Genomic DNA, 57,671 nt, shown 5'->3' with positions numbered 1-57,671 from the left:
GCTTTTGCAAGCAACTGTTCGCCTGGCGCTGTGCTTTTACAAGCGATTTGCTATCTTGCCAAGCCCGCCGCCAGTCACGGGCGTGCCGTCCTTATTACATGATTACTATAAGAGAAGCCTTGCCATGTCCTCCGTGCCCGCAAGCAGCGCGCAATCTTCGCGCCCGCTGACCCGCAACGACTACAAAACCCTGTCGCTGTCTGCCTTGGGCGGGGCGCTGGAATTTTATGATTTCATCATTTTCGTGTTTTTCGCCACCGTGGTCGGAAAACTGTTCTTCCCTGCCGACATGCCCGAATGGCTGCGCATGATGCAGACCTTCGGCATCTTCGCCGCGGGCTACCTGGCGCGGCCCCTGGGCGGGATCATCATGGCGCACTTCGGTGACCTGCTGGGTCGCAAGAAGATGTTCACCCTGAGCATCTTCATGATGGCCGTGCCGACCCTGATCATGGGCCTGCTGCCAACTTATGCGCAGATCGGCCTGTGGGCGCCGATCCTGCTGCTGTTGATGCGCGTCATCCAGGGCGCGGCGATTGGCGGCGAAGTACCCGGCGCCTGGGTGTTTGTCTCCGAGCACGTACCACCGCGCCATATCGGCTATGCCTGCGGCACCCTGACCAGTGGCCTCACCGCCGGTATCCTGCTGGGTTCGTTGGTGGCCACCGCGATCAATACACTTTATAGCCCGGAGCAGGTCTCGGATTACGCCTGGCGGATCCCGTTCCTGCTCGGCGGTGTGTTTGGCCTGTTGTCGGTGTACCTGCGTCGCTGGCTGCATGAAACGCCGATCTTCGCCGAAATGCAGCAACGCAAGACCCTGGCCGCCGAGCTGCCCCTGCGCGCGGTATTGCGTGACCACCGTGGCGCCATCGTGCTGTCGATGCTGCTGACCTGGCTGCTGTCGGCCGGCGTGGTGGTGGTCATCCTGATGACCCCAACCGTGCTGCAAACCGTCTACCACTTCAGCCCCACCATTGCGCTGCAAGCCAACAGCCTGGCCATCGTCACCCTGAGTCTGGGCTGCATCGCCTCCGGTGCCCTGGCCGACCGCTTCGGTGCCGGTCGCGTGCTCATGGCCGGTTGCGCCCTGTTGCTGGCCACCTCCTGGACGCTCTATCACAGCCTGCTGGCGCACCCGGACTGGTTGTTCCCGCTGTACGCGTTGACCGGCCTGTTTGTCGGCACCATCGGCGTGGTCCCATACGTGATGGTCAAGGCCTTCCCGCCGGTGGTGCGTTTCAGCGGCTTGTCGTTCTCCTACAACGTGGCCTACGCCGTGTTCGGCGGGCTGACGCCGCTGGCGGTGTCGCTGCTGATGAAGGAAAGCGCGATGGGCCCGGCTTACTACGTGGCTGCCCTGTGTGTGATGGGGATGGTAGTGGGCGGGTACCTGTGGAAGCGCGGGCGCTAGAAACCGCCTGATCCGTTGTGGCGAGGGCCATGCGCCTTCGCCACAAACATGTTGCTGATTCAATGATTACCGTGTGTTTCTGAATTACCGCGCTACCTGCGTATTACCCCCGTATTCCTACCCTCTTTCCCCTCCGCCTGCGTTCTCTCTCAATGCTGGCCTTTCATCTAATTGTCATATTCCAGACATAGAGTGTTCACACGGCCTACTGATACTTGGCCCCGATCCAACTATCCCTATCTGCTAGGAGTAAGGCATGAAACTGAAGCGTTTGATGGCGGCAATGACTTTTGTCGCTGCTGGCGTTGCGACTGCCAACGCGGTGGCCGCTGGTGTTGACCCGGCAATCCCGGCTTACGTTAAGACCACTGGTGTGTCGGGCAACCTGTCCAGCGTCGGTTCCGATACCCTGGCGAACCTGATGACCCTGTGGGCTGAGGGTTACAAAAAGGAATACCCGAACGTCAACATCCAGATTCAAGCTGCCGGCTCCGCCACTGCGCCTCCTGCGCTGACTGAAGGCACCTCTAACCTGGGCCCGATGAGCCGCAAGATGAAGGACACCGAACTGGCTGCCTTCGAGCAGAAGTACGGCTACAAGCCAACCGCTATCCCGGTTGCCGTGGATGCCCTGGCCGTATTCGTGCACAAAGACAACCCGATCCAGCACCTGACCATGGAACAAGTCGACGCGATCTTCTCCTCGACTCGTCTGTGCGGTGGCAAAGCTGACGTGAAAACCTGGGGTGATCTGGGCGTGACCGGTGACCTGGCCAACAAGCCGGTGCAACTGTTCGGTCGTAACTCGGTATCCGGCACTTACGGCTACTTCAAGGAAGAGGCCCTGTGCAAAGGCGACTACAAGCCTAACGTCAACGAACAACCAGGCTCGGCTTCGGTCGTGCAGTCGATCAGCTCCTCGCTGAACGGCATCGGTTACTCGGGCATCGGCTACAAGACTGCAAGCGTGAAGACCGTGGCCCTGGCCAAAAAAGGCAGCACTGACTTCATCGAAGACAGCGAAGAAAACGCCCTGAACGGCAAATACCCGCTGTCGCGTTTCCTCTACGTTTATGTCAACAAAGCTCCGAACAAGCCTCTGGCTCCGCTGGAAGCTGAGTTCGTGAAACTGGTGCTGTCCAAACAGGGCCAGGAAGTTGTAGTGAAAGACGGCTACATCCCACTGCCAGCCAAAGTGGCCGCCAAGGCCCTGGCTGACCTGGGTTTGAAAGAAGGCGGCAAGTAAGCCACCTGTAAAAACGCCTTGAGCCCGCTATCTGCGTGAGCTCAAGGCCCGGGCGGGGTCTGCAGGACCTGGACCCCGCCTCCTAATTTTCAGTCCGCTGCCAGCTCTGCTACGCGGCGGATTTCTTGCGTCACTGCATTGTCATCTTTCTGTCATACAGGATCGCTAGGGTGTGCGCATGAATGATCTGGCCAATTCCCCCATGACGACGACTTCTCCTCCCAAGCGCATTGATTTCAATACGCCTGAGCTGCAACGCAAGCGCCGCATTCGCGCGCTCAAGGACCGCCTGACCCGTTGGTACGTGCTGGTGGGCGGCCTCGCTGTCCTCGGCGCTATCACCCTGATCTTTTTCTTTCTGGCCTACGTGGTCGCGCCGCTGTTCCAGGGTGCCTCGCTGACAAAAGAAGAGGCGCTGACCCCGGCCTGGATCCAGGATTCAGGCAAACCGCTGTTGATCTCCCTCGAAGAGCAGAACCAGGTCGCCATGCGGGTTTCCGACAAGGGCCAGGCGCTGTTCTTTGAGGTCGACACCGGTGCCGAACTCAAGCGCGTCGACCTGCCGCTTCCGGCCGGTGCCAGCGTGGCGTCCATCGGTGAAGACCAGCCGGGCAGCCCGTTGGTCATCCTCGGTTTATCCAATGGTCAGTCTCTGGTTTTCCGCCACACCTATAAGGTGTCCTACCCGGACGGCAAAAAGACCATCAGCCCGGCGATCGAATACCCTTATGGCGAAACGCCAATCGTGCTGGATGAGGCCGGTCGTCCGTTGGAGCACGTCGCCCTCAATGCCACCGACACTTCCCTGGTGATAGCCGGTTCGGCCGGTTCGTACTTGAACGTGCTGACCCTGAGCCGCGAAGAAAACATGATGACCGGTGAAGTCACCAGCGAGCAGAAGCGTGTCGAGCTGCCGCAAATGACCGAGCCCGTAAAGGCGATCTTCATCGATCCGCGCCAGCAATGGCTGTATGTGATCAACGGCCGAGCCCTGGCCGATGTGTTCAGCCTGCGCGACAAGAGCCTCAACGGGCGATACAAATTGTTGGAAGATGGCAACGCCGAGATCACCGCCAGCACCCAGTTGGTCGGTGGTATTTCGCTGATCGTTGGTAACTCCAAAGGCGGCCTTGCCCAATGGTTCATGGCCCGCGACCCGGATGGCGAGCAGCGCTTCAAACAGATCCGCACCTTCCAGATGGGCACATCGCCTATCGTCGAAATCACCGCTGAAGAGCGCCGCAAGGGCTTCACCGCCCTCGATGCATCCGGCCAGTTCGGCGTGTTCCACAGCACCGCCCACCGCACGCTGCTGGTGGACCCGGTCGTCGACGGTCAAGGTGTGTTTGGTCTGTCACCACGGGCTAACCGCGTGATCGTGGAAGCTGGCGGCAAGCTGCAACCGTTGCTGCTCGACAATCCGCACCCTGAAGTGTCGTGGAGCGCGTTGTGGAGCAAGGTCTGGTACGAAAACTACGACGAGCCTAAATACGTCTGGCAATCGACCGCAGCCAACACCGACTTCGAACCTAAAATGAGCCTGGCTCCGCTGACCTTCGGTACGTTGAAGGCGGCGTTCTACGCCATGCTGCTGGCCGCGCCGCTGGCGGTGGCCGCTGCGATCTATACCGCTTACTTCATGGCGCCGAGCCTGCGCCGCAAGGTCAAGCCGGTGATCGAACTTATGGAAGCGATGCCGACGGTGATCCTCGGCTTCTTCGCCGGTTTGTTCCTGGCGCCCTATGTAGAGGGGCATCTGCCGGGGATCTTCAGCCTGCTGATGCTGTTGCCGATCGGCATCCTGGTCGCCGGCTTTGCCTTCAGCCGCCTGCCTGAATCCCTGCGCCTGCGCGTTCCTGATGGTTGGGAAAGCGCGATGCTGATCCCGGTGATCCTGTTTGTGGGCTGGCTCTCGCTGTACATGAGCCCGTACCTGGAAACCTGGTTCTTCGGCGGTGATATGCGCATGTGGATCTCCCACGACTTGGGCATCACCTACGACCAGCGCAACGCCCTGGTGGTCGGGCTGGCCATGGGGTTCGCGGTGATCCCGAACATCTACTCCATCGCCGAAGACGCCGTGTTCAGCGTGCCGCGCGGCCTGACCCTGGGCTCCCTGGCTCTGGGCGCCACGCCTTGGCAGACCATGACTCGCGTGGTGATCCTGACCGCCAGCCCGGGCATCTTCTCCGCCCTGATGATCGGCATGGGCCGCGCAGTGGGCGAGACCATGATCGTGCTGATGGCCACCGGTAACACGCCGGTGATGGAGATGAACCTGTTCGAAGGCCTGCGCACCCTGGCGGCCAACGTCGCAGTGGAAATGCCCGAGTCGGAAGTGGGCGGCAGTCACTACCGCGTGCTGTTCCTCTCGGCACTGGTACTGCTGCTGTTCACCTTCATCATGAACACCCTCGCCGAGCTGATCCGTCAGCGTCTGCGCAAGAAATACTCGTCGCTTTAAGAAAGGTAGAAGTCTGTGAAACAGAACTCCCTGAATGGATGGTTCAAGAGCGGCGCCCCAGGCGTCTGGATCAGCGGTGGCGCGGTGTCCATCGCGGTCATCATGACCATTGGTTTGCTGGCCGTGATTGCCGTGCGTGGTTTGGGCCACTTCTGGCCGGCTGACCTGATCCAGGCCAACTACAACGTACCGGGCCAGGAAAACCATATCGTCATTGGCGAATTGGTGCAGAAAGAAGAAGTGCCGCGCGAGCGTCTCAAAAGCGCTGGCCTGCCCGTGCCGGATCAAGGCCCGGAATTCATGACCCGCGAGCTGATCAAAGTCGGCAACCGCGACCTGAACGGTAACGACTTCACCTGGATCGTGGGCGAGTGGTTGAAGGACCAGACCAAGCCGACCCACCTGATGACCATCGAACGTCGTGAGTGGGGCAACTTCTACGGCACCCTGGTCAACGTCAAGCAGGATGGCAAGGTCATCGCCGAAGGCGAGGCCGCGTGGCCGGAGCTGCAAGCCCGCGTCGACCGCGTGAACAAGCTCGCCGCCCAGCTCAAGAGCCTGGAAAAAACCGATATCGGCGCGATTAACGCAGGCCTTGAACGCATCCGCCTGCACGGTCGCAAACTGGAACTGGAAGGCAAGCTCGACGCCGCCGCCCAGGCCGACATGGATGCTGACCGCGCTGAACTGAATGCCCGCTACCAGGACATCGAAGCGCGCCTGGCCGACCTGCACGCCCAGTTCAACCGCGATTCGCTGACGGCCCGTGACGGCAACGGCAAGGAAGTGGAAATCGGCATAGGCAAGGTGGTGCACGCCTACCAGCCGAACGCCATGGGCACCATGACCAAGATCGGCTTTTACTTCAGCAAGGTCTGGGAATTTTTGAGCGATGACCCACGGGAAGCCAACACCGAAGGCGGGATCTTCCCGGCCATCTTCGGCACCGTGATGATGACCCTGATCATGGCGATGATCGTGACCCCGTTCGGTGTACTGGCGGCAGTGTACCTGCGCGAATACGCCAAGCAGAACACCCTGACCCGCATCATCCGCATCGCCGTGAACAACCTGGCCGGTGTTCCTGCCATCGTGTACGGCGTGTTCGGCCTGGGCTTCTTCGTGTATGTGCTGGGTGGCTCGGTTGACCGCCTGTTCTTCGCCGAAGCGCTGCCGGCACCGACCTTCGGTACCCCGGGCCTGCTCTGGGCGTCGCTGACCCTGGCGCTGCTGGCGGTGCCGGTGGTGATCGTGGCCACCGAGGAAGGCCTGGCACGGATTCCTCGTACCGTGCGTGAAGGTTCCCTGGCACTCGGCGCGACCAAGGCGGAAACGCTGTGGAAGATCGTGCTGCCGATGGCCAGCCCGGCCATGATGACCGGCATGATCCTCGCCGTGGCGCGTGCCGCCGGTGAAGTGGCGCCGCTGATGCTGGTAGGCGTGGTGAAACTGGCCCCATCGCTGCCGTTGGACGGCAACTACCCGTACCTGCACCTGGACCAGAAGATCATGCACTTGGGCTTCCATATCTACGACGTCGGCTTCCAGAGCCCCAACGTAGAAGCCGCACGCCCGCTGGTGTACGCCACCGCCTTGTTGCTGGTGCTGGTGATCGCCACGCTTAACCTGTCGGCGGTGTGGATTCGTAACCACCTGCGCGAGAAGTACAAGGCGCTGGACAGCTAAAGCTATTCGCCACAAGCGGCAAGCGACACGCCGCTTTTGCTCAAATCTTGCAGCTTGCAGCTAAAAGCTGGCAGCTACGAACGGAGTGAGACCATGCAACACGAAACCCAATCCCACGGCATCAACATGTCTGCCCTGGGTCGCGACAAGCAGAGCCTGAGCCTGGCTGAAGAAACCGTGGCCATCGAAGTACCGGGCCTGAGCCTGTACTACGGTGACAAACAGGCGCTGTTCGATGTCAGCATGAACATCCCCAAGCAGCGTGTAACCGCGTTTATCGGTCCGTCGGGCTGTGGTAAGTCCACGCTGCTGCGCACCTTCAACCGCATGAACGACCTGGTGGACGGTTGCCGCGTGGAAGGCGCAATCAACCTGTACGGCACCAACATCTACCGCAAGGGCGAAGACGTGGCAGAGCTGCGTCGCCGGGTAGGCATGGTGTTTCAGAAGCCAAACCCGTTCCCCAAGACCATCTACGAAAACGTGGTCTACGGCCTGCGTATCCAGGGCATCAACAAGAAACGCATCCTCGACGAAGCCGTTGAGTGGGCGTTGAAGGGCGCGGCGCTGTGGGACGAGGTCAAGGACCGCCTGCATGAGTCGGCGCTGGGTCTGTCCGGCGGTCAGCAGCAGCGTCTGGTGATTGCCCGTACCATCGCGGTGGAGCCGGAAGTGCTGTTGCTCGACGAACCGTGCTCGGCGCTTGACCCGATCTCGACGCTGAAAGTCGAAGAGCTGATCTACGAGCTCAAATCCAAGTTCACCATCGTGATCGTGACCCACAACATGCAGCAGGCTGCGCGGGTTTCCGATTACACCGCGTTCATGTATATGGGCAAGCTGGTGGAGTTCGGCGATACCGATACCCTGTTCACCAATCCGGCGAAGAAGCAGACCGAAGACTATATTACGGGGCGTTATGGCTAGTGCTGGGCTGCTGGCCGCAAGCTTCAAGCGGCAAGTAAAAGCAGTTCAATGCAACGACACCTATCAACTTGCAGCTTGTAGCTAGTGGCTTACAGCGTTTGCGGAGCAAACCCATGATTAGCAAAGAAGGCCTTACCCACCACATCTCCGCGCAGTTCAACGCCGAGCTTGAGGAGGTGCGCAGCCACCTCCTGGCGATGGGCGGGCTGGTGGAGAAGCAAGTCAACGACGCCGTCACTGCGCTGATCGAGGCCGACTCGGGCCTGGCCCAGCAAGTGCGTGAGATCGATGACCAGATCAACCAGATGGAACGCAACATCGATGAAGAGTGCCTGCGCATTCTGGCCCGTCGCCAGCCGGCGGCCTCGGACCTGCGTTTGATCATCAGCATTTCCAAGTCGGTGATCGACCTTGAGCGCATCGGCGACGAAGCCACCAAGATCGCCCGCCGCGCCATCCAGTTGTGTGAAGAAGGCGAAGCGCCGCGCGGTTATGTGGAAGTGCGTCACATCGGCGACCAAGTGCGCAACATGGTGCGCGATGCCCTCGACGCCTTTGCGCGCTTCGACGCGGACCTGGCACTGTCGGTGGCCCAATACGACAAGGTCATCGACCGTGAGTACAAGACGGCCCTGCGTGAGCTGGCCACCTACATGATGGAAGACCCGCGCTCTATCTCGCGGGTCTTGAGCATCATCTGGGTGCTGCGTTCCCTGGAACGGATCGGCGACCACGCACGCAATATCTCGGAATTGGTGATTTACCTGGTTCGCGGGACCGACGTACGGCACATGGGCCTCAAGCGCATGAAGGCCGAAGTTGAAGGTTCAGCCGATCAAATCCCTAATGTTCCGGGCGAATCTGACGATAAGTAAGGTTGCCCGAGAAATTAACGCCCGGCCTTTGGTCGGGCGTTTTCATTTGTGGCGTCTGAATTTTCTGCGAGTCGGATAAAGAAAATCCGAACGTGACTACAGAGTTTTGGCAAAATGCCACCAGTCAGGCGTTTTGCGTGCCGAAGTTTTTATAGGATGAAGGGTCGATGAGTAAAGTCAGTGTGTTGGTGGTGGATGACGCCTCGTTTATCCGCGATCTGGTGAAGAAGTGCCTGCGCAACTACTTCCCTGGGATCAAGCTTGAAGATGCGGTGAACGGCAAGAAAGCCCAGACCATCCTGATGCGCGAGACCTTCGACCTGGTGCTGTGCGACTGGGAAATGCCGGAGATGTCCGGGCTGGAGCTGCTGACCTGGTGCCGCGAACAGCCGCACCTCAAAGCCATGCCGTTCGTGATGGTGACCAGCCGTGGCGACAAAGAGAACGTGGTCCAGGCCATCCAGGCCGGGGTATCCGGTTACGTCAGCAAGCCATTCACCAACGAACAACTGCTGAACAAGGTCAAGCAGGCTCTGCAGAAGGTCGGCCGCCTTGACGCGTTGGTCGCCAGCGCACCGACCAAGATGAACTCGGCCTTCGGCAACGACTCCCTGAGCGCCCTGACCGGCGGCAAGCCTGAGGCCGCGCGTGCGGCGCCCGTTGCAGCGGCTGCGTCGGCGCCCAGCAAAGGCCTGCTCAACAGCCCGCCGGTTCGCGCCGCCACCCCATCCGCCGCGCCGTCTGCCGGTCGTGGCCAGGGCCAGCTGCGTCTGTCCAGCGGCACCCAGCAATGCGTGATCAAGGCGCTGAGCATCAAGGAAGCGCTGCTGGTGGTGCGCCGCGGTGAAGTCCTGCCTCAGGTATTGGAAAGCGCCGTGCTCGACCTGGAACAAGGCGACAACGCCGAGGTGGCCCGCCTCAACGGCTACCTGCACGCCATCGTCGCGTTCGAGCCCAAGCCCGACAGCGACTGGCTGCAACTGACGTTCCGGTTTATCGATCAAGATGCGCAGAAGCTTGACTACATCTCGCGCTTGATCGCACGGGGCACAGCGCAGAAGCATTTCGTGCCGGGTGCCTGATCGTGTGGCGAGGGCGCTTGCTCCCGTTGGGCCAAGCGGCGCAAGGCCGCTCAAGATTGTCATGAGCCCTTGCTAACCTGCCGTTCAGTCATCCCGGCAGGTTCGCGCCATGCTCCTTCGCCTTTTGCTGTGTTGCGGGTTGGCCACGGTCATCCACGTGACCCAGGCCATGACCCTCTACAAATCCGTTGATGCCAACGGCGAGGTGGTCTTCAGTGACCGGCACACCCCTGGCGCCCAGGCCTTCGTGGTGCAGGAGCGCAAGGTCGAGCGTGTGAAACGCCCGGTGTTTGATCTACCGTCACCGCTCTACCCACGGCAAGCCTATCGCTATCCCTTACCCTGGCGCGGCGGTCCGTTCCGGCTGAGCCAGGGCCCCAATGGCCGTTACAGCCATACCGACGCCAAGAGCCGCTACGCCATGGACATCGCCATGCCTGAAGGCACGCCGATCATTGCCGCGCGCGGCGGCGTCGTGGTGAACATTGAGAACGAGCAGGCCGGACGTGGCAACGATGCGTCGGGCAATTTTGTGCGGGTGCAGCACGACGATGGCACCCAGGGCGTGTACCTGCATCTCAAGCAAGGGTCGGTCAGTGTGAGGGCAGGGCAGCGCGTGGCGGTGGGCAGCCCGCTGGGGCTGTCGGGCAATACCGGCAATAGCAGCGGGCCGCATCTGCACTTTGTAGTGCAGCGGGCCGGCGCGGCGGGGCTGGTGTCGATTCCGTATGAGTTCAACCAGCCCGTAGGGGCATTGCCCAACTTTGCGTTGGGCAATTAAGGGTCAGTCCAGCAGCAGGACCTTGGCCAGCACGATCTTCGGCCCTTTCATCTTCTTGACGATGATGCGCAGGCCTTCGACCTCCAACACTTCTTCCTCTTCCGGTACGCGCTTGAGCGTGTCGTAGATCAGCCCGGCCAGGGTTTCCGCTTCGATGTGGTCCAGGTCGACGCCCAGCAGGCGCTCGACCTTGAACAGCGGGGTGTCGCCGCGTACCAGCAGCTTGCCCGGCTGGTAAGCCAGGATGCCGCGCTCGGCCTTGCGGTGTTCATCCTGGATATCGCCCACCAGCACTTCCAGCACGTCTTCCATGGTCAGGTAGCCGATGATCTTGCCGTCGGCCTCTTCGACCAGGGCAAAGTGCGCGCCGCCTTTGCGGAACTGCTCCAGCAACTGCGACAACGGCATGTGCCGCGACACACGTTCCAGCGGGCGGGTCAGTTCAGCCAGGTTGAACGACTCGGGGATATGGTCCAGGGCGGCCAGTTCCAGCAGCAGGTCCTTGATGTGCAGCAGACCCACGAATTCATTGCGCACCGCGTCGTACACCGGATAGCGGCTGAATTTATGCCGGCGGAACAGGGCCAGGATCTCTTTAAGCGGGGCATTGAAGTCCAGGGTTACCAGATCTTCCCGGGAGTTGGCCCAGTCCACCACTTCCAGTTCGCCCATTTCCACGGCCGAGGCCAGTACGCGCATGCCTTGGTCGCTCGGGTCCTGGCCACGGCTGGAGTGCAGGATCAGCTTGAGTTCTTCGCGGCTGTAATGGTGCTCATGGTGCGGGCCGGGCTCGCCCTGGCCGGCGATGCGCAGGATGGCGTTGGCGCTGGCGTTGAGCAGGTAGATTGCCGGGTACATGGCCCAGTAGAACAGGTACAGCGGCACCGCGGTCCACAGCGACAGCAGCTCGGGTTTGCGAATGGCCCAGGATTTGGGCGCCAACTCACCGACCACGATGTGCAGGTAAGAGATCACAAAGAACGCCGCGAAGAACGACACACCCTTGATCACTTCCGGCGATTCGACGCCCATGGCGCCCAGCAGCGGCTCCAGGATGTGCGCGAAGGCCGGCTCACCGACCCAGCCCAGGCCCAGCGAGGCGAGGGTGATACCCAACTGGCAGGCCGACAGGTAGGCGTCGAGCTGGCTGTGTACGGTGCGCAGGATCTGCCCGCGCCAGCCGTTGGTATGGGCGATGGCTTCGACCCGGGTCGAGCGCAGTTTGACCATGGCGAATTCCGCCGCAACGAAAAAACCGTTGAGCAGTACCAGGACCAGAGCAAAAAGAATCATGCCGAAGTCGGCAAAGAGTATGGCGAGGGTGATACCAGGGGAAGGGTCCATGATGGGGTTTTGCAGGTTCCGTGTGTTCAATAGGGGGTGAAAGACAGGCCTGAAAGGCAGGTGCAAGTCGGCCAATGTAGCGACTGGCGCGGCGCTTGCCTAGTGGCGGCTGCCGGGTGGGGCAAGGAATGTGTTCGCCAAGACACGGCAAGTCCGGGTGTGGAAGGGCGCTTGTCTGCGATAGGCGAGCGCCTTCTCACCTGTTCAGGTGTGTGGTGTTCGGATTATTCGTCGTTTCCGACAAGGCGTGAACGGGTCACCTGCGTTGTCGGAAAATGGCAGGTAAAGGTGCTGCCATGGCCCAGCACGCTGCTGATTTCCAGGCGGGCGCGGTGGCGCAGCAGTACATGCTTGACGATCGCCAGGCCCAATCCGGTGCCGCCGGTGTTGGAGTTGCGGCTGGAATCGACGCGGTAGAAGCGTTCGGTCAGGCGCGGCAGGTGCTTGGCGTCGATACCGATGCCCGAGTCCTGCACGCTCAGGTGAGCGCCGTGTTCATCGGCCCACCAGCGGATGCGTATGTTGCCCTTGTCCTGGGTGTATTTCACCGCGTTGAACACCAGGTTGGAGAACGCGCTGCGCAATTCGCCCTCGCTGCCTTTGAGCAACACCTGGGAGTCCGCTTCCAGGGTGATCTGCTGGCCACGCTCGCCCGACAGGGCCTGGGCGTCATTCTTGATGGTCTGCAACAGGCTGTGCACGGCCACCGGGTGGTTGTCCGACGGGTAATCGGTGGCCTCCAGCTTGGCCAGCAACAGCAGGTCGTTGAGCAAGGTCTGCATGCGCGAGCCCTGCTGCTGCATCTGTTGCAGTGCGCGGCTCCAGCGCGGGTTGATCTCCTCGACGTTGTCCAGCAGCGTCTCCAGATAGCCGCAAATCACCGTCAACGGCGTGCGCAGTTCGTGGGAGACGTTGGCGACGAAGTCTTTGCGCATTTGCTCCAACTGGTGAATGCGGGTCACATCACGCACCAGCATCAGGTGTTCGTTGTTGCCGTAGCGCGTCAAGTACAGCTGGATACGCACGCGGTCGTTGGTCGGCGAGGGGATTTCCAAGGCTTCTTCGTAGTTCTCCTGCTCGAAGTACTCCTTGAAGCGCGGGTGGCGCACCAGGTTGGTCACCGGCTGGCCGCTGTCCTGGGGCGTCTTGAGGCCCAGCAGGGTTTCGGCGGCGCGGTTCCACCATTCCAGGTTGCCGTCGCTGTCGAGCATGATCACCGCGTCCTTGAGCGCGGCGGTGGACTCCTGCACCCGGTCGATCACTGCTTGCAGGCGTCCGCGCACCCGCTGGTCGCGGCGTTGCAGGTGGTAAATGCTGTCGAATACCTCGCCCCACAGACCGTAGCCGTCGGGTGGCGCTTCGTCGGGTTTGTGCTGGCGCAGCCATTCATGCAGGCGCAGCAGCTGTTTGAGGGTCCAGCCCAGGTACAAGCCGATGCCGATGGCCAGGCTCCAACCGTAATAGCCGCTGATCAACCCGACCAACAGGCAGCCGGTGATCAACAGGAGCATGTGGCGGATCAGGGTGCCATGCCAGTTCTGGTTCAAGTTGCGTCCTTCGGAGCAGTTTCAAGTTTCAAGCTGCAAGCTCCAAGCTTAAGCAGTCCCGCTTTAACTTGCGGCTGATTGCTTATAGCTCAACCTTTGGTTGAAAACCGATAGCCGGTACCGCGCACGGTTTGTACCAAATTTTCATAGGCATCGCCCAAGGCTTTGCGCAGGCGACGGATATGCACATCCACAGTGCGCTCTTCCACGTACACGTTGCCGCCCCATACCTGGTCGAGCAACTGGCCACGGGTGTAGGCGCGCTCCTGGTGGGTCATGAAGAATTGCAGCAGACGGTATTCTGTCGGCCCCATCTCGGCTGGCTTGCCGTCGATGGTCACGCGGTGGCTGATCGGGTCCAGGAGCAGGCCACCGACTTCGATAGGTGCTTCGCCATCGGTAGGCCCGGCGCGGCGCAATACGGCCTTCAGACGCGCCACCAGTTCGCGTGGGGAAAACGGCTTGGTGATGTAGTCGTCGGCGCCGACTTCCAGGCCCTGAATCTTGTTGTCCTCTTCACCTTTGGCGGTGAGCATGATGATCGGGATATCCCCGGTCAGCTCGTCGCGTTTGAGGCGGCGGGCCAGTTCGATGCCGGAGGTGCCGGGCAGCATCCAGTCCAGCAGGATCAGGTCCGGTTTGCGGTCGACGATAATGGCATGGGCCTGCTGGGAGTTTTCCGCCTCCAGGCAGTCGTAGCCGGCCATCTCCAACGCAACGGCGATCATCTCGCGGATGGGCGCTTCGTCGTCGACGATCAGAATGCTCCTGCCAACCATGCTCAAAATCCTCTTGTCATTTAACTGTCTTGCGCCGCATTAGATAACGGAATTATTGCAGTCGTGTGACAGTAATTTAGTCGCTGGGGCAATTCACGGCACTCTGGACTACGCTTTGAGTCCGAATCCTGACAACCACAAAAGGAAGGTTCCGATGACTTACAGTACTGTTTCCTGGAAAGCCCTGTTGGTAACGGCAGCGTTGACGCTGCCGACCCTGGCGTTCGCGGCAGAGCCGGCGATGACCAAAGACGGGATGTTGGTGGATCACAAGTCGATGACGCTCTACACCTTTGCCAAGGATGCCGACGGAAAATCCATGTGCAACGACAAATGCGCGACGAACTGGCCGCCGTTGATGGCCGATTCCACCGCCAAGCCCATGGGCAAGTGGACCGTCATCACCCGTGACGATCAAAAGAGCCAGTGGGCCTACGACGGCAAGCCGCTGTATACCTTCATCATGGACAAAAAGGCCGGTGACATGACCGGTGAGGGCAAAATGGACGGTGCCTGGAAAGTCGCCAAGCCCTGACCGAACGGGGCGCGCCCAAATTGTGTTGTGGTGAGCGGGCTTGCCCGCTTAGGGCTGCGCAGCAGCCCCAGGCCCAGGCGCCACGCTGTATCTGATACGACGCGGCGGTCCTGTTGAGGGCCGCTTGCGCTCACTACAGACGTCCGCGGGTTCCGCCGGTTAACGAACCGCGTAATCCAGCACAATCCCGACAAAAATCGCCAGCCCGGCCCAGTGGTTGTGCAGGAACGCCTTGAAGCACTTCAAGCGGTCCCGGTCGCGGGTGTACCAGAACTCCCACGCGAAGCAGCCCGCCGCTGCGACCAGCCCCAGATGGAACCAGCCGCCCAGTTCGAACCGTGCGCCCGCCAGCAGCAGACACACCAGCGCCAGGCCTTGCAGGGTGAGGATGATCACGCGGTCGGCATCACCGAACAGAATCGCGGTGGATTTCACGCCGATTTTCAAATCGTCGTCACGGTCGGTCATCGCGTAATACGTGTCGTAGCCCACGGTCCACAGCAGGTTGCCGATGTACAGAAGCCATGCAGTGGCCGGCAGATGTCCGGTTTCGGCGGTGAACGCCATCGGCATGCCCCACGAGAACGCCGCGCCCAGGACCACCTGGGGGTAATAGGTGTAGCGCTTCATGAACGGATAGCTCGCCGCCAGGGCCAGGCCGCCGAGGGACAGCAGGATCGTGGTGGCGTTGGTCAGCAGCACCAGCAGGAAACTGAGGCCCATCAGCAGCGCAAAAAACACCAGTGCCTCTTTCGAACTGATCTTGCCGCTCACCAGAGGGCGTTGCTCGGTGCGTTTTACATGGCCGTCGACCTTGCGGTCGGCCCAGTCGTTGATCACACAGCCGCCGGCCCGGGTCAGGACCACGCCGAGCACGAAAATCACGATATTGAGCAGAGACGGCGAGCCCTTGCCGGCGATCCATAGCGCCCACAGCGTCGGCCACAGCAGCAGGTAGATGCCGATCGGCTTGTCCATGCGCGTCAACTGAATGAAATCCCAGGCCCTGGGGTTCAGGCGGTTCAAGGATTTGAGCACACGTTGATACATCAGCAGTTCTCCGGATGGTCATGCAGCGCATGCCAGAAGCAAGGCAAGAAGACTTCCGCCACCAACACGCTCAGCGCCCCACGATCAAAGCGGGAGCGGCGCGCCCACAAGCCGTCGGTCTGATCGGCGGTCGGCAACCAGTGCGCGGGGTAATGGCACACCTCGATCGCCTGGCGGGTGAACGCGTGGTCGCAGAACAGCAGCTCCCCCAGCGAGCGGCTGCCCAGTTCGTCCATATGCAGGCCGTCGCCCTGCAAGGCACTGCGCGCGGCGACGCTGCGGGCAAACACCCACGGCTGGCCACGCCCGCGCAAATACACCTCGCGTACCCAGCCGACCGTGGCGGGGGCCAGGTCGAGGGCGGCACATTCGTCATCCCGCAGCGGCTGCCAGCCTTCGAACAGCGGCGTCACACTGAAGCCCTCGTCGGACAGCCACGTCAGCCGACGCGTCAGCGAGCCGTCATCGAACAGCCAGTTGAGGGCCAATGGCGTAGGTGCGGGTTTCAGAAGGCTCTGGGTCAGCCATTGGCAAGCATCGGGAGGGGCGATTGAGTGCGGCACGGTGAGTCAGTATTGGCAGCCAAAGAGGCGGCGAGCTTACCATGGCACCCCTGACTTTTGCCGGGCTGAGGCGGCGCCTTGCGTCGATCGCGCTTGCATCTGCCGGCCCCGATCAGTACAAAACGCCCTGAGCCGCACGGCAACGCTGGATCCATCGACCGTCGGCCAACCTGCCTGGACCTGAGGAAGTAAGTAATGAAGAAGTGGCAATGTATCGTCTGTGGCCTTATCTACAACGAAGCGGACGGCTGGCCGGATGACGGCATTCTGCCCGGTACGCGCTGGGAAGATGTCCCGGCAGACTGGCTGTGCCCTGACTGCGGCGTCGGCAAGATGGATTTCGAAATGATCGAAATCGGCTGATCTGACCATTTAAGCAACGTACTGCAAGGAGAAAGGCATGAACGCACCTGTCGTGATCATCGGCACTGGATTGGCCGGTTACAACGTGGCCCGTGAGTTTCGCAAGCTCGACAGCGAAACCCCGTTGCTGCTGATCACGGCGGATGACGGACGTTCCTACTCCAAGCCCATGCTCTCCACCGGTTTTGGCAAAAACAAGGAAGCCGATGGCCTGAGCATGGCTGAACCTGGCGCGATGGCCGAGCAACTCAAGGCCCAAGTGCGCACCCACACCCGCGTCAGCGGCATTGACCCAGGCCACAAGCGCCTGTGGATCGGCGAAGAAGCGGTGGCTTATCGCGACCTGATCCTGGCCTGGGGGGCCCAGACCGTGCAAGTGCCCGTCGAGGGCGATGGGGCGGACCTGATTTTCCCGATCAACGACCTTGAAGACTACGCGCGCTTTCGCAGCGCTGCGGCCGGTAAACGCCGCGTGCTGCTGCTCGGTGCCGGCCTGATCGGCTGTGAATTCGCCAACGACCTGATCCTGGGCGGCTATGAAATCGACCTGGTCGCCCCCTGCGAACAAGTCATGCCGACCCTGCTGCACCCGGCGGCGGCCGCAGCCGTGCAGGCCGGGTTGGAAGGCCTGGGTGCGCGTTTCCACCTGGGCCCGGTGCTCAATCGCCTGCAACGCACGGCAGACGGGCTTGAAGCCCACTTGTCGGACGGTGCAGTGATCCGCTGCGACCTGGTGGTCTCGGCCATCGGCCTGCGCCCACGCACCGACCTGGCGGCCGCAGCCGGCCTGCAGACCAACCGTGGGATCATGGTGGACCGCCACCTCAAGACCTCCCACGCCAATATCTACGCCCTGGGCGACTGCGCCGAGGTCGACGGCTTGAACCTGCTGTACGTCATGCCCCTGATGACCTGCGCCCGCGCCCTGGCCCAGTCCCTGGCCGGCAACCCCACGGCGGTCAGCTACGGGCCGATGCCCGTCACCGTGAAAACCCCGGTCTGCCCGCTGGTGGTTTCGCCGCCGCCACGAGGCACCGAAGGCGTATGGAGCGTCGAAGGCCAGGGCGCCGACATCAAGGCCCTGTGCCGCGACGCCAGCGGCCGCCTGCTGGGGTATGCGCTGACCGGCACGGCCGTGGCGGAAAAACTGGCCCTCAACAAAGAACTTCCGCCGTTACTGGCGTAAATACTGGCCGTTCTGTCGGAATAACCCTGTTTTTTACCCTAGAAAGGTCGTCGCGAGGCTAGCGGAGCGTGCGAGGGCATGCCATCCTCACTCCCGTCGGCCGCAGAGTAGAGCCTGCGGCGCTTTGGGCGCTGCTCCGATAGAGAGCGGCACGGACATAACAACAAAAAACCGTCAAAGAGGCTTCACTTATGCGTAAACCAGAACTCGCAGCCGCCATCGCTGAAAAAGCGGATCTCACCAAAGAGCAGGCCAACCGCGTCCTCAACGCCGTTCTCGAAGAAATCACCGGCGCCCTGCACCGCAAGGACAGCGTGACCCTCGTTGGCTTCGGCACCTTCCTGCAACGCCACCGCGGCGCCCGCACCGGCAAAAACCCGCAAACCGGTGAACCGGTGAAGATCAAGGCCAGCAACACTGTTGCGTTCAAGCCGGGCAAATCGCTTAAAGATACCGTTAACGCGTAACGCGCAGTACCGTCTCGAAGGGAGGCGGGGCGGTAAGAAGAATGGGCACGCCGACTGGGTCGGGTGCCCATTTTTTGTGGGCGCTGATGCGTATGCCGGATTAAGCCAGCTCGCCTAATCGCATTCTCAGGTAAATTGAACTAGGAAATAGCCGCCCAGATCCCCTTCTTTCAGCTTTTTCGCTCGATTATCGGCGAACACATAGCCGATACCTCCACCGAATATTCCTTCGTGACTAGGGCTGATTTTTGCAATGTCGGCGTCGGTTAGTTGAGCCAAGAAATAGTAGCGAGGGCTTTCATACAAAGGGTCTTGCAACCATGCGGGGCGCCCAAGGGCCTTGCTGATACTCGCGCCACTGTCCAGGTCTTCCAATTCTTCCTCCATTTGTTCGGGAGTGAACGGTTGCTGGGCAATATACGTTCGCGGGATTGGATCAACCAACTCAGCGGGTGTGAGTTCGGAAGTCGCCAGTGCGTGAAGCAGAACTTGACTATGGCCAAGTTGGAGCTTTTCCATCTCGCTTTGTTGATGAACAGTCAACTTCCGTACAGACGATCGTGTGTACGTTTCGTCAGTTCGCTCAACGGAGACGAACACAGTAAGCGCCATCCCGGAGGGTATGAATGGGACGTCCAAGAACGTTGAGGTCATCGTAATCACCGGCAGCATAAGCTGACCGGTCTGCGGGTCTTTAGGCCACAACTCAAGGTCTGTAAGCCACGCACCTCCGCCTATTTGTCCAAGGTTATGGTCTTGCTGTGAGAGGATAATCTGATTGATACCCATAGCCGGTGATCCTTTAGAAACAACCTTTTCGTTTGGCGAATGACGTGGCAGAGCGCCTCGCCGTCCTGACTTGTTGTTGCGTGATGATGCCGGTTTTGACCAGTGAGTTGTGTATGGCTTGGGACATGAGGCGAATCTCCAGCTTCCCGCGCTTAAGCATTTGATTGGGTCCCATCCCACGAGCGCGCCGCAAACGATTCTCCTCGGCATGCACCATGTCGTGATGCTCGGGAGATAGGGCAATCGACGGGTTGCCTTTGTAACGCCGACCTTTGGCGATACCTTTTTCTTCCAGAAATTTATTGCGGACAATCTCGTGTGCTTCCAGTCCATCATTCTTGTGGGCTTTTGCACCGTAACCTGCCACTTCGCCTTCTTTGAGCAGGCCAAGCGGGTCAATCCATCCGGAGGTATTGGGTGCGTATTGGTAAAGGTTATAGCCACCCGCCAACCCAATCGGATCCGGCGTCGTAAACCGCCCCACATCCGGATCATAAAACCGAAACGTGTTGTAGTGCAGCCCAATCTCCCGATCCAGATACTGCCCCTGGAACCGCAAATTCTGCTCTTCGATAAAGTACGCCTCACGCACTTCTTCGTCCGCATTCCCCCACACCTGATAGCGCGCCTGCCACACCGTTTTTCCATCAGCTTCGGTCAGTTGCTCAGGCAATCCATTCAGGTCGTTGTGGTAGTAGCGCACGCTTTGATGCTCGCCCGTGCCGTCCACGCGAGCCAGCGGTACATAGCCGTCTTCTTCATAGAGATAGAGGCTGGTCTGGCTATGCCGATGCTCCTGCAGCAGACGCAACCCCTCCCAATCAAAGCGGCTTTCACCCAACGGATAGCCGTTGCTGTCATGTTCGGTTTTAGCGATGCGCCGGCCGAGGGGGTCATAGGTCATTTTCACGACCGTTTCGCGTCCATCCTTCTGGCTACGGACTTCGATCATTCGGCCAAAGCCGTCGTAACGATAGCGTTTGTCCTGATAGGTCAACAGCTTGTTATGCACCACCAGCCCCGCACTGGCTGATGGTCCGTCCAGCAGGTTTGCTGCGGCATCGTAGGCAAACGTTTCTCGCTGGCCCTGAGCGTTGTCCTGGCTGGCGATAATGCGCCCGGTCGCGTCGTAGTGGAGCAGTTGGCGCTGATCCCGACGGTTATCGCGGTCACGCTCCAGGCGGCCGATCAGGTTATCGGCCGGGTCATAGTCGAAGTGTTTTTGCTGGGCGGCCGGCAGTTGCGTGGGCTGGCCGTTGGGACGGCGTATCCGTGAGCGCAGGCGGCCGCTGCGGTCATATTCGCTGCGCGTGGTGATCTGGCCCTGGGTACGCAGGACTTCACGGTGCAGGCGGTCGCGTTCGAAGTCGCAGATGACGCGCCCGTCGAGGTTGATCTGGTGCAGGTGGCCGCTGCCGTAGTACAGGCGGTTGAGCCAACGGTCGTCGGGTCATATAGTCTGGTCTCACTATCAAGTGTGGCCCGGTATCCAGAATAAATTTTTACATCCGGATTTAATGATCTTCTCAATCAGCTCAGTAAATGATTTTGCGATCAGTGTGCTCTCATCGGCGGTCGGGTAACTGTCCCAGAACGAGTCGTAGCAGTAGCCAAATTGCGGGCCAGGTTTCAGGTTAATTGAAATTATTTGATCCGCACATTTAACGAGCGCGTACCAGTTAGCTGAGTCTGGGTCCTCCAAGTCTTCGTCCATAACGACAAAGTCGGAGCGTTCAAGTTCTGGCGCCTGAATCATGAAGCTGTACTGTGCCTTTGGATAGAAAACAGCGCTGCTGTAATGGTTATAAAAATCGGTCAAGTCATCGGGGACGGGATTACTCGGCAACCCAGTAGAAGGTGCTGTCGTGCAGTCAGCGTTTTCTATTAGATTAAGAATGTTCATCTTCCGCATCCATTGTAGATAAAGAGAATAACTTTAATTAAAACGAAATGCATCCATCCCTTTTTGCCTCAGCCATTTGATCCGTTACCAATCGCCTCGCCACTCATCAGCATACTCTGATGTTGGGTCAAGGCCGACAATTTTTCCTAAGGTATAAATGTGTTCAAATATAGATTCGCGTTCGATAGTTTCTATTTCATTCTCGAAATAATTAATGTTAAGTATGCACTTTTTGAAGTGTTCCAAGATGGTTGATTGATTTGTTTTTTCAGGAAGTTGTTGCAATTCACTGATAAGTGCTTCGAGCAGCCTCGTTATCTTGGCGATAAGTTTTTTTTCACCCTCTAGATTAAGGTGATGCTTTTGAAAGTCCTGTAACTCTTTGTTTTTCATTTGGTTGTACTCAATTTTTTGGCGTGTGGCGCTGAGATGCCTTTGAATAAGAATTCTTTGGATTTGTCCCAATTCACTCCGTTTTCAAAATAGTTTATTAAACGATTTTGTAGCTTTTCTGGATCGCCGATCATGCCTGATAATTCATATTTATAAATGGTGTCGAGGTCGTCGGTTAATGTTAAGTTGCTTTTCAATGTAATTGCATCAAGAGTTTCAAAAGAATCAGTCAGTTCTATAAGATCCGCGCCGTAATTGCCGCCAATAATAGCTCTCAGCATTTTTTTTTCGGGAGGGCGCATGTCTATGCGGACTTTATCCGATGACGGCTCACTTATGGCGAGGCCCTTCAAAGCCTTCGTGGACGTGAAGATAAAAAATAGCGGGTCGACTTTTTGGAGGTTTACACCTGTCCAGGTATCCTGAGTATTTGTCAAGTCGAAAAACTGCAGGTAGTAGTTTTCACGCATCTGGACAAGCGTGTAGAGGTCATCTTTTAGTTTTAAACTTAGAATCTTGCCTTCTTGCCATGTGATCTTCTTCAGCATCTTCCGGGACCTTTGAATTTCTTAGTTGATTTTTGAGGCTTGACGCCTCTATGTTTATCTGCGGCCGCGAGATAAATATCCCGTCTTTTGTTATTCGGGCCGACAGGTCTTTGTTTGTTCGCGACAGGGCCCTCTTTCAATTTGTCTTCATATATTCTTTGTTCCAGGCCCCTTGCAATGTCTTTTCCTTTTTGCCCATCTCCTTTGAATACTGCCTCTGGTGCTACGTCAAAAATTTGCTTATTAGGATAGCGGTAGTCCAACACAGCTTGCGCGGAATGCCCCAACCCAGGCTTGCTGGCGTAACCCACATAAGGTTTACCGTCTTTCACGCCGACGTAAGTGATGTGTGTCGCTTTCGCAGGGTCACCTGCCCATCCCCACGGGTCAATCCAACCAATGGGATTCGGCGCGTACTGGTAAAGATTGAATCCACCCATCAACCCAATCGGATCCGGCGTCGTAAACCTCCCCACATCCGGATCATAAAACCGAAACGTGTTGTAGTGCAGCCCAATCTCCCGATCCAGATACTGCCCCTGGAACCGCAAGTTCTGCTCTTCGATAAAGTACGCTTCACGCACTTCTTCGTCCGCATTCCCCCACACCTGATACCGCGCCTGCCACACCGTTTTCCCATCAGCTTCGGTCAGTTGTTCAGGCAGCCCATTCAGGTCGTTGTGGTAGTAGCGCACGCTTTGATGCTCGCCCGTGCCGTCCACGCGAGCCAGCGGTGCATAGCTGTCTTCTTCATAGAGATAGAGGCTGGTCTGGCTGTGCCGATGTTCCTGCAGCAGGCGCAGGCCTTCCCAATCAAAGCGGGTTTCACCCAACGGGTAGCCATTGTTGTCATGTTCGGTTTTAGCGATGCGCCGCCCGAGTGGGTCATAGGTCATTTTCACGACCGTTTCGCGTCCATCCTTCTGGCTACGGATTTCAATCAAGCGATGCTCGGCATCGTAGGCGAAATATTGCACGCCACGCACAGCACTGCGCTTTTCGATCATTCGGCCAAAACCGTCGTAACGATAGCGTTTGTCCTGATAGGTCAACAGCTTGTTATGCACGACCAACCCTGCACCTGCTGGCGGTCCGTCCAGCAGGTTGGCCGCGGCGTCGTAGGTGAAAGTTTCCTGCTGGCCCTGGGCGTTGTCCTGGCTGGCGATGATGCGGCCGGTCGCGTCGTAGTGCAGCAGTTGACGCTGGTCCCGATGCTTGTCGCGGTTGCGCTCCAGGCGGCCGATCAGGTTATCGGCCGGGTCATAGTCGAAGTGTTTTTGCTGGGCGGCCGGCAGTTGCGTGGGCTGGCCATTGGGGCGGCGTATCCGTGAGCGCAGGCGGCCGCTGCGGTCATATTCGCTGCGCGTGGTGATCTGGCCCTGGGTACGCAGGACTTCACGGTGCAGGCGGTCGCGTTCGAAGTCGCAGATGACGCGGCCGTCGAGGTTGATCTGGTGCAGGTGGCCGCTGCCGTAGTACAGGCGGTTGAGCCAACGGCCGTCGGGCAACTGCGTCTGGATCAGGTTGCCGAGCTCATCGTAGTGGTAGTTCAGGCTGCCGGTGGCGCTTTGTTCGATGAGCAGTTGGCCGCGCGCGTCGTAGGCGAAGGCCAGTGCCTGGGTGGTTTCGTCATTGCCGATGAAGGTGACAGCGGTGAGTTGGTCCAACGGGTCGTAGGCGTATTCGGTGCGACCGTCATCGGTTTGTTTCAACCGCAAGCGGCCCACTGCATCGCGTTCGAGTCGATGCACAATTGAAGGCTCAGGTGTCTGCCCTGTGGGCACGTACTCAACGGCGGCTACGTTATCCAGAAGGTCATAGGCATAACGTCGGGCGCTGCCGTCGAGGTCTTGTTGCTCTACCAGACGGTCGCACGGGTCCCAGGTAAAGCGGTAACTCTCACCATTTTCATTGGTCAGGGTTTGGAGGTGTCCGTAGGCGTCGTAGCGGAACTCAATCTGCCGGCCATGGGCATCTATTCGTTGGCGCACCTGCCCGCGGCGTCCGTACTGGTAGCGGGTGGTGTGACCTGCGGCATCGGTATAGCCGATCAACAGACCGCTGGTATCGCGCAGGTACTGCTCGATGCGGCCGTCCGGCATTTCGCTCTGTAGCAACCGGCCTTGGCTGTCGTGTTGATAGCGCTGGCGCTCACCCAAAGCGTCGATGACTACCTGCAAATGACCCTGGCGGTCGTACTCGAAGGCTGTGGGGTACCCCGAACAGTCGATGTGCTGGATTAACTGTCCGGTTTCATTCCAGCGCAGGGTTTTGCTTTTGCCTGTGGCATCGATGATCTCCACCACCTGTCCAAACGTATCGTAGCGATACCGTGTGACATGCCCCAACGGGTCGATTTCACTGACGCAATTGCCTCGCTGGTCGTACTGATATTGCCACGCGTGGCCTGCCGCATCGGTCTCCACCAGCGGCAGCGACCAATGCTCCAGCCACAACGTCGACTCGATACGCCCCAACGGATCCCGAGTGCTGCACAGGTTGCCGGACTCGTCGTAGCCGAACTGCCATTTGCCGCCTTGTGGATCAGTCGCGCTGAGCAACTGACGTTCCTCATTCCATTCGAATTGCCAAGTTTTTCCCAGGTTGTCGGTGTACTCAGTGATCTGGTACTGCGAGTTCCAGCGGCGTGTGCTGAGACGCTGCAAGCCATCAGTAATACGCGTCACGCCGGCCGCCAGGTCATAGTCGAACAGGTATTCGTCACCCTCATCGGTCCAGTGCCGCACCACGCGCCATTCGCTGCCGTCTACGCAGTCCCATTGGTAGTAACAACGCAGCCCGGTGGGCAGTTGATGCTCGACCATGCGCTGGCCGTAGTCATAGGCGAAGCGGCGTTGCACGTTTGCGTCGGTATCGCGAACTTCGGCCAGGTCGCCGCGAGAATCGTAGCTGTAACTGACAAGGGTTTCCCGGCTGTGATCGGGGTATAGGCGCTCGACTTGCTCCACTCGCGCCGGCCATTGCTGGCTGTAAACAAGTTCGACACGCACATGGTCGAACGTATCTCGTAAGTGGCTCAGCCGACCCTGTACGTCATAGTCGAGGAAGATTCGGTTGTCGTTGCGATCCCCCAATTGGCTAAGGCGCAGGCGTGAGGCGGTGCCTGGCGTTGGTTCGAATAGCCGATAGAGCCCGTCGACGCTTTCAATCAGTAGTTGGCCATTGGTATTGCGCCGTACGCTCAAGCCTTCTCCTGCGCTGAATACGGCACCGCCCAATGGGATGACGCCCATGTCGATCTGTCGCGCTTGCTCATCGGTATAGACCAGCCGTTCCCCACCTTCGGGGTGTACGCCAATCTCGACGCAGACCTCGTAGATCACGCTCCAGCTGGCACCGAACAGGCCGTCGCTACGCTCGTCCCGACTGTTGTAGTAGCGCTGCCACTCGATAGGGAGCAGGCCGGGCAGAGCGAAGTCCAGATCGTCTTCCCCATCAAGAATTTTCGCGCCAGTGGAGCTGTGTACCGGGTTGGGCGAGCCTGCGACTGCAGAAGTAATGGCATTGGTCACTTGGCTGGTGCCCCACGACACCAGTCCACCAACGACCATGCACGGCAGCTTGCTGAAAAACTTGGAGCCGCCACCACGTAGCATCAACAGTGCGGTCACCGCCAGCCCGACACCGGGTGTTTTGCCACTGCGGATCTCGCGCACCACCACGGGGCTTCCGCCAATACGCACGTTGCTGGAGATCATCCCCGACTCGACAATCGAGGCGTCGCAGGTGCTTCGATCACCGCTGCGGGCGGCCGGCTGACCGTTGATAGTGACCTTGCTGGAGCCTTCGGCAATAAACTGCGGCGGCATCGGGGGATGTTTGGTGCAGATCACAATATCCAGCGGTTTGGGTACTGCGCCTGGTGCAGGAACCGCCACTGTGGGCCGCCACATCTGCGAGAAGAAACCCTTGGCCATGTCAAGGTAGCTGGCTTCTTCGGGACTACCACCTTCGGCGGGTTGCGAACTGACTGGGCCGATAGCGCCTGCGGCACGTGCGGAGGGTATGCCGTTGGTAAAGGTGTTGTGGGAGCCTGTGGCGATGGTTGCCATCACCACAGGCGGGAATAACGCATTGCCTATCCAGTCACAAACCTTTGTCAGTCCCTTGTCCGCCCCCGTCTTGCTCATGCCTATACCGACGATGATGCCCACCACCGCGCCGAGCACAAAGCAGCCCAGACCGCCGGTAACGACGGTAATACCGGTGGCGGCCACAATCGCAGCAGTGGCGACGGCCGTAATAGCGATGTTGGCCGCAATTTCCAGCACGCCGCCCAAGATGTCGGCCATCGCCGAGGTGTGCAGCAGGCCGTCGCCGAGACGTGCCGCCCAGAGAGCGTCAGACATGGATGAGGGACTTCAAGGCTTGGGATTCAGTTGCAGGGTGCTTTTGATGGTTGCCCAATGGGCACTTTCAGCATCGCCCAGGGGTTGGGCTTTGACATAACTCAGGGCAAGCATCTGCCGAGTGCCGGGTATCACAAGCGCTAACTGGTATTGATGAATACGCTCGGTGCCCTTGCTGAACTGGTTATGCACTTCGATGGCGTCTATATCCTGCGCCGCGCCCACACGAAGTGCCTTGGCCGGTTGGTAGCGCAAGTCCTGTACCTGCTTCTCCAGCTTCGCCAGTTGCTCTTCGAAGTTGCTTTGCAGCGTTTCACCCTCATTCAGAAGGCTACGGCTGATGATCAACGACGTACCCAGAGCAGCGAACTTCAGGATATTGATGGAAGCATCTTGAACGTCATCGCTGGGCAGCGTGAATTGCAGTTCATTGAGTTGATAGGTCATGAAACGGAATCTCGTTATTGGCCGGAAGGCGGCTTGGGAAACATGGAATTGACGGCCGCGTCGATTTCACCCTTGACCCCTTGGCCCATGGGTGTGGTACCGCCTTTGCCGCCAATGTTCAAATGCAGATTGCCGCCGGTGTTGATCTCGGAGCTGCCTTCGGAATACACGTTGATCTGAACGCCGGTGAGATTGATCTGCCCGCTTGCATTGAGCTCCAGCACGCTTTTGCCACAGACCAGGCGCAGGTTTTCGCCCACTTCAATCAGGTAACTTTTACTGATGGCGTCTGTCTTGCTGAACCCCACCATGAGCATGTCGTCGTGCTTGACTGCGCGTACCCGGTCGTTGCCGACGGTCACGATTTCGTCATGCCCGATGCTTTTATTCCGGTCATGCCCCACCGAATGGCTCTCATCCACCTCCACCACGATGTCCTGGTTACGCTCGGCATGGATATACAGCTGCTCCAACCCCTTCTTGTCCTCCATGCGGATTTCATTGAAGTTTGCCGGCGTGCCGCCCTTGCTCGAACGGCTCTTCATGCCGCTTTGGGTGGCGTTTTCGGGCAGATCGTAAGGCACCGTCTGCTCAGCGTTGTACACCCGCCCAGTGATGATCGGCCGGTCGGGATCACCTTCCAGGAAACTCACGATCACTTCCTGGCCGATGCGTGGAATCTGCATTGAGCCCCAGTTTTTGCCGGCCCAGGATTGCGACACGCGAATCCAGCACGAACTGTTTTCGTTGGATTGATCGTGACGGTCCCAGTAGAAGTGCACCTTCACGCGGCCGTACTGGTCGGTCCAGATTTCTTCGCCTTTGGGGCCGACCACCAGCGCGGTTTGCGGGCCTTTGACCACCGGTCGATGGGTGGTGGCCAGGGTGCGGTAGCTTTGTTGCGCGGGGATGCAGGTCAGGCTGCTTTCAAACTGCGCCGAGCCGGAACCGCCGCCGCTTTCCAGGCTTTCCTGGACGATGTAGTAGCGGCAGCCGACGATCAGGTATTCGCGGTTCTGGTCCTGGCGACTGAAGCCGGTGAGGCTGAACAGATGACCGGAGCCGAGGCCGCGGGCATTGCCGGCGAACTCGATCTGTTCATGCAGGGTTTGCAGGGCTTCGATGCGGGTGCGTGCATAGTGTTCGCCGTCTGCGCTTTGCACGTAGGTGCCGGGGTAGTCGTACAGCGGGTAGTCGCCGGCGGTGTGCGGGCGCGGCATGGCCGAGCGCACGTCGATGCGGGCGCTGGGGCGCTGGAAGTCGTAGTCGTTAAGTTCCAGCGAGCCCGGCTGCACCTCCTGCGCCAGGTGCCAGTTATGCATGTGGTCGCGTTCGCGCTGCTGCTCATCCTTGGGGTAATACGGAATCGACGCGTAGCCCGGCACCGTGGTGTGGGCGCCATAGGCGTCGGCCAGTACCAGCACGTGACGGTCCTGTTCATGGCGGAAGTAGTAGTAGATGCCTTCCTGTTCCATCAAGCGGCTGACGAAATCGAAGCTGGTCTCGCGGTACTGCACGCAGTATTCCCACTCGCGGTACGGCCGGCTCAGGGCATCTTCGAAGTCGGAAAACCCCAGGTCGCGGAACACCTGCTTGATGATCTGCGGGATGCTCAGGTTCTGGAAAATCCGGCAGTCCGAGGTGCGGCTCAACAACCACAGCCACGGGCGCAGCGTCACCTGGTAACTGGCGAACTGGCCGCTGTCGATGTTCTGGCTGCAACGCGCGACGATGCCGTGGAAGTGCCGCTCGCCGCCGTCCGCCAGCTGCAGGCCGACGCTCATCGGTTTGCCCAGCAACTGGTTGAGGTCGATGTTGGCGTCCAGCGACGTCAGTTGCAGCTCATAGTTGAACAGCCGCCCCAGTTCTTCACCGCCACCCATTTCATTGAGCAGCAGCACATCCGGCCCGAGGGGGCTGGTGATCTTGGCCAAACGTGAGGCTTGGTTGAATAGCATCGGGAGTTCCGTAAATACCGTGATAACTGAAAAACGAATCCAATAAGGCGTTGGCTTGCTGTGGTGAGCAGGCTTGTCCTGCGCCGGGCTGCGAAGCCGCCCCTTTGGATTCTCAGTGAACCCTCAGGGCGCAGGTCAATCGTTGAACTGGTAGTGCAATTCGTTATCCCGCGTACTGATGCGCACACCCGCCAATGCCTTGCCCTCAAGCATGCGCGTAAGAAACTCACGGCTCATGTCCGGCAGCAGGCTGTTGGTGAGGATGGTGTCGATCATGCGCCCGCCGCTTTCGGTTTCGGTGCAGCGCGAGACGATCAGGTCGACCACCGCGTCGTCGTAGTCGAAGGCCACCTTGTGGGTATTCTCCACGCGCTTCTTGATGCGGTTCAGTTGCAGGCGGGTAATCGCCTTGAGCATCTCGTCGCTCAGCGGGTAGTACGGAATGGTCACCAGGCGGCCCAGCAACGCCGGCGGGAAAATCTCCAGCAGCGGCTGGCGCAGGGCCTTGGCAATCTCTTCCGGCTCGGGGATGTTCGCCGGGTCCTTGCACACGTGCGAGATCAGCTCGGTACCGGCGTTGGTGGTGAGCAGGATCAGGGTGTTCTTGAAGTCGATCACCCGGCCTTCGCCGTCTTCCATCACGCCCTTGTCGAACACCTGGAAGAAAATCTCGTGCACGTCCGGGTGGGCTTTTTCCACTTCGTCCAGCAGCACCACGCTGTAAGGCTTGCGCCGCACCGCTTCGGTCAGCACGCCGCCTTCGCCGTAGCCGATGTAGCCGGGTGGCGCGCCCTTGAGGGTCGACACCGTGTGGGCTTCCTGGAACTCGCTCATGTTGATGGTGATGACGTTCTGTTCACCGCCATACATGGCTTCGGCCAGCGCCAGGGCGGTTTCGGTCTTGCCCACACCGGAGGTGCCGGCCAGCATGAACACGCCAATCGGCTTGCTTGGGTTGTCGAGACCGGCGCGGGAGGTCTGGATGCGTTTGGCGATCATCTGCAAGGCGTGGTCCTGGCCGATGATGCGTTTTTTCAGGTGCTGATCGAGGTTGAGCACGGTTTCCAGTTCGTTGCGCGCCATGCGGCCCACCGGGATACCGGTCCAGTCGGCGACCACCGAGGCCACGGCCTGGTAATCCACGGTCGGCAGGATCAACGGGGTTTCGCCTTGCAGCGCGGTGAGGCGTTGTTGCAGGTCGACCAACTGGACGCGTAACTCATTGCTCTCGGTGGTACCGGCAGCACTGTCCACCACGCCGGCCTTTTCGCGCAGCGTCGCGCGAGTGGCGAGCAGTTCGTCCACCAGGGTTTTTTCTTCGGCCCAGCGGCTTTCCAGTGTGGCCAGGCGCTCGCGCTCGGCGCTCAACAAGGCTTCGCTGTTGCTCTGGCGTGCACCGATGGCGATGCCGATCGCATGCTCGCGGGCGATGATTTGCAGCTCGGTTTCCAGGGCTTCGATGCGGCGGCGGCTGTCGTCCACTTCCGCCGGCACTGCGTGCAGGCTGATGGCGACGCGGGCGCAGGCGGTGTCCAGCAGGCTCACGGATTTGTCCGGCAACTGACGCGCCGGGATGTAGCGGTGGGACAGCTTCACTGAGGCTTCCAGGGCCTCATCGAGGATCTGCACCTGGTGGTGTTTTTCCATGGTCGAGGCCACGCCACGCATCATCAGCAGGGCTTTGTCTTCCGACGGTTCAGCCACTTGCACGACCTGAAAACGGCGGGTCAGTGCCGGGTCTTTTTCGATGTGTTTTTTGTACTCGGCCCAGGTGGTGGCGGCCACGGTGCGCAGGGTGCCGCGCGCCAATGCCGGTTTGAGCAGGTTGGCCGCATCGCCGGTCCCGGCGGCGCCACCGGCACCCACCAGGGTGTGGGCTTCGTCGATAAACAGAATGATCGGCTTGGGCGAAGCCTGCACGTCTTCAATGACCTGGCGCAGGCGCTGTTCGAACTCGCCTTTCATGCTGGCGCCGGCTTGCAGCAGGCCCACATCGAGGCTGCGCAGTTCCACGTCCTTGAGCGCAGGCGGTACGTCACCGGCGACGATGCGCAGGGCGAAGCCTTCGACCACGGCGGTCTTGCCCACACCGGCTTCACCCGTGAGGATCGGGTTGTTCTGGCGCCGACGCATCAGGATATCCACCAACTGACGGATCTCTTCGTCACGCCCGACGATCGGGTCGAGCTTGCCGCTACGCGCCTGTTCGGTCAGGTCCACGGTAAAGCGCTTGAGCGCTTCCTGCTTGCCCATCGCGCTCGGTGCCATGGCGCCGCTGGCTTCGCCTGGAACACCGGCATTAAAGCCATCGCTGGCGCTGAGGGCGTTTTCCGGCGAGTCGCCGACGTACTCGTCAAAGCGTTCGCTCAGGGCCTCGGCCTTGATCTTGTCGAACTCCGACGACAAGCCCAGCAAAGCATGGCGCAGGCTTGGCGTCTTGAGGATACCCAGCACCAGGTAACCGGTGCGCACCTGGCTTTCGCCAAACATCAGGCTGCCATACACCCAGCCGCGTTCCACGGCTTCTTCCACATGGGACGACAGGTCGGTGATCGACGTCGAGCCGCGCGGCAGGCGGTCCAGGGCTTCGGTGAGGTCGCGGGCCAGGCGTGCCGGCTCCACGTTGAACTGGCGGATGATGCGGTGCAGGTCCGAGTCCTGCAGTTGCAGCAACTGGTGGAACCAGTGCGCCAGTTCCACATACGGGTTGCCCCGCAGTTTGCAGAACACGGTGGCGGCTTCGATGGCCTTGTAGGCCACGCTGTTGAGTTTGCCGAACAGTGCGGCGCGACTGATTTCACCCATGCTCTGGATTCCTTGAGGTGGTGGCTTGATCGGCGTAATGCCGGGCCAGGATTAGGTCGTTGGGGTCATGCTCGGGCGTGCCGAGCCAGGTGTTGAAGCCCAGGCGGAACTGGCCGTTGAGTTGCAGCGCCGGGACTTCGGGTTGTTGCAGAACCAGGTTCAAGTCCCAGTCCAACTCATGGCCCAGGTACTCGGCCACCCACGCCACCAGTTCATTGAACGGCTGGCGGCCGGGCAGCATGCCCATGTAGTCATCCAGCGTCAGCGGGCCCAGACGGATACGGAATTTGTGCTGGCGGTCCCAGACGTGGCTGCCCAGGCAAAAGTCCACGCCCAGTTGGTTGGCACTGACCCCGACGCGGCTGCGCTCGGGCAGTTCCAGCCATTGGCCGACGTACTCTTCGATCTCGACCGGCAGGCCGAAGTACTCACTGAGGATTGCCTTGAGGCCATCCGGGTAGCGGGTTTGCGCCGACAGGTGGCCGCTGTAATGCAGCTTCGCGGTATCCGGGATAAGGCCCTGATTGAGCAGGCTCGGCATGCCCCTGCCACTCAGTGCCGCCAGGCGCGCAGACCAGTAGTCATCGTCGGGACGGTCGTGGCTGACCGTCGGCCGCGCTTCGGCCCAGGCCCGGTAGAACAGACAGAGCAAACGGTGATGGAACACGTCCAGGAAGCGCTTGCTGGTGCTGTCGGCGTTATTGCGCTGGCGCTCACGTACGTACTCGGTGATGTGCAGCGGCAGCGGTCCGTTGGGACCGCCAAGGCCGAAGAAGAATTGCTCCAGGCGCGCCGGCTTGCCGTCGTTGCCGGGGTCAACCGACGCCAAGGTGGCCGGAGCGAAGGTGCAATCGGCCTGTTGCCCCAGGCGCAGTGGGTCATCGGCCAGGCGCAGGGAATGGCCCAGCCGTGGCAGGTCTGGCGATTCGCACTCGATACGTCGCAGCGCCTGGAAAAAGTCATATTCCCAGGGCTCCTGATGCATCGCATCCAGGGTACTCACAGGGTCGGACGACGTCCGGGCTTGGCTTTCCATCGCATGATCTCGCCGCGTTCGGTGGTACGGATCACCGTCTCGGTAAAACTGTTGATCGACACGTAGCGTGCCAGGAAGCGTTCCAATACCGCACCGAGCAGGAATACGCCGGTGCCGCGAAACGCGTTTTCATCGAATTCCAGGGTGATCTCCAGCCCGCGCCCAAACACGATCGGGCCGGGCATCGGCAGGCGTCGGGTCACGGCTTTGCTGCTGACCTCGCGCAGGCCTTCGATCTGCAATTGCAGGGCGGCGTCATTGCTGTCGCCGTACAGGCGCAGCAGTTCACGCAGGGCGCCGGCACCTTGGCCCTGTTCACTCAGCGACAGGTAATTGAGCGACAACTGGCTGATCAGGCGCCAGGCCTTGGCATCGTGGGCATGGCTGGCGCGCGGGCGGCTGGGGCCGGCGACGCAACGTACGGCCAGCACCGGGGCACTGTCGGCCAGGGTGAAGTCGGTCTTGCCATTGCCCACGCTCATGAACAACGGCAGGTCGCGGTTGGTGCACAACGCCGTCACGCCGAGTTGGCGCAGGTCGTGGCCGTACGGCGCCTGGCGGCTGTCCACCAGGCTGACGAAGGTTTCACTGCCCACGTAGGTCGAGCGCGGGCCGTTACGGCGCTGGTCGCTGGACAGCACGCGCGGTTCGCGGCGCACGGTGTAATAGGCCTGGTCGCGGCCGTAACGGGACGGATCGCGCACCGCGTAGAACGGCAAAAACGGCTGCTCCGGCCCAGTGCCGTGGCCGGTGATGCCGCTCAGGGAATGGATCTCGAAGTCCATCGGCCGCGTGCGGTCGGCGATCACATGGTGTTCGTTGACCCGGTCGGACAGGTGGATGCGATCAACGCGTTTGGGGAACAGGTTGATCGCTGGCGTGCAGAACGGCAGAAACTGCGCCGCGCCGACGCTGCCTTCCAGGTTCGGCTCGTGACGGTCGAACAGCACGATCAGCTCCAGCTCCTGGCCGTCGCAGCGTTTGACCGCGCGGCTCAGATGGGCGAACTCGACGAACAGGAAGCGGTGGGGCAGGGCGAAGTATTCCTGCAACAACCGATAGCCCTGGAACGCCCGAGCCACCACGGGCATGGCCGCGTCGGCATCGTCAAAGCCGCGTGAGCGCAATGCGTCCTGAGGCAAGCGCTCGACCCAGTCACCCCCGGGCTTGCGCGCAAACACCGCACAGGCGTTGCCCAGCAATTGCTCGTAGAGGCGGAACGGTTGCTCATCGGCGCCGCTGAGGTACAGCGGCAAGGTGTCCAGGTCGAGGCTGCTGAACGGCAATTCGGCACCGGTGCGCAAGGTCAGGCGCAAACCGGCCTTGGCTTTGGGCTCGCTGGCGGCCAGGCGGCCGAGCACGGCGGCCGGGTTGCCGAAGTACTCGGCGTTGCTGACCTGCAAGGGCCACAACGTCACCGGGTGGGCGGTGCGGTACTCGCAGCAGGTCTGGGTTTCGCGGCCCAGGGCGGCGCGCAATACGGTGTCGCGGGGCAGGGGGAAACCACTGGCCAGGGAGCCTTCATCCGGGTCGGTCTGCAACTGCACCACGGTCATCGACGGCGTTGGCGCCAGGTAGTGCGGGTAGGCGATTTCCAACAGGTTGTGGGTGAAGGTCGGGTACTCGGCGTCAAGCTTGAGCTGCACGCGGGCGGTGAGGTAGGCAAAGCCCTCGAGCAAACGTTCGACGTACGGGTCGGCGCAGTCCATGCCGGACAGGGTCAGCCGACTGGCGATCTTCGGGTATTCCTTGGCGAACTCGGCGGCGCTTTCGCGCACGTGGTGCAGTTCCTTGTTGTACAGCTCCAGCAGGCGCGGGTTCATGGGCGTCTCCGCTGGTCGGCATTCACGACGCGTACGTGGCCGGACTCCAGGTCCAGGTCGGTTTGCAGCAACAGGCGCAACGGCACCGGCTGGGCCCACAGATCGCCTTCGATCTCGAAACTCAGCGCGTTGTGGTTCATCTCGCCATGGCCGACACGTGCTTTGACGCGCAGGGTGTGGCGCAGGATGCGTGGCTCGAAGGTGGCGATGGCCTGGTAGATCAGGGCTTCCAGCGCTTTGATATCGACACTGGAAACGCTGTTGCCCGCCAGCGCCGGCAGGCCGTAATTGACCACCGAGGTGCCTGCCGGGGTGTGCAGGGTGGCATCGGCATCGAGCAACGACGTGGTGTTGAGCAGCCACGCCAGGTCGCGCAAAACCGAGGCTTTCAATTGGGTCAGGGACAGCACGCGTTTGTCGGCGCTTTCCTTGGGGTTGGTTGGATCGTCGTCAGTCAGCCGGTCCAACAAGGACGGTTGCAGACGGTCGCGGGAAGCGATTTCAGTGACCACCAAAGCAGCTCCACGGACGGGGTGTGAGAGGGACGGGGTTCGGCAGGGCCAGGTGCCTGGGGCCGCGGCACAGGGCCGCGGCCGCCAGAGCTATCAGCGTTTGGTGTTGGAACGGATGTTCCAGCCAAACTTGATCGCGCCGCCGTCTTTGGTGCCGTCAGCTTTCTGCGGCTGATAGTCGACCATCACTTGGGCGAAGTTCAGCGTGACGTTTTCGGTCAGGCGGTCATCGGTGCCCGAACCGCCGGTGCTCAGAGACGTCACCAGCACTTCTTCCAGGTTGATCACCATGTACTCGACCTGACTTTCACCGCCGGCCTTGCGCACGGTCAGCTTGACCTTGTCGATGTGCTTGCCGCTGGCGCAGTGCATCATCAGGTTCGGCGAAGCCTTGTCGACGTACTTGGTCAGCGACAGGTCCTGGATATTCACCTTGCCGGCGCCGCCGCCACCGCCTACGTGCATGTTGCCGGACTGGGCCATGCCCCAGCTCCAGTTCAGTACGTCGATTTCGTCCTTGTGGGCCTTGTCCATGGACTCGCCCTTGATGTCGCCGATCTTGATGAAAATATCAACAGCCATGTTTTCTCCCTGTGTGGCACGGGCCACTCGATTTGGTGATCGTTCCCACTATCTGCGTGGTAACGCATCCTGTGACGCTCTGCGTCACTGGGACGCGGAGCGTCCCGGGCGACATTCCCACGCGGAGCGTGGGAACGAGCGAGTTATGCGCTTTTGGCCGAAGGCAGCTTCGATACCAGGCGCAGCGAAACGGTCAGCCCTTCAAGCTGATAGTGCGGACGCAGGTAGAACTTGGAGTTGTAGTAACCCGGGTTGCCTTCGACGTCTTCCACGATCACCTCGGCGGCGGCCAACGGGTGCTGGGCCTTAGTGGTTTCGGTGGAGTGCGCAGGATCACCGTCGACGTAGTTGAGGATCCAGTCCTGCAACCAGCGCTGCATCTCGTCCTTCTCTTTGAAGGAGCCGATCTTGTCGCGCACGATGCACTTCAAGTAGTGAGCGAAACGGCACGTGGCGAACAGGTACGGCAGGCGCGCGGCCAGGTTGGCGTTGGCGGTGGCGTCCGGGTCATCGTATTCGGCCGGCTTCTGCAGCGACTGGGCGCCGATGAACGCGGCGAAGTCGGTGTTTTTCTTGTGCAGCAGCGGCATGAAACCGTTCTTCGCCAGTTCCGCTTCACGGCGGTCGCTGATGGCGATCTCGGTCGGGCACTTCATGTCCACGCCGCCGTCATCGGTCGGGAACGTATGCGCGGGCAGGTTTTCCACTTCGCCGCCCGATTCCACGCCACGGATGCGCGAGCACCAGCCGTAGTGTTTGAACGAGCGGTTGATGTTCACGGCCATCGCGTAGGCGGCGTTGGCCCAGGTGTACTTGGAGCTGTCGGCACCGTCGGTGTTTTCTTCGAAGGCGAAGGCTTCAACCGGGTCGGTCTTGGCGCCGTATGGCAGGCGCGCCAGGAAGCGCGGCATGGTCAGGCCGATGTAGCGCGAGTCTTCCGATTCACGCAGCGAACGCCAGCCGGCGTATTCCGGGGTGGTGAAGATCTTGGTCAGGTCGCGTGGGTTCGACAGTTCCTGCCACGAGCCCATGCCCATCACGGTCGGCGAAGCCGCAGCGATGAACGGGGAGTGCATGGCGGCGCAGACTTTCGACAGCTCGCCCAGCAGCTCGACATCCGGCGGGGACTGGTCGAAGTAGTAGTCGCCGACCAGGCAGCCGTACGGTTCGCCGCCGAACTGGCCGTATTCTTCTTCGTACATCTTCTTGAAGATCGGGCTCTGGTCCCATGCGGTGCCCTTGAATTTCTTCAGGGTCTTGTGCAGGTCCGGCTTGGAGATGTTGAGCACGCGGATCTTCAGCTGCTCATCGCTCTCGGTGTTGTTGACCAGGTAGTGCAGGCCACGCCAGGCGCTTTCCAGCTGTTGGAAGTCCGGGTGGTGGATGATCTGGTTGACCTGGGCAGTCAGCTTGGCGTCGATGGCGGCGATGATCGATTCGATCGATTTGATCGCGTCGTTGGACACCAGGTCAGTCTGGGCCAAGGCCTGTTCAGCCAGGGTGCGCACGGCTGTTTCCACGGCTTCGCGGGCGCGCTCGGTCTTGGGCTTGAACTCTTGCATCAACAGCGAGGCGAACTCGCTGGTTTCTTCGGTAGCGCCCAGGTTCGGCGCGCCTTCGCGGGCGGTATTGTCAGTCATGATTATTGGTCCCCTGCAGGCTTAGGCGCACTGGCAAGTGCCTGAAGCAGTGCCGGGTCCTTGATCGCCTTCATGATGATTTCTTCAGCGCCGGTCTTGCCGTCCATGTAGGTCAGCAGGTTGGCCAGCTGGGTGCGGGCTTCGAGCAATTGGTTCAGCGAGTCGACCTTGCGGGCCACGGCGGCCGGGCTGAAGTCGTCCATGCTTTCGAAGGTGATGTCCAGGCTCAGGTTGCCTTCGCCGGTCAGTTCGTTCGGCACGTGGAACGCCACGCGCGGCTGCATGGCCTTGAGGCGGGAGTCGAAGTTATCGACGTCCACTTCAAGGAACTTGCGGTCCGCCACCGGGGCCAGAGGCTCGGCAGGCTTGCCGGCGAGGTCGGCCATCACACCCATCACGAAGGGCAGCTGGACCTTTTTCTCGGCGCCGTAAAGCTCGACGTCGTACTCGATCTGCACTCGAGGCGCGCGGTTGCGCGCGATGAATTTCTGAGAACTTTGCTTCGCCACGTTGCTGCTCCTGGTCGCTTGAGCGACGGTGTTGTTACTGCAAGGCCGGGCGGTTTATTCGCCGTCCGGGCCACGCAGGTTTTCAAATTGGGACATGCCATCGGGGATCAGATTGCGCACGATCGCCGCAAAATCGGCATGCACCAGATGCTTCGCCCGGTTCAACAGCACCGGCAGCGGGCTCGAAGGCTCGTGGCGGGTGTAGTACGCAAGGATCTTGTCGAGGCTGCGCACCACGTCATCACGGCTGGCGATATCGCCAGCCGGGCGCGGTGCGGCAGGGGCAGCGGCGTACTCGACCGAGGGGGCACTGTCGTCACTGACGGCCTCGGGTTCGCTGCTGCCTTGGGGATCTGGAACTGCTTGATTGAGCACTTGCAGCGCCTGCTTGAGCGGTTGCTTCAACAGGCTGAGGTCCACGCCCTGGGCGGAACCGACCTGATCGCTGACCTGCTGCTCGATCGCCTCGCAGGCTGCACGCGCGGCGCTCAAGGCGTCGCGGGTGGCTTGCAGGTGCTCGGGGTCGCTGTCGAGGAACGCGGCGTTCAGTTGCTGGGCGCCGAGCTGTTCGTCGGGGAAATTCATCAGGCCGCTGGCATTCAGCGCGGCGCGCAGGCTCACGGGGCCAAAGGTGCGCGAGCGCGTGAGGATGCTTTCGCGCAGCAGGCGAATGGTCGTGTCGCTGGTCAGGCCGGACAGGGCATTGATGCGTACGGTCGGGTCGTTATCGTCGTCGGCATCCAGGCGTGGATGCAGCTCGGCCCAGTATTGGCGCAGCAGCGCGTCGATCAACGTGAGGACCTGCGCCAGCCCGGCCACGCCCTGGAGTGCGAGGGAGCTTTGCAGCAGGAAATGGGTGATGCGCAGGTCTTTGCTGCGCTGCAACAAGTCGAGGCTTTGCTGCTGGATGCTGCGCCAGTCCGGCGGTTCAGCGGGCAGGATGGAGTCACCCATGCTGCGCTCGGGCTGGCCTTTGGCATCACGCTCCAATTGGAGAAATTGCGCGTCATATTCCATGTCTTCGCCACAGGGCGAAGTCGCGGAAACGGCGGCGAGCAGCAACGGCACATCCACTGAAATTGATCTCCCTATCAGCCCGTTAGATGACGGGCAATTCATGCATTAGTTGCGTAATGAACTTTGCATGTTTTCTTGGTCATATAAGCACAGCGCTACTAATGTGCCATCATTGGTATTCAAGAAGTTGTGCATTTTTGGTGTAGTACTTAGGCCTTGTCAAGGTAAGCTATTCGCCCTCTGTGACAGATGTGCGGTGCTTAACAACCTGCGCGACTGGTGGGTCGAACGGCGTACCGGGACAGGATTTTTGTCATAGAGCCCGGTTAAGATCAGCGATCATGCTGGCATCAGCAGGTTGTGGACGGTCGATTGCACGACCTGATGGGGATCTCTCGGGGGACACCGCTCCGGGAGTCGACCGCGCGCGAAGTATCAGCAAGGAGGCAAGATGTCGCTGTGTTTGACTATCACTAGTTATCACAAGATTACCCCAGGGCAGTGCGCCGAAAAGTCCATGAATCAGGGCTCGATGGCGATCGGCCGCAGCTCGGATAATGACTGGGTATTGCCTGACCCTGAGCGTCTGGTGTCTTCACAGCATTGCGTTATTCAATACAAAGATGGCCGTTATTATTTAACCGATAACAGTACAAACGGTGTGGAGTTGGTTAACGCCGGTATCCGCTTGCGCCGAGGTACCAGCGAGCTGCTGCACGATGGCGAGTTGATCCGCATCGGCGATTACGAGATCCAGGCGCGTATCGATTTCAACGTGCAGGCCGTCGACAGCCAGCCGTTTGCCGGCGAGTCACCCAACAGCTTTGAAGCCTTGATGGGCGCCGTGGTGAGTGCGCCGGTGGCGACCCCGGTGATCGCGCCGCAGTTCCACGGCGCTTCGTCGATGGACACCCTGCCGGACCTGTTCGACTTCATCAGCCCCACCGCCGTGCCGCCGCCCACCGTGCCGGACCATGTGCCGTCCCAGCAACACGACTTCCGCCCGCCGACCCCCGTGGCCGTGCCGGTGGTCGAAGCCCCCGTGGCCTCGGGCGCGGTGATTCCCGAAGACTGGGACCTGTTCGGCGACACGCCCGTGCCGGTCGTCAGCGTTGCCCCGCCGCCCGCGCCCGCCGTCCCGTCGCCACCCCCTGCACCGGTCATGGCGCCGCCACCTGTGGTCGAGCCTGTGCTCCCCGTGGCGGACACCGCGCAACAGCCTGATCTGCTGCACGCCTTCCTGCGCGGCGCAGGTCTGGACCAACTGCGCCTGGACAAAGCCCAGGCCGAGGCGCAGATGGAAACCATCGGCCGCAGTTACCGGCTGATGGTCGAAGGCCTGATCGACGTTCTGCGTGCCCGCGCCAGCCTCAAGGGCGAGTTCCGCATGCAGCAGACGATGATCCAGCCCGCCGAAAACAATCCGTTGAAATTCGCCCCGAATGCCGACGAAGCATTACTGCTGCTGCTTCGTCACGGCAACCAAGCGTTTATGGCGCCGGACGTGGCCGTGCGTGACAGTTTCGACGACTTGCGCGCCCACCAGTTGGCCGTGATGGCCGGGGTGGAAGCGGCGATCAAACACCTGTTCACGCGGTTCGAGCCGGCCCAACTGGAAGCGCGCATGGGCAAGCCCGGCGGGCTGTCGAGCATTTTCAACGGCTCGCGTCAGGCCCAGTACTGGCAGCAGTTCACCGAGCTCTACGGCAATATTTCCCGTGAGGCCCAGGAAGACTTCCAGGACCTGTTCGGCCGCGAATTCAGCCGAGCCTACGAAGAACACAGCGCACGACAGCGGCGCTGACAGCACGCCGCAACAATGGATCAACGGATAGTTAAGTACGTCATTGAGGACGCAGGATGATTCCCAGGTTTTTACTCGCAGTCGCCACCGCGCTGCTGCTGACGGCGTGTGCCAAGGACGCCGTCAAACCCCAGGCCCCCGCTGAGGCAGACGCGGACACCGCCGCCGTCGAACTGCACTTCCACGCGATTTCCGGGCTCAACCCCGGCGCCAATGGCCAGGCCGCCCCGGTACGGGTGCGCATTTTCGAACTGAAAAACGCCGCCACCTTCGGCCGTTCCGACTACTTCGCCCTGGCGGACCGCGCCCAATCCACCCTCGGCCTGGACCTGTTGGACCAGGATGAAGTGATGGTGCAACCCGGCCAGCAGTTGAGCATTCAGCGCGACCTCGACCCGTCCACGCGCCAGATCGGCTTGCTGGTGGGGTACCGCGAATTGGACCGCGCGCAATGGCGCACGGTGATCAACGTGCCCGCCCGCCAGTACACCGAATACCAGATCAGCCTTGATGTGCGTGCCGTGCGCGCCGACGTCGTGGTTACCCCATCCAGCCCTGCCCAATAAGAAGCAATCGGAGCCCCCATGTCCTGGAACAATCGTGTGGTCTGGTCGGAAGGCATGTTCATCGGAACGCAGCACTTCCAACAGCATGACCGTTACCTGGAAAACCTGATCGACGCCCGCAGCCGCCCGCTGTCCGCAGGTGCCTGGGGCTTTTCCGAGTTGTTGATCGACCAGGGCCTGCTGGCCCAGGGCAAGCTGGCCATCCTCTCGGCGCGCGGCCTGTTGCCCGACGGCACGCCGTTCAATATCCCCCAGGATGACCTGGCGCCAAGCCCGCTGAACATTGACGACAACCTGCGTGACGGCCTGGTGTACCTGGCCTTGCCACTCAAGCGCGCCGGCGCGCGTGACACGGTGGACGAGGGCGAAGCCCTGGAAGCCGCGCGTTACGTGAGTCAGGTGCGCGAAGTGCGCGACGACAACGCCCCGTTCGAAAACCGCGCGCCGGTAGCCGTGGGGTCGCGGGCGTTGCGCTTGCTGACCGCCCAGGACGGCATCAGCGACTACGCCGCCCTTGGGCTGGTGCGCATCAAGGAAAAGCGCGCCGACCGCGCCTTGGTGCTGGACGACAGTTACATCCCGCCGATATTGGACGTGGTCGCGAGCAAGCCGCTGACCGCGTTTCGCAGCGAGTTGCTGGGCCTGTTGCACCAGCGCGGCGAAGCCCTGGCCGGTCGCGTGGTCGCGTCGGGCGCGGGTGGCGCCTCGGAGATCGCCGACTTCATGCTGCTGCAACTGGTCAACCGTGCCCAGCCGTTGATCCAGCATTTGAGCCAGTTGAGCCCGCTGCACCCGGAACGCTTCTTCAGCGAACTGGTGAGCCTGGCCGGTGAGTTCTCGACCTTTTCCACCTCGGGCCGTCGCCCTCAGGAATACCCGCAGTACCAGCACGACGACCTGGCGCTGAGCTTCGCCCCGGTGATGGCGGCCCTGCGCGAAGCGCTGTCGATGCTGATCGACAGCAAAGCCACGCCAATCCCGATCGTGGAGAAAGCTTATGGCATCCACGTGGCGATGCTGGCGGACAAAACCCTGCTCGACAGCGCCAGTTTCATCCTGGTGGTGCGCGCCGACGTGCCCGGCGAAACCCTGCGTGGCCGCTTCGGCCAGCAGAGCAAGGTCGGTGCGGTGGAGCACATCCGCGACATGGTCAACCTGCAACTGCCAGGTATCGGCCTGCTGCCCTTGCCGGTGGCGCCGCGCCAACTGCCGTACCACGCGGGCAGCACCTATTACGAGCTGGACCGGGGCAGCGAGCACTGGCAACAGCTGAGCACTTCCGGCGGTTTTGCCTTCCACATCGCCGGGCAGTTCCCGGGTTTGAACCTGGCCTTCTGGGCGATCCGAGGATAATCCGCGATGCATCCCAATGATGACGACCGCACCCAGTTCATGCCGCGCCCCGGTGGCCGTGCGCCGGAGCCTGCGCGCGCCGAACCGGCCGCTTTGTCGATGCCGGCGGCGCCGATGCTCACCGGCAAAAGCCAGGGCCTCAACCCGCTGGAAAGCGCCGCCGGGCCGCTGCTGGCCTTGCTGACACGCCTGCGCAACACCATCGCCCACCCCGCGCCGGCCAGCCTGCGCGCGCAGTTGCTGGCGTACCTGCGCCAGTTCGAAGAACGCGCCGAAGCCGCCGGTGTGGCGCGCAACGAAGTGCTGCTGGCCCGCTACGCGCTGTGTACCGCCCTCGATGAAGCGGTGTTGAGCACGCCCTGGGGCAGCACCAGCGAGTGGGGCAAACAAAGCCTGCTGATCACCGTGCACAACGAAGCCTGGGGCGGCGAAAAGGTCTTCCAGCTACTCGACCATTGCCTGCAAAGCCCACGGGAACGGCTGTATCTGCTGGAGCTGTTGTACCTGTGCATGTGCCTGGGGTTCGAAGGCCGCTACCGCGTAATGAACGACGGCCGTAGCCAGCTCGAAGCCCTGCGCGAGCGCACTGCCGCCGCGATTCGCAGCGCCCGTGGCGACCACGAACGCGAGCTGTCGCCGCACTGGCGCGGCGTGACCGTGGCCCGTGATCGTCTGGCGCAATTCATGCCGCCGTGGATCGCCGTGGCAATCGGCCTGGCGCTGCTGCTGGCCTTGCTGTTCACCTTGCGCCTGCTGCTCGCGGCGCAGGCCGAACCGGTGTTCAAGAACATCCATGCCCTGGGCGAGATCCCGGTGCAGGCCATCGACCGTCCCGTGGCGCAGCCCAAGGTCATCGAACGGCCGCGTCTGGCCGGCTTCCTGGCCGAAGACATCAAGGCCGGGCGTGTGGCTGTGGAAGATAAGGTCGACCGCTCGGTGGTGACCATTCGTGGCGATGAGCTGTTCGCGTCGGCCAGTTCCAGCATTGTCGATGCCTACCAGCCGCTGATGCTGCGCATCGCCGATGCCATCCGCAAGGTCAAGGGACAGGTGCGCGTCACTGGCCACAGCGATAACCGCCCGATCGCCACGCTGCGCTTCCCGTCCAACTGGGCGTTGTCTGAAGCGCGGGCCAAGTCGGTGCTGGAGATCCTTGCGGCCAAGACCGGCCAGGCGGATCGCTTCAGTGCCGAGGGCCGAAGCGACACCGAGCCGCTGGCCACCAACAGCACTGCCGAAGGCCGCGCCCGCAATCGTCGGGTTGAAATCACCGTATTGGCGGAGGGCGTCGAGTGAAGGCGTTTTTCAGTTTCATGATTCGCTGGGTGATCCCGTTGCTGGGTCTGATCGCCCTGAGCCTGATCATCTGGTTTGTGGGGCCGCTGCTTGACGCGCTGGTACCCGAAGGGCGCCGTTGGGCGCTGATCGTTCTGGTGTTCGCGGTGTGGATCACCTACCGCGTGTTCTGCATCATCCAGGCGCGCCGCCAGGCCGCCGAAGTGATGCGCAGCCTGGCCGCAGAGACGCCGGCCGACCCGAACAGCGTGGCCACCGCCGAAGAGCTGTCGACCCTGCGCCAGCGCATGGACGAAGCCCTCGCGTTGCTCAAGAAAGCCAAGCTCGGCGGTGACGAACGCCGCAATCTCTATGAGCTGCCGTGGTACGTGATCATCGGCCCACCGGGCTCGGGCAAGACCACTGCGCTGGTCAATTCCGGCCTGCACTTTCCGTTGGCTGCCCAGTTGGGCGCTGGTGCGGTACGCGGTGTCGGCGGCACACGCAACTGCGATTGGTGGTTTACCGATCAAGCCGTGTTGCTCGATACCGCCGGCCGCTACACCACCCAGGACAGCAACTCCACGGTGGATAAAGCCGCCTGGCTGGGCTTCCTCGACCTGCTGAAAAAGCAACGCTCGCGCCGCCCTATCGACGGTGCCTTCATTGCCATCAGCCTGTCGGACCTGTTGCTCGGTACCGACGCCGAACGCGCTGCCCACGCGGCCGCGATTCGCCTGCGTATCCAGGAGCTGTACACCCAATTGGGCGTGCGCTTCCCGATCTACCTGATGCTGACCAAGCTCGACCTGGTGCCCGGCTTCATGGAGTTCTTCGACAACCTGAGCAAGGAAGAGCGCGCCCAGGTGTGGGGCATGACCTTTGCCCTGGACGACGGCAAAAACAGCGACAGCCCGCTGGCCCATTTGCAAAGCGAATTCGCCGGCCTCGAGCAGCGCCTCAACGAACGTCTGGTGGAGCGCCTGCAACAGGAACGCGACCCGGCACGGCGCGACCTGATCTACGGCTTCCCGCAGCAGTTCGGTGCATTGAAAGACTGCCTGCAAAGCTTCCTCGAAGGCGTATTCAAACCCAACGCGTTTGAAGAGCGTGTGTTGCTGCGTGGTGTGTATTTCACCAGCGGCACCCAGGAAGGCAGCCCGATTGACCGTCTGATCGGTGCCATGGCCCAAAGCATGAACCTGGATCGCCAGCACCTGGCGCGCCAGAGCGGCACCGGGCGCAGTTACTTCATCGAAAAACTCTTCACCGCCGTGGCGTTCGCCGAGCGCGGGCTGGTGGGCGTCAACCCGAAAGTCGAGCGGCGGCGCAAGTGGATTGCCCGCGGTGTGCTCGCGGCCACCGTGGCGTTGGTGGTGGTGGTCAGCGGCCTATGGTGGGTGAGCTATCGTGCCAACCAGGCGTATATCGCCCAGGTCGATCAGAAGGTCGCGCCCCTGGGCCAGACCGTGCAGAACCTGAGCCCGGCGCAACGCGAAGTGCTGGCCGTGCTGCCGTTGCTCAATGCGGTGAAAAACCTCGCGGGTGATTCGCCAGACTGGTCCGAAGGCCTGGGGCTGTACCAGGGCGACATGCTCGAAGCCGAATCCGCCAGCGTGTACCGCAAGCTGCTGATCGCGGTCTTCGCGCCACGGCTGGTGACGCGTATCGAAGAACAACTGCATGGCGGCGGCAACTCGGACTTCCTTTACGAGGGTCTCAAGGCCTACCTGATGCTGGCCGACAACGAGCACTACGACCCGGACTTCATCAAGGCCTGGATCGCCCTGGACTGGGACCGCAACCTGCCGCGCGATCTGCCGGCCGATCAGCGCCAGGCGTTGACCGGGCACTTGCAGGCACTGTTCGAACGCCACCCGCCGAGCGCGCGCCTGGACCCACGGCTGATCGACGACCTGCGTCGCCAACTGCAGCAGTTGCCGGTGGCCCAGCGTGTCTACGACCGCGTCAAACGGCAGAAACTGCCCGACGGCATCCCGGACTTTCGCCTCAATGAAGCCGCTGGTCGCGACGCCGCGCTGGTGTTCAGCCGTAAAAGTGGCAAGCCGCTCGGCGAGCCGTTGAGCGGGTTCTTCACCGCCAAGGGCTATCGCCAGGCGTTCCTGTTGAGCAGCCTGAACCAGACCGGCACCCTTGCGGAGGAGCAGTGGGTATTGGGCCGTGAACAGGCCGATCAACAGAACGTGGTGAGCCTGGCCGCCGATGTGCGGCGCCTGTACTTTCAGGACTATCAGCGGCAGTGGGATGCGTTACTGGCGGATATCGACTTTGTGCCGATTACCAGTGTCGCCCAGGCGGCCGACGTACTGCGGGTGATCTCCGGGCCGAGTTCGCCGCTGAAAAAGCTGCTGGTGGCGGTGGCCAGGGAAACCGATCTGCAGGCTGAAGAACGCCAACTGGCCGCCAAAGGTGTGCCGGTGGAAGGTGGTGTGGACAAGCTCAAGGAGCGGCTTGGCAGCCTGCTCGGTCAGGAGCAACCCACCGCCAATGCGCCGCAGGCAGCGGATGATCCGGTGACCGCGCACTTTGCCGAGCTCAACAGCATCGTCAGCAAAAACGAAGGCGAGCCGGCGGCCATCGACGGCCTGCTGGCGGACATGAACGCGTTGTATGTGCAGGTCAGTGCCATGGTCGGCGCCAGCGGCGATGCGTTGCTCGGCGAGGCCAAGAACCAGGCCGCTGCGGCCGCCACGCGGGTCAGCCTGAATGCCGAACGCCAGCCGCCGTTGGTGCAGGGCATGGTCAAGTCGGTGGTCAACTCCACCACCAACAGCATGATGGGCGGGGTGCGTAACCAACTGAACGCAGCCTGGGTCAGCGAAGTGGTCAACGTGTATCGCCAGTCGCTGGCCGGGCGCTATCCGATGTCGCCGGGCAGCGCGCGCGATGCCACCCTGGATGACTTCGGCCAGTTCTTCGGTGTGGGCGGGGTGATGGATAACTATTTCCGCAAATACCTGCAGCCGTACGTGGACACCTCCGCGCAGACCTGGCGCTGGCAGCCGGGCGCGGCGCAGAAGCTGGGGATTGCGCCGGGGGTGCTGCAAACCTTCCAGCGCGCGGCGACGATTCGTGATGCGTTTTTCCGCGCCGGCGGCACCCAGCCTATTGTGCGTTTCGAGCTAAAGCCGGTGTCGATGGACCCGACCATCACCCAGTTCCTGCTCGACCTGGACGGCCAGCAATTGAGCTACGACCACGGGCCGAGTCGCCCGGTGGCGATGCAATGGCCGAACCCCGGCAGCATTGGCGTGGTGCGTCTGTCGATCATGCCGCCGTCGGCCAGTGGCCGGTCCGGCGTGACGCTGGACGGCCCGTGGGCGTGGTTTCGCCTGCTGGAGCAATCTGATCTCACCGCCGGCAATTCGCCGGACCGCTTCAACCTGCGCCTGCGGGTAGACGGCGCGAGCATCGCTTACGAGCTGCGCGCCAACAGCGCGTTCAACCCGTTCAAGAGCCGTGTGCTCAGCGGCTTCAGCCTGCCGGAGCGGCTATGACGGTGGTGGGTTTCTACGGCAAGTTGGCCAGCCGCGGAGACTTTGTCAGCCGTGCTTTGCCCCAGAGTTTTGTCGGTCCGTGGGACAGCTGGCTGGCCGAGGGTTTGCTCGCCAGCCAAAACAGCCTGGGTGCTGACTGGCTCAACGCGTACCTGGTCAGCCCGTTGTGGCGCTTTGTTCTGGCGCCGGGCGTGTGCGGACCGGACGCGGCCGCGGGTGTGGTGATGCCGAGCATCGATCGGGTGGGGCGTTATTTCCCCCTGGCAGTGGTGGCCTTGCTCGACCACGACACCAACCCGGCCTCCCTGGTGGGCGGCCCGGACACCTGGTTCGAGCAGGCCGAAGAGCTGCTGCTCAGTACGCTGGATGCCGGCGCCAGCTTTGAAAGTTTTAACGAAGGCCTCGACAACCTGGGCATCCCGGCCAGTGAACAGCGCGCCATGGACAGCCGCTTTGCCGGCCTGCAGCGCGTCGCCGCGACGCAGCCCCACAGCCGCATGACCGCGCTTGCCGAACAGGCCTGCGACGGTGCCAGCCTGTGGTGGGGGCGTGGTTCGGAACGTATTTCCCCTGGTTTATTGCGGTGTCAGGGCTTGCCTGCCGCCAGTGATTTTGCGCAGTTTTTGCTCGGACAAGAAGGTGTGGTGTAGATGGGGGCGACGTACAAATCGGCGAGCAAAAGCCATGTGGGCATGGTCCGTCAGGTCAACGAAGACGCCTGCCTTGACCTGCCGGAAAACCGTCTGTGGGTAGTGGCCGACGGCATGGGCGGGCATGCGGCGGGCGATTATGTCAGCAGCCTGATTGTCGACAGCCTGCGCAATGTGCCGATGGGTCGCTCCCTCGACGAATACTCGGCAGCCCTGCGCAATGACCTGATCCGCATCAACGCCGCCGTGCGCGAAGAAACCGCGAACCGTGGCGTGACCATGATGGGCAGCACCGTGGTGGTGCTTGCCGCACGCGGTTTACGTGGTGTGTGCCTGTGGGCCGGTGACAGTCGCTTGTATCGCCTGCGCGACGGCGTGCTCGAAGGCCTCTCGCGCGATCACAGCTACGTGCAGGACCTGCAAGACAGCGGCCTGCTCAGCGAAGCGGATGCCCGCGTGCATCCGCGCGCCAATATCGTCACCCGCGCGGTGGGCGTGGAAGCCCAGCTCGAGGTGGCGGTGCTCGACCTGCTGATCGCGCCGGGCGACAGCTACCTGCTGTGCAGCGACGGCCTGAACAAGACCGTCGAAGATCACGAAATCCGCGAAGTGCTCAGCCACGACGCGCCGGATGAAATCGTGCGCAGCCTGGTGCATCTGGGGCTTAATCGGGGCGCGCCGGACAACATCACCGCCATCGTCGTGAAGGTATCGGCATGAACATTGTGATTCCGGGCTACGACATCGAAGGCGAGATTGGCGAAGGCGCCATGGCCAGCGTGTACCTGGCGACCCAGCGCTCGCTGGAGCGCAAGGTGGCGCTGAAGGTGATGGCGGCGGCGCTGGCGGCCGATCCGACGTTTTGCGAGCGTTTCCTGCGCGAAGGCAAGACCCTGGCGCGCCTGTCGCACCCGCACACCGTGACCATCCATGACATCGGCAATGTCGGTGAGCTGTATTACATGGCCATGGAATACCTGCCCAATGGCACGCTCAAAGAGCGCATCGCCGCTGGCATGACACCTGAGCAGGGCGTGACGCTGATCCGCCAGATCGCCTCGGCCTTGGGTTACGCCCATGCCCAGGGCCTGGTGCACCGTGACGTCAAACCGGCGAATATCCTGTTTCGCGCGGACGGCACGGCTGTGTTGTCCGACTTCGGCATCGCCAAATCACTGGACGATCGCACTCAGTTCACCCAGGCCGGGTTTGCCGTGGGCACACCGAGCTACATGAGCCCGGAGCAGGCGCGGGGCCAGGAGATCGACGGCCGCGCCGACCTGTATGCGCTGGGCGTGGTGATGTATGAAATTCTGGTCGGCAAGCTGCCGTATAACGGCACCGATGCGCTGTCCACGGCGCTGGCGCACCTGACCGAACCGCTGCCGGAATTGCCGGTGCATCACGGCCGTTATCAAGGCGTGCTGCGCAAATTGTTGGCCAAGGACCCGGCCGAGCGCTTCCCGGACGCGGCGGCGTTGTTGCTGGCGCTGGAGCAACTGCCGATGGAGTCGCCGGAGGCCACGCTGGTGCGGCCGCTGCCGATCCCGATGAATTTTGATCTGGCGGGGATCACCCCGGAATCCATCGAAATTCCGACCGCCAAACCGCAGCCCGTGCGTCAACCGGTGGTGCCGCCCACGCATCACAGCGAGCAGCGCCGTGGGCCGGTGTTGGCGCTGGCGGCGGTGGCCGTGGCCGTTGCCCTGGCCATGGGTGGCGCTTCTTACTGGTGGCTGAGCGGCAGTGACGAACCTGCAAAGCCCGCCAAACCACCGGCCGCCGTTGTCCCTGCCGTCACACCCCCAGCGGCGGCTGTGGTCGAGGTGGACGGCGGCCAGCGCCCGCTGTTGATGGCCGGCAAAAAGACCCTGTTCCAGCGCGTGCTCAGCAAGCCCGGCGCGGCACTTTCCAGCGACGCCGGCAGTGCGCCAGGCAAAGCCCTGCCGGCGTTCTCTGTGCTCTACGTGTACCAGCGCAAAGACGTCGACGGCCAGCCCTGGGTGCGCGTCGGTGCTGCCACCGATGGGCGCAGCGACGGCTGGTTGCCGGCGTCAAAGGTCAGCGACTGGAAGCAAAGCCTGGTGCTCAAGTTCACCGAGCGCTCGGGCCGTGCGCCGGTGATGTTCCTGCGTCAAGCCGGCGAGGTGGAGAAGCTGCTCGCCGACCCGACCGCCGCCAAAGGTGTGTTGGCCAAGGCGCAGAAAAACCGTGAAGACAACGGGCAGATCCTCGCCCTGGAACCGACGGCCAGCGCCGTGCCGCAGAACCAGTTTTACCTGTTGCCGATCTTCGATTCCAAAGAGAGCTTCGACGAAAACGGCCAGCCGGTGCAGTTGCTCAACGTGGCCTCCATCGACCCCGGCAGCAGTGCGGTGGCCAAGCCCGCCACGCCGGTAATCAACGCCAACGCCGACGCGTTCCGTACCGCCGTGGTGCTGGTGGTGGACACCACGGTGTCGATGCAGCCCTACATCGACCAGATCCGCGACGTGGTCCACGAACTGCAAACCCGCATTGCCGAGCGTGGCGAGCTCGATAGCGTCAGCTTTGGCATGGTGGGCTTTCGCAGCAGCATCAAGAAAACCCCTGGCCTGGAATACGTGGCCAAGACCCTGATCACCCTCGACCAGGGCCGCGACCCGCAACGCTTCCTCGACATGGCGCGGCAGGTCAAAGCCTCCACCGTGTCCAGCCATTCGTTCAACGAAGACGCGTTTGCCGGGGTGATGCAGGCCGTGGATGGCATGGACTGGGCCGGCTACGGCGGGCGCATCATCCTGCTGGTCACCGATGCGGGCGCATTGCGCAAAAACGACCCGTTTGCCGCGACCCAGATGAACGAAGCCGAGGTGCGCCAGGCTGCGTTGGGCAAGCAGATCAAAATCTACGCGCTGCACCTGCGTACCGACGTCGGCAAGAAAACCCACGCCGGTGCCGAAAGCCAGTACCGCGTCCTCACCGCCGATGCCAACCCGCAGATCGGCGACCTGTACACACCGGTGCCGGGGGGCGACGTGCACACCCTGGGTAAGCGTGTCGACGAGATCGGCAGTGTGTTCGCCAATCTGGTGCACCAGGTGCGCAGCAATACTCCGCAGCCAGTGCCCCTGCTTGGTTCGGCGCCAAGCCTGGCGGACAAATCCGCCGCCGTCGGTTACGCCATGCACATGGACTTCCTCGGCCGCAAAACCGCCAGCCAGGCACCGCAGCTGGTCAGCGCCTGGACCGCTGACCGCGACCTGACCAACCCGGCGCTGCCGGCGTTCCAGGTGTGCGTGATGCTGACCAAGTTGCAACTCAACGACCTGCAACAGTCGCTGAAACTGATCGTCGATGCGGCGCGTAAAACCCAGACCTCGCCCAAGGACTTCTTCCAGGAAATCGCCAGCGCCTCGGCCTACATGAGCCGCGACCCGCAAGCCTTGCGCAAGGGCGGCAACCTGGCCGACGGTGGCATCCTCGGCGAATACCTCGAAGGCCTGCCATACCGCAGCAAGTCGCTGAACATGACCCAGGACCTGTGGTTGTCGTTGAGCGTGGCCGAGCAGGAAGACTTTATCGACGAGCTGGACTCGAAAATCCGCCTCTACGAAACCTTCCATAACGACGTGGCCAACTGGGTCCGTTTCGGCGACGCCGAACCGGGCGATGCGTTGTACCGCGTGCCACTGTCGACGCTGCCGTAATGCTGAGCCTGAGCGCGGTGCACAAGAGCCGGGGCGTCGGCAGCCAGCGCTACAGCCTGGTGATCCCGGCGTTGCAGCTGCGCGCGGGCGAGCAACTGGCGATTGTTGGCCCCAGCGGTTGCGGCAAGAGCACGTTGCTTGACCTGCTGGCGCTGGTGCTGGCGCCGGATCAGGTGGGCTGCTTTGAATTCAATCAGCAGGACATCGGTGAGCTGTGGCGCGCCGACCAGCAATCGACCCTGGCCGCCTTGCGCAGCCAACACCTGGGTTATGTACTGCAAACCGGCGGGCTGCTGGAGTTTCTCGATGTGCGCGGCAATATCGCCTTGTCCCGACAGTTGTTGGGCTTGAAGGACGATGGCAGCGTGGCACGCCTGGCCGAGCAGCTGGAAATCAGCGACCAATTGGCCAAGAGACCCTCGGCGCTCTCGGTGGGGCAACGCCAGCGTGTCAGCTGCGCCCGTGCCCTGGCCCATGCACCGCAATTGGTGCTGGCCGATGAACCGACCGCCTCCCTCGACCCGTTGAACGCCGAGCGCGTGATGCACGCGCTGCTGGCCCAGGCCCGCGAGCACCAGGCGGCCTGTGTGATCGCCACCCATGACGAACCTCTGGTCCGTGGCAGTGGCGTTCAGGTGCGCCGCATCAGTTGCCGTCGGGATGCCGACGGCGGCGTCACCGCCACCCTTGGGCAGGCCTGCTGATGCGCCTCCCCTTGATCGCCTCCCTGGCCTGGCAGGACTACCGCAACGATGCCTGGCTGTCGGCCTGTTCAGTGTTGGCGCTGGTGGCGGTGATCGCGCCGTTGCTGGTGTTATTCGGCCTGAAATTTGGACTGGTTAGCAGTTTGACCGAACGTTTGCAGACCGACCCCGCGACCCGTGAAATTATTCCGCTGGGCGGTGGTCGATTCAGCAGCGCAGCGATCGCGCAACTGGGCCAGCGCCCCGACGTGGCGTTTGCGCTGCCGCGGACGCGGCAGATCGCGGCGACCGCGCAGGTGGGCGCGTTGACCTTGGAGATGCTGCCGACGGCGTCTGGCGATCCGTTATTGGGGGATCTGCCGATGCCCAAGGGCTTGGAGCAGATCGTGCTGAGCCACACCGCTGCCGAGAAGCTTGCGGCCCGATCTGGAGATCTGTTGGAAACCCGCTTCGCCCGCCAGGTTGCAGGACGTGTCGAAGAGCAGCGCACGCGGGTGCAAGTGGTCGCAGTGCTGCCGCTGGAAGCTTTCGCCCGCGATGGCTTGTTTGCCGACCTGGGCCTGCTTGAGGCGGCGGAAGATTACCGCGATGGTCGTGCTGTACCGGCGTTGGGGTGGGCGGGTGCCGAGGTGGCGGTGGGCGAGCAGCGTGTGTATCCGGCGTTTCGCCTGTATGCCCGCAGCCTTAACGATGTGGAGCCGCTGCGGTTGTATTTCGCCGGGCAGAATCTGTTGGTCTCGACCCAGGCGAATACCATCGCCCAGGTGCAGTCGTTAAGCCGCAACCTGTCGATTGTGTTCTGGGTGATCGCCGGGTTGGCGCTGGCGGGGGCCTTTGCGGCGATCTTTGCCGGGGCTCTGGCCGCTGTGGCGCGCAAGCGCCGGGAATTGTCCGTGCTGCGCCTGTTGGGATTTTCCACCGGCGCGCTGTTGTTGTTTGTGGTGGTCCAGGCGCTGTACAGCGCAGGGGTCGCGGCGATGCTCAGTGCCGGCCTGTATGGCCTGGCGGAGGCGGGATTGAACACGTTATTTGTGCAGGTGCCGGGCGAACACGCCAGCCACCTGTTGGCGCGTCACTACGGCCTGGCCCTGGTTGCCGTCCTCGGCGTCAGCGCCGTGGCGGCGGCCTGTGGTGGTTGGCGAGTGGCGCGGATCCAGGCTTCTGAAGGAATCAGAGATGTATAAGTTACTGGGCGCCGCTGTGGCGCTGAGCCTGGCCTCGATGGCCTGGGCCGATGAAGCCAGCGATAAGCTGGACAACCCCAAGCCGTTGCCGGGCGACGTGAGCCTGCCGCTGCCGTGCGAAGGCAACATGGTGTTCCGTTACGCCTACGTGCTGGCCCAGGGCACTCTGGACGACCGCGAAATCAGCCTTGGCTATCCTTTTGCCGAAGGCGAGGCGGGTTATCAGCAGTCGTTTATCTCTGGCTACCGCCGCGACTTTATCAACGGCCAATTCACCCTCAAGGACTTGCCTGAAGACTGGAACAAGGCCATCGCGCCCTTGATGCCGAAGACCGACGCCAAGACCCCGCTCAAACCCATGTTCTATTTCATCGGCAAGTACGAAGTGACCGCGCGCCAGTACGCTCAGGTGATGGCGCAGGCGCAGTCCCTGGCCAGCGGCGAACCGGCGCCGGCGTGTGATGCACCCACCGGCATGGCCGGGCGTTTGCCCAAGGTGAAGCTGTCGCGTTTTGAAGCCGAACGCTTCTCGGCGGTGTACAGCGCCTGGTTGATGAAATACCACCGCGAATTGCTGCCGGTCAGCGGTCGCGGTTCGTCGGCCGACGACGGTGGCCTGGGCTTTGTGCGCCTGCCCACCGAAGTGGAATGGGAGTTCGCCGCGCGTGGTGGCCAGGCAGTGAGTCGTCAGGATCTGGAAGGTCGCCTGTTCCCGCGCCGCGCCGAAGGCAGCGAAAGCGATGGCCCGCTGGGCGATTACGCAGTGTTCAACCAGGTGGCCGGCGGCACCGGCCAAGCCGCGCGCCTAATGCCCATCGGTACCAAATTGCCTAACCCGATCGGGATGTTCGACGTGATCGGCAACGCGGCGGAAATGGTCCAGGAATCCTTCCAACTGGTGCACGCCGGGCGCCGCCAGGGCACCTACGGCGGTTTTGTGGTTAAGGGCGGCAACTACCTGGAAGGCGAGGGCACCTTGTTCACCGGCATGCGCCGCGAATACCCACTGTTTGCCGCCGACGGCACCGAGCAAAGCAACGAGACTACGGGGTTCCGCGTGGCCATTGGTGCGCTGTCGGCGCCGCGTTCGCGCTACAAGGAGCTGTTTGCGCAATGGCAAAAGGAAGGCCGCCTGGCCTCGCTCACCGACGCCATCGACGACGCCCAGGACCCCACCAAACGCCTGGACAGCATCATCGCCGCCAGTGTCGACCCCAAGCTGCAAGCTGAACTGGGGCTGGTTAACGAAGAGCTCAAGCGCAACGTCTCACTGATCGCCCAGCAACGCGAGGAGGCGGCGGGCAACCTGATTCAGTCGGCCGCGTTGGTGGCCGAAACCATCGGCAACTACAACATTCGCCTGGCCAACCTGCAAAAAAGTCGTCAGCAGGCCTTGGACAACAAGGACGAGGCCAGCGCGGCGCTGTTTGCCACGGCCATCGATAACGGGCGCAGCGCCCTCGACGGTGCGGTGGCGATTTACATCGACAACCTGGCCACCGGCACGCGCTACACCGATGCGGTGATCCAGGCGCAGTTTCAACGCATCAAGGAAGAGTTGGATCGCAAGCCAGTGCTCGGCAAGAGCCTGGTGACGCGCGCGACACTGTTCGTCCGCCATGTCGGCAATTACCGCAAACAACAGCGGGCCGATCCGGCGACGATCTTGAAGGAATTGCTCGCAGCGAGCGGTCAGCGGTCTTGACCGTTGGTTGCAGCGAGCTTGGAAGGGACTCAGGCGGCGGTTGCCGTGCTGGGCAAGTCAAACTTAAAAGAGAACACAACTTATGCTTTTTTCCCGTAAGGCGGTTTCCAAGCGTCATCTGCTGCTGATTGCCGCCGGCTTCAGCACCGTGTTGACAGGTTGCGCCACATCGCCGGCCTCCAAGGTCGCATCCAGCACCAAAGTCGAGTACTACCCCAACTGCTACGAGCCGGTGCAGCACCTGCGCGCCACCGATTCAGACATGACCAAGTCGGTCGTGACCGGCGCTGCCATCGGTGCGGCCGGCGGTGCCCTGCTGGGCGCCCTGACCGGCGACTCCGAAAAGCGTGGCCGTAATGCCGCGATCGGCGCGGCCGGTGGTGCATTGGCCGGCGGCGCGGCGGGTTACTACACCGAGCGTCAGAAGCAGATCAGCGATGACAACCAGCGCATCGCGTCGTACTCCGCGGACTTCAACAAAAGCGCGTCCGACATCGACCGCAGCACCGCCTACGCCAAGGCGTCGCAGCAGTGCTACCAGAGCGCCTTCACCAAGCTGGTCGCCGACCGCAAAGCCAAGACCGTCAACGACACCGAAGGCCGCAAGCGCCTGGCGGAAATCGTCTCGGGCCTGAAGGAATCCAACGACCTGATCGTTGCGGTCAACGGTAAAGCCAGCGAAGACCTGAACAACTACACCCAGGCCTACGAGAAAGACCTGCAACAAGTCGGCGTGCAGCGTAACGATGTGGTCACCGTGGCCACCGCCGACACCGCACCGGTCGTGGCACCGACCAAAGGCAAAAAAGCCGTGAAACCGGCGAAAAAGCCAGTACTGCCGACCGTGCCGAAAGAGGCGGTCACCACCGAGAAGAGCATCCAGACCGTGCAGGCCAAGCAAGCTGAAAGCAAGCAGGTCGCCAGCGCCGGCAAGGCACAGATCGAAGGCACCTGCCGCGATCCAAACCTGGCCGACTGGGCACCGGTACCTTGCCCTAACGTTTAAGTAACATGTTGCTATAAGCGTTAAACGCCTGCCGATCTCCTGCTAAAGCGCGAGGTCGGTGGCGTTCTGCCTGCAAATCGTTACACTGCTGCGGCCACTTAATAATTACACCGAGGCCGTGTGCATGAAATTTCGTCTTCTCCTGTGGGTGCTGGGCCTGATGATGGGCAAAGCCAGCCGCACCAATCCTGCCTTCCAGCAACAGTTGGGTGATAAAGACCTGGCGTTCCAGTTGCAGACCCTCGACGGCAAGGTCGCCCGTCACTTCATCGTCAAAAACCAGCGCATCACCAGTCGCTCCGGGGTTCACCCGGCGCCGGCGTTCGCGATTGCATTCAAGGATGCGGCCTACGGCTTCGCCACGATGCAGGCGAAGAACAAGCAACTGGCGTTCATGACGGGGATTCAGGACAAGTCGATCCAGATCAAGGGCAACCCGGCGCTGGTGATCTGGTTTCAGGGGTTGACCAAGTATTTGAAGCCGAAGAAAAACAAGCAAACCTGAGGTCCGTTCGTAGCAGCTGTCGAGGGTTAGGCCTAGCTGAACTGGGAGGCCAGTTTGCGCAACAGCGCCTTGGCTCAACTTCTTGTTCGCTCACAGTTAGCAACGTGTCTGCATAGCGCTTACCTCTGCCCGTCGCTGCTCATCAGCTACCTGTCGTGGAACCTCGAGACAGAAGACGCCACAGCATCGCCATACAATCGGTCGGCGCTTTTTTTTGTGCCCGCTGTTTATGCTTTATGGCGGCTGCGCGTGGGTGGCTTGTGCCTGCCAAGTTGCTTCTTCCAGGATTTTGCGTCAACGCCGGGATTCCGATTCTGGACTGCGAGCGCGCCGAGAAAAATGCAAAGCGACTGTTAAGTAGTGCAGGCAGACGCTATTTATGGAATGTCATCAGAATCTTCCTAAGACTTTAAAGGAAATGTCCGACTGTACTTTTGGTAATCACAACTTCAGGGTACTAACCCACGCGCCGCACTCACCCCATTTAAGTAGCTTCATCATAAGAATTTGGAGAACACTAATGCGTGAAGGTTATTGCATCGGACCTGGCGACAAAACCACGCGCGGCGGAACAGTTCTGGATGGTGATCCAAGAGTAAACATATACGGCCTCCTACATGCTTGCGAAGGTGACCAAGTTACATGTGGGAAGCATAAAGGCATTTATAAAATACTCGGTGGTATCTCGCCTATTGAAAGCCATGGCAGACGTATGGCCGGCACGCTGGACAGCTTCAGTAGTTGCCCCTGCCGGGCCAAATTCATTCCCTCGGTATACACCGCGACTTACAGCAACGAAGGTTATGAAGCGCCAGCAACCAGGCGCGCCGTTGAACCGGCATCTTCGACGCTGACCGGCCGCCCCGACACACCGCAACAATCTACCTATGCCCCTTCTCACACGTTGGCGCCTTCAGCATTTAAGGGGCTGCCGGGCCAGGAGCCCGGTTTCTACGTCGTACCCAAGAGCATGAGTCGAGAAGCGTTGGAGAACGTGCTGTTCCCCGCACCTGATCCCGACGTAATGAGGAAGTTTCAAGCCCTCAATCCCAAAACTGGCGACGTAAAAGC

46 protein-coding genes and 1 pseudogene are annotated in these 57,671 nt (G+C 61.4%); 26 read left to right on the top strand and 21 right to left on the bottom strand.

Features of this window, described 5'->3' with window-relative positions:
- Positions 1 to 124: 124 nt before the first annotated feature.
- The 8 genes from KZX66_RS18390 to KZX66_RS18355 all read left to right on the top strand — a co-directional run bounded on the left by KZX66_RS18390 (position 125) and on the right by KZX66_RS18355 (position 10,475).
- Complete coding sequence (locus tag KZX66_RS18390; protein ID WP_248081918.1) at positions 125 to 1,414, top strand: MFS transporter; 1,290 nt, start codon at positions 125 to 127, stop codon at positions 1,412 to 1,414.
- A 256-nt stretch (positions 1,415 to 1,670) separates the two neighbouring features.
- The gene (locus tag KZX66_RS18385) at positions 1,671 to 2,660 is read left to right on the top strand and encodes a phosphate ABC transporter substrate-binding protein PstS (RefSeq protein WP_248081917.1); all 990 of its coding nucleotides are present in this window, start codon (positions 1,671 to 1,673) and stop codon (positions 2,658 to 2,660) included.
- 430 nt (positions 2,661 to 3,090) lie between these two features.
- The gene (locus KZX66_RS18380) at positions 3,091 to 5,124 is read left to right on the top strand and encodes an ABC transporter permease subunit (RefSeq protein ID WP_248082102.1); all 2,034 of its coding nucleotides are present in this window, start codon (positions 3,091 to 3,093) and stop codon (positions 5,122 to 5,124) included.
- 15 nt (positions 5,125 to 5,139) lie between these two features.
- Positions 5,140 to 6,810 carry a phosphate ABC transporter permease PstA gene (pstA, locus tag KZX66_RS18375; protein WP_248081916.1) on the top strand — a complete coding sequence of 557 codons (1,671 nt, stop codon included), beginning with the start codon at positions 5,140 to 5,142 and terminating at the stop codon, positions 6,808 to 6,810.
- 93 nt (positions 6,811 to 6,903) lie between these two features.
- On the top strand, positions 6,904 to 7,737 hold the full coding sequence (pstB, locus tag KZX66_RS18370; RefSeq protein WP_248081915.1) for a phosphate ABC transporter ATP-binding protein PstB: 834 nt from the start codon (positions 6,904 to 6,906) through the stop codon (positions 7,735 to 7,737).
- 113 nt (positions 7,738 to 7,850) lie between these two features.
- Positions 7,851 to 8,612, top strand: coding sequence for a phosphate signaling complex protein PhoU (gene phoU / locus KZX66_RS18365; protein WP_032884456.1), 762 nt, complete (start codon positions 7,851 to 7,853; stop codon positions 8,610 to 8,612).
- Positions 8,613 to 8,779: 167 nt separating this feature from the next.
- Positions 8,780 to 9,694 (top strand): response regulator, encoded by a 915-nt coding sequence (locus KZX66_RS18360; protein ID WP_248081914.1) that lies wholly within the window; start codon positions 8,780 to 8,782, stop codon positions 9,692 to 9,694.
- A 109-nt stretch (positions 9,695 to 9,803) separates the two neighbouring features.
- Positions 9,804 to 10,475 carry a M23 family metallopeptidase gene (locus KZX66_RS18355; RefSeq protein ID WP_248081913.1) on the top strand — a complete coding sequence of 224 codons (672 nt, stop codon included), beginning with the start codon at positions 9,804 to 9,806 and terminating at the stop codon, positions 10,473 to 10,475.
- A 3-nt stretch (positions 10,476 to 10,478) separates the two neighbouring features.
- Here KZX66_RS18355 and KZX66_RS18350 read toward each other — a convergent pair whose 3' ends face one another.
- The 3 genes from KZX66_RS18350 to phoB form a co-directional block, all read right to left on the bottom strand.
- Entirely contained in the window at positions 10,479 to 11,819 is a 1,341-nt protein-coding gene (locus tag KZX66_RS18350) for a hemolysin family protein (RefSeq protein WP_248081912.1), read from the bottom strand.
- Between the two features lie 224 nt (positions 11,820 to 12,043).
- Positions 12,044 to 13,330 carry a phosphate regulon sensor histidine kinase PhoR gene (phoR, locus tag KZX66_RS18345; RefSeq protein WP_248082100.1) on the bottom strand — a complete coding sequence of 429 codons (1,287 nt, stop codon included), beginning with the start codon at positions 13,328 to 13,330 and terminating at the stop codon, positions 12,044 to 12,046.
- Positions 13,331 to 13,455: 125 nt separating this feature from the next.
- Entirely contained in the window at positions 13,456 to 14,145 is a 690-nt protein-coding gene (phoB, locus tag KZX66_RS18340) for a phosphate regulon transcriptional regulator PhoB (protein ID WP_003176964.1), read from the bottom strand.
- Positions 14,146 to 14,299: 154 nt separating this feature from the next.
- Between phoB and KZX66_RS18335 the strand changes: the two genes are divergently transcribed.
- Positions 14,300 to 14,680, top strand: coding sequence for a hypothetical protein (locus tag KZX66_RS18335; RefSeq protein WP_248081911.1), 381 nt, complete (start codon positions 14,300 to 14,302; stop codon positions 14,678 to 14,680).
- A gap of 159 nt (positions 14,681 to 14,839) precedes the next feature.
- Here the strand turns inward: KZX66_RS18335 and ubiA are convergent, their stop codons facing one another.
- Entirely contained in the window at positions 14,840 to 15,730 is an 891-nt protein-coding gene (gene ubiA, locus KZX66_RS18330; protein WP_248081909.1) for a 4-hydroxybenzoate octaprenyltransferase, read from the bottom strand.
- Positions 15,730 to 16,293 (bottom strand): chorismate lyase, encoded by a 564-nt coding sequence (locus tag KZX66_RS18325; RefSeq protein ID WP_248081907.1) that lies wholly within the window; start codon positions 16,291 to 16,293, stop codon positions 15,730 to 15,732. The genes ubiA and KZX66_RS18325 overlap by 1 nt, the downstream gene beginning before the upstream one ends.
- Before the next feature lie 195 nt (positions 16,294 to 16,488).
- Between KZX66_RS18325 and KZX66_RS18320 the strand changes: the two genes are divergently transcribed.
- From KZX66_RS18320 to KZX66_RS18310, 3 genes are all read left to right on the top strand, one after another.
- On the top strand, positions 16,489 to 16,656 hold the full coding sequence (locus KZX66_RS18320; RefSeq protein WP_248081905.1) for a rubredoxin: 168 nt from the start codon (positions 16,489 to 16,491) through the stop codon (positions 16,654 to 16,656).
- A 37-nt stretch (positions 16,657 to 16,693) separates the two neighbouring features.
- Positions 16,694 to 17,842, top strand: a complete 1,149-nt coding sequence (locus KZX66_RS18315; protein ID WP_248081904.1) for an FAD-dependent oxidoreductase — start codon at positions 16,694 to 16,696, stop codon at positions 17,840 to 17,842.
- Positions 17,843 to 18,033: 191 nt separating this feature from the next.
- The gene (locus KZX66_RS18310) at positions 18,034 to 18,309 is read left to right on the top strand and encodes an HU family DNA-binding protein (protein WP_003176958.1); all 276 of its coding nucleotides are present in this window, start codon (positions 18,034 to 18,036) and stop codon (positions 18,307 to 18,309) included.
- Between the two features lie 126 nt (positions 18,310 to 18,435).
- Here the strand turns inward: KZX66_RS18310 and KZX66_RS18305 are convergent, their stop codons facing one another.
- From KZX66_RS18305 to tssA, 16 genes and pseudogenes are all read right to left on the bottom strand, one after another.
- Positions 18,436 to 19,098 carry a hypothetical protein gene (locus KZX66_RS18305; RefSeq protein WP_248081899.1) on the bottom strand — a complete coding sequence of 221 codons (663 nt, stop codon included), beginning with the start codon at positions 19,096 to 19,098 and terminating at the stop codon, positions 18,436 to 18,438.
- 385 nt (positions 19,099 to 19,483) lie between these two features.
- Positions 19,484 to 20,548: pseudogene (locus tag KZX66_RS18300) on the bottom strand (RHS repeat-associated core domain-containing protein); the annotation flags it as partial.
- A gap of 21 nt (positions 20,549 to 20,569) precedes the next feature.
- The gene (locus KZX66_RS18295; RefSeq protein WP_248081891.1) at positions 20,570 to 21,001 is read right to left on the bottom strand and encodes a hypothetical protein; all 432 of its coding nucleotides are present in this window, start codon (positions 20,999 to 21,001) and stop codon (positions 20,570 to 20,572) included.
- A gap of 84 nt (positions 21,002 to 21,085) precedes the next feature.
- A complete protein-coding gene (locus KZX66_RS18290) occupies positions 21,086 to 21,394 on the bottom strand; it encodes a hypothetical protein (protein WP_034129264.1) in 309 nt (102 codons plus the stop codon).
- Positions 21,391 to 21,942: a hypothetical protein gene (locus tag KZX66_RS18285; protein WP_248081889.1), complete on the bottom strand. Its 552-nt coding sequence runs from the start codon at positions 21,940 to 21,942 to the stop codon at positions 21,391 to 21,393. Before KZX66_RS18285 ends, KZX66_RS18290 begins: the two co-directional genes overlap by 4 nt.
- Entirely contained in the window at positions 21,936 to 26,312 is a 4,377-nt protein-coding gene (locus tag KZX66_RS18280; protein ID WP_248081887.1) for an RHS repeat-associated core domain-containing protein, read from the bottom strand. Before KZX66_RS18280 ends, KZX66_RS18285 begins: the two co-directional genes overlap by 7 nt.
- Positions 26,313 to 26,324: 12 nt before the next feature.
- The gene (locus KZX66_RS18275; RefSeq protein WP_248081885.1) at positions 26,325 to 26,759 is read right to left on the bottom strand and encodes a DcrB-related protein; all 435 of its coding nucleotides are present in this window, start codon (positions 26,757 to 26,759) and stop codon (positions 26,325 to 26,327) included.
- 14 nt (positions 26,760 to 26,773) lie between these two features.
- Positions 26,774 to 28,717 (bottom strand): type VI secretion system tip protein VgrG, encoded by a 1,944-nt coding sequence (locus KZX66_RS18270; protein WP_248081883.1) that lies wholly within the window; start codon positions 28,715 to 28,717, stop codon positions 26,774 to 26,776.
- A gap of 135 nt (positions 28,718 to 28,852) precedes the next feature.
- Positions 28,853 to 31,522: a type VI secretion system ATPase TssH gene (gene tssH, locus KZX66_RS18265; RefSeq protein ID WP_248081881.1), complete on the bottom strand. Its 2,670-nt coding sequence runs from the start codon at positions 31,520 to 31,522 to the stop codon at positions 28,853 to 28,855.
- Complete coding sequence (gene tssG, locus KZX66_RS18260) at positions 31,515 to 32,558, bottom strand: type VI secretion system baseplate subunit TssG (RefSeq protein ID WP_248081879.1); 1,044 nt, start codon at positions 32,556 to 32,558, stop codon at positions 31,515 to 31,517. Before tssG ends, tssH begins: the two co-directional genes overlap by 8 nt.
- Positions 32,522 to 34,381 carry a type VI secretion system baseplate subunit TssF gene (gene tssF, locus KZX66_RS18255; RefSeq protein ID WP_248081877.1) on the bottom strand — a complete coding sequence of 620 codons (1,860 nt, stop codon included), beginning with the start codon at positions 34,379 to 34,381 and terminating at the stop codon, positions 32,522 to 32,524. Before tssF ends, tssG begins: the two co-directional genes overlap by 37 nt.
- Positions 34,378 to 34,893 carry a type VI secretion system baseplate subunit TssE gene (gene tssE / locus KZX66_RS18250; protein ID WP_005792513.1) on the bottom strand — a complete coding sequence of 172 codons (516 nt, stop codon included), beginning with the start codon at positions 34,891 to 34,893 and terminating at the stop codon, positions 34,378 to 34,380. Before tssE ends, tssF begins: the two co-directional genes overlap by 4 nt.
- A 93-nt stretch (positions 34,894 to 34,986) precedes the next feature.
- On the bottom strand, positions 34,987 to 35,475 hold the full coding sequence (locus KZX66_RS18245; protein WP_005792512.1) for a type VI secretion system tube protein Hcp: 489 nt from the start codon (positions 35,473 to 35,475) through the stop codon (positions 34,987 to 34,989).
- 143 nt (positions 35,476 to 35,618) lie between these two features.
- Positions 35,619 to 37,115 (bottom strand): type VI secretion system contractile sheath large subunit, encoded by a 1,497-nt coding sequence (gene tssC, locus KZX66_RS18240; protein WP_248081874.1) that lies wholly within the window; start codon positions 37,113 to 37,115, stop codon positions 35,619 to 35,621.
- A 2-nt stretch (positions 37,116 to 37,117) separates the two neighbouring features.
- Complete coding sequence (tssB, locus tag KZX66_RS18235; RefSeq protein ID WP_010207547.1) at positions 37,118 to 37,624, bottom strand: type VI secretion system contractile sheath small subunit; 507 nt, start codon at positions 37,622 to 37,624, stop codon at positions 37,118 to 37,120.
- Between the two features lie 54 nt (positions 37,625 to 37,678).
- On the bottom strand, positions 37,679 to 38,698 hold the full coding sequence (gene tssA / locus KZX66_RS18230) for a type VI secretion system protein TssA (protein WP_248081873.1): 1,020 nt from the start codon (positions 38,696 to 38,698) through the stop codon (positions 37,679 to 37,681).
- 394 nt (positions 38,699 to 39,092) lie between these two features.
- Between tssA and tagH the strand changes: the two genes are divergently transcribed.
- The 14 genes from tagH to KZX66_RS18160 all read left to right on the top strand — a co-directional run.
- A complete protein-coding gene (tagH, locus tag KZX66_RS18225) occupies positions 39,093 to 40,445 on the top strand; it encodes a type VI secretion system-associated FHA domain protein TagH (protein ID WP_248081872.1) in 1,353 nt (450 codons plus the stop codon).
- A 56-nt stretch (positions 40,446 to 40,501) separates the two neighbouring features.
- A complete protein-coding gene (gene tssJ / locus KZX66_RS18220) occupies positions 40,502 to 41,011 on the top strand; it encodes a type VI secretion system lipoprotein TssJ (RefSeq protein WP_248081870.1) in 510 nt (169 codons plus the stop codon).
- An 18-nt stretch (positions 41,012 to 41,029) separates the two neighbouring features.
- Entirely contained in the window at positions 41,030 to 42,364 is a 1,335-nt protein-coding gene (tssK, locus tag KZX66_RS18215; RefSeq protein WP_248081868.1) for a type VI secretion system baseplate subunit TssK, read from the top strand.
- A 6-nt stretch (positions 42,365 to 42,370) separates the two neighbouring features.
- Positions 42,371 to 43,660 carry a DotU family type VI secretion system protein gene (locus tag KZX66_RS18210; protein ID WP_248081861.1) on the top strand — a complete coding sequence of 430 codons (1,290 nt, stop codon included), beginning with the start codon at positions 42,371 to 42,373 and terminating at the stop codon, positions 43,658 to 43,660.
- A complete protein-coding gene (gene tssM, locus KZX66_RS18205; protein WP_248081859.1) occupies positions 43,657 to 47,157 on the top strand; it encodes a type VI secretion system membrane subunit TssM in 3,501 nt (1,166 codons plus the stop codon). The genes KZX66_RS18210 and tssM overlap by 4 nt, the downstream gene beginning before the upstream one ends.
- Entirely contained in the window at positions 47,154 to 47,807 is a 654-nt protein-coding gene (gene tagF, locus KZX66_RS18200; protein WP_248081856.1) for a type VI secretion system-associated protein TagF, read from the top strand. Before tssM ends, tagF begins: the two co-directional genes overlap by 4 nt.
- The gene (locus KZX66_RS18195) at positions 47,808 to 48,527 is read left to right on the top strand and encodes a protein phosphatase 2C domain-containing protein (protein WP_248081854.1); all 720 of its coding nucleotides are present in this window, start codon (positions 47,808 to 47,810) and stop codon (positions 48,525 to 48,527) included.
- Positions 48,524 to 51,496: a serine/threonine-protein kinase gene (locus KZX66_RS18190; RefSeq protein ID WP_248081852.1), complete on the top strand. Its 2,973-nt coding sequence runs from the start codon at positions 48,524 to 48,526 to the stop codon at positions 51,494 to 51,496. Before KZX66_RS18195 ends, KZX66_RS18190 begins: the two co-directional genes overlap by 4 nt.
- The gene (locus KZX66_RS18185; RefSeq protein WP_248081850.1) at positions 51,496 to 52,200 is read left to right on the top strand and encodes an ABC transporter ATP-binding protein; all 705 of its coding nucleotides are present in this window, start codon (positions 51,496 to 51,498) and stop codon (positions 52,198 to 52,200) included. The genes KZX66_RS18190 and KZX66_RS18185 overlap by 1 nt, the downstream gene beginning before the upstream one ends.
- Complete coding sequence (locus KZX66_RS18180) at positions 52,200 to 53,384, top strand: ABC transporter permease (RefSeq protein WP_248081848.1); 1,185 nt, start codon at positions 52,200 to 52,202, stop codon at positions 53,382 to 53,384. Before KZX66_RS18185 ends, KZX66_RS18180 begins: the two co-directional genes overlap by 1 nt.
- Positions 53,377 to 55,089: an SUMF1/EgtB/PvdO family nonheme iron enzyme gene (locus KZX66_RS18175; protein ID WP_248081846.1), complete on the top strand. Its 1,713-nt coding sequence runs from the start codon at positions 53,377 to 53,379 to the stop codon at positions 55,087 to 55,089. Before KZX66_RS18180 ends, KZX66_RS18175 begins: the two co-directional genes overlap by 8 nt.
- Before the next feature lie 82 nt (positions 55,090 to 55,171).
- A complete protein-coding gene (tagQ, locus tag KZX66_RS18170) occupies positions 55,172 to 56,095 on the top strand; it encodes a type VI secretion system-associated lipoprotein TagQ (RefSeq protein ID WP_248081845.1) in 924 nt (307 codons plus the stop codon).
- A 124-nt stretch (positions 56,096 to 56,219) separates the two neighbouring features.
- Complete coding sequence (locus KZX66_RS18165) at positions 56,220 to 56,600, top strand: helicase (RefSeq protein WP_248081844.1); 381 nt, start codon at positions 56,220 to 56,222, stop codon at positions 56,598 to 56,600.
- 520 nt (positions 56,601 to 57,120) lie between these two features.
- The coding region (locus KZX66_RS18160; RefSeq protein ID WP_248081843.1) for a PAAR domain-containing protein at positions 57,121 to 57,671 on the top strand (551 nt) is incomplete at its 3' end.

Origin of the sequence: Pseudomonas sp. EYE_354, from assembly GCF_023148575.1 — a bacterium.
Classification (GTDB): domain Bacteria; phylum Pseudomonadota; class Gammaproteobacteria; order Pseudomonadales; family Pseudomonadaceae; genus Aquipseudomonas.
This window is presented reverse-complemented; position numbering and strand designations above follow the sequence as displayed.

What these genes read in the sequence shown, in the direction of transcription:
- KZX66_RS18390 (WP_248081918.1), top strand. Translation starts at nt 125, where the DNA reads ATGTCCTCCGTGCCCGCAAGCAGCGCGCAATCTTCGCGCCCGCTGACC.
- KZX66_RS18385 (WP_248081917.1), top strand. Translation starts at nt 1,671, where the DNA reads ATGAAACTGAAGCGTTTGATGGCGGCAATGACTTTTGTCGCTGCTGGC.
- pstB (WP_248081915.1), top strand. Translation starts at nt 6,904, where the DNA reads ATGCAACACGAAACCCAATCCCACGGCATCAACATGTCTGCCCTGGGT.
- phoU (WP_032884456.1), top strand. Translation starts at nt 7,851, where the DNA reads ATGATTAGCAAAGAAGGCCTTACCCACCACATCTCCGCGCAGTTCAAC.
- KZX66_RS18360 (WP_248081914.1), top strand. Translation starts at nt 8,780, where the DNA reads ATGAGTAAAGTCAGTGTGTTGGTGGTGGATGACGCCTCGTTTATCCGC.
- KZX66_RS18355 (WP_248081913.1), top strand. Translation starts at nt 9,804, where the DNA reads ATGCTCCTTCGCCTTTTGCTGTGTTGCGGGTTGGCCACGGTCATCCAC.
- KZX66_RS18350 (WP_248081912.1), bottom strand. Translation starts at nt 11,819, where the DNA reads ATGGACCCTTCCCCTGGTATCACCCTCGCCATACTCTTTGCCGACTTC.
- phoR (WP_248082100.1), bottom strand. Translation starts at nt 13,330, where the DNA reads ATGCTCCTGTTGATCACCGGCTGCCTGTTGGTCGGGTTGATCAGCGGC.
- phoB (WP_003176964.1), bottom strand. Translation starts at nt 14,145, where the DNA reads ATGGTTGGCAGGAGCATTCTGATCGTCGACGACGAAGCGCCCATCCGC.
- KZX66_RS18335 (WP_248081911.1), top strand. Translation starts at nt 14,300, where the DNA reads ATGACTTACAGTACTGTTTCCTGGAAAGCCCTGTTGGTAACGGCAGCG.
- ubiA (WP_248081909.1), bottom strand. Translation starts at nt 15,730, where the DNA reads ATGTATCAACGTGTGCTCAAATCCTTGAACCGCCTGAACCCCAGGGCC.
- KZX66_RS18320 (WP_248081905.1), top strand. Translation starts at nt 16,489, where the DNA reads ATGAAGAAGTGGCAATGTATCGTCTGTGGCCTTATCTACAACGAAGCG.
- KZX66_RS18315 (WP_248081904.1), top strand. Translation starts at nt 16,694, where the DNA reads ATGAACGCACCTGTCGTGATCATCGGCACTGGATTGGCCGGTTACAAC.
- KZX66_RS18310 (WP_003176958.1), top strand. Translation starts at nt 18,034, where the DNA reads ATGCGTAAACCAGAACTCGCAGCCGCCATCGCTGAAAAAGCGGATCTC.
- KZX66_RS18305 (WP_248081899.1), bottom strand. Translation starts at nt 19,098, where the DNA reads ATGGGTATCAATCAGATTATCCTCTCACAGCAAGACCATAACCTTGGA.
- KZX66_RS18295 (WP_248081891.1), bottom strand. Translation starts at nt 21,001, where the DNA reads ATGAACATTCTTAATCTAATAGAAAACGCTGACTGCACGACAGCACCT.
- KZX66_RS18290 (WP_034129264.1), bottom strand. Translation starts at nt 21,394, where the DNA reads ATGAAAAACAAAGAGTTACAGGACTTTCAAAAGCATCACCTTAATCTA.
- KZX66_RS18285 (WP_248081889.1), bottom strand. Translation starts at nt 21,942, where the DNA reads ATGCTGAAGAAGATCACATGGCAAGAAGGCAAGATTCTAAGTTTAAAA.
- KZX66_RS18280 (WP_248081887.1), bottom strand. Translation starts at nt 26,312, where the DNA reads ATGTCTGACGCTCTCTGGGCGGCACGTCTCGGCGACGGCCTGCTGCAC.
- KZX66_RS18275 (WP_248081885.1), bottom strand. Translation starts at nt 26,759, where the DNA reads ATGACCTATCAACTCAATGAACTGCAATTCACGCTGCCCAGCGATGAC.
- KZX66_RS18270 (WP_248081883.1), bottom strand. Translation starts at nt 28,717, where the DNA reads ATGCTATTCAACCAAGCCTCACGTTTGGCCAAGATCACCAGCCCCCTC.
- tssH (WP_248081881.1), bottom strand. Translation starts at nt 31,522, where the DNA reads ATGGGTGAAATCAGTCGCGCCGCACTGTTCGGCAAACTCAACAGCGTG.
- tssG (WP_248081879.1), bottom strand. Translation starts at nt 32,558, where the DNA reads ATGGAAAGCCAAGCCCGGACGTCGTCCGACCCTGTGAGTACCCTGGAT.
- tssF (WP_248081877.1), bottom strand. Translation starts at nt 34,381, where the DNA reads ATGAACCCGCGCCTGCTGGAGCTGTACAACAAGGAACTGCACCACGTG.
- KZX66_RS18245 (WP_005792512.1), bottom strand. Translation starts at nt 35,475, where the DNA reads ATGGCTGTTGATATTTTCATCAAGATCGGCGACATCAAGGGCGAGTCC.
- tssC (WP_248081874.1), bottom strand. Translation starts at nt 37,115, where the DNA reads ATGACTGACAATACCGCCCGCGAAGGCGCGCCGAACCTGGGCGCTACC.
- tagH (WP_248081872.1), top strand. Translation starts at nt 39,093, where the DNA reads ATGTCGCTGTGTTTGACTATCACTAGTTATCACAAGATTACCCCAGGG.
- tssJ (WP_248081870.1), top strand. Translation starts at nt 40,502, where the DNA reads ATGATTCCCAGGTTTTTACTCGCAGTCGCCACCGCGCTGCTGCTGACG.
- tssK (WP_248081868.1), top strand. Translation starts at nt 41,030, where the DNA reads ATGTCCTGGAACAATCGTGTGGTCTGGTCGGAAGGCATGTTCATCGGA.
- KZX66_RS18210 (WP_248081861.1), top strand. Translation starts at nt 42,371, where the DNA reads ATGCATCCCAATGATGACGACCGCACCCAGTTCATGCCGCGCCCCGGT.
- tagF (WP_248081856.1), top strand. Translation starts at nt 47,154, where the DNA reads ATGACGGTGGTGGGTTTCTACGGCAAGTTGGCCAGCCGCGGAGACTTT.
- KZX66_RS18195 (WP_248081854.1), top strand. Translation starts at nt 47,808, where the DNA reads ATGGGGGCGACGTACAAATCGGCGAGCAAAAGCCATGTGGGCATGGTC.
- KZX66_RS18190 (WP_248081852.1), top strand. Translation starts at nt 48,524, where the DNA reads ATGAACATTGTGATTCCGGGCTACGACATCGAAGGCGAGATTGGCGAA.
- KZX66_RS18185 (WP_248081850.1), top strand. Translation starts at nt 51,496, where the DNA reads ATGCTGAGCCTGAGCGCGGTGCACAAGAGCCGGGGCGTCGGCAGCCAG.
- KZX66_RS18180 (WP_248081848.1), top strand. Translation starts at nt 52,200, where the DNA reads ATGCGCCTCCCCTTGATCGCCTCCCTGGCCTGGCAGGACTACCGCAAC.
- KZX66_RS18175 (WP_248081846.1), top strand. Translation starts at nt 53,377, where the DNA reads ATGTATAAGTTACTGGGCGCCGCTGTGGCGCTGAGCCTGGCCTCGATG.
- tagQ (WP_248081845.1), top strand. Translation starts at nt 55,172, where the DNA reads ATGCTTTTTTCCCGTAAGGCGGTTTCCAAGCGTCATCTGCTGCTGATT.
- KZX66_RS18165 (WP_248081844.1), top strand. Translation starts at nt 56,220, where the DNA reads ATGAAATTTCGTCTTCTCCTGTGGGTGCTGGGCCTGATGATGGGCAAA.